This is a genomic window from Mucilaginibacter limnophilus (assembly GCF_004005815.1).
GTDB classification, from domain to species: Bacteria; Bacteroidota; Bacteroidia; order Sphingobacteriales; family Sphingobacteriaceae; genus Mucilaginibacter; species Mucilaginibacter limnophilus.
Genome location: NZ_SACK01000003.1, coordinates 173,015 through 230,685, shown reverse-complemented (window position 1 = coordinate 230,685; position 57,671 = coordinate 173,015). Strand labels below are relative to the sequence as shown.

At 42.4% G+C, this 57,671-nt stretch carries 51 protein-coding genes (2 of these 51 running past the window's edge); 31 read left to right on the top strand and 20 right to left on the bottom strand.

Annotation, left to right across the window (positions count from 1 at the left end; genetic code table 11):
- A protein-coding gene (locus EOD41_RS10125) for a sialate O-acetylesterase (RefSeq protein ID WP_164849914.1) crosses the window boundary here: on the top strand, nucleotides 1-1,331 show its 3' portion. 61 nt of this gene lie to the left of the window's left edge; 1,331 of the gene's 1,392 nt are visible here — the last part of the coding sequence; its start codon lies off the left edge, out of view; it ends in the stop codon at nucleotides 1,329-1,331.
- A 437-nt stretch (nucleotides 1,332-1,768) separates the two neighbouring features.
- Nucleotides 1,769-3,922, top strand: a complete 2,154-nt coding sequence (locus EOD41_RS10120) for a glycoside hydrolase family 3 N-terminal domain-containing protein (protein WP_127704692.1) — start codon at nucleotides 1,769-1,771, stop codon at nucleotides 3,920-3,922.
- A gap of 315 nt (nucleotides 3,923-4,237) precedes the next feature.
- On the opposite strand, the gene EOD41_RS10115 is transcribed toward EOD41_RS10120, so the two are convergent.
- Both EOD41_RS10115 and EOD41_RS10110 read right to left on the bottom strand, forming a co-directional pair.
- Complete coding sequence (locus tag EOD41_RS10115; protein WP_127704691.1) at nucleotides 4,238-5,014, bottom strand: SDR family oxidoreductase; 777 nt, start codon at nucleotides 5,012-5,014, stop codon at nucleotides 4,238-4,240.
- Nucleotides 5,015-5,067: 53 nt separating this feature from the next.
- The gene (locus EOD41_RS10110; RefSeq protein ID WP_127704690.1) at nucleotides 5,068-5,646 is read right to left on the bottom strand and encodes a TetR/AcrR family transcriptional regulator; all 579 of its coding nucleotides are present in this window, start codon (nucleotides 5,644-5,646) and stop codon (nucleotides 5,068-5,070) included.
- Nucleotides 5,647-5,781: 135 nt separating this feature from the next.
- Between EOD41_RS10110 and EOD41_RS20905 the strand changes: the two genes are divergently transcribed.
- The 10 genes from EOD41_RS20905 (at nucleotide 5,782) to EOD41_RS10075 (ending at nucleotide 11,968) form a co-directional block, all read left to right on the top strand.
- Complete coding sequence (locus tag EOD41_RS20905; RefSeq protein ID WP_205780526.1) at nucleotides 5,782-6,288, top strand: SDR family oxidoreductase; 507 nt, start codon at nucleotides 5,782-5,784, stop codon at nucleotides 6,286-6,288.
- A gap of 64 nt (nucleotides 6,289-6,352) precedes the next feature.
- The gene (locus EOD41_RS20900; RefSeq protein ID WP_205780525.1) at nucleotides 6,353-6,691 is read left to right on the top strand and encodes a Rossmann-fold NAD(P)-binding domain-containing protein; all 339 of its coding nucleotides are present in this window, start codon (nucleotides 6,353-6,355) and stop codon (nucleotides 6,689-6,691) included.
- Nucleotides 6,688-7,602 carry a helix-turn-helix domain-containing protein gene (locus tag EOD41_RS10100; protein WP_127704689.1) on the top strand — a complete coding sequence of 305 codons (915 nt, stop codon included), beginning with the start codon at nucleotides 6,688-6,690 and terminating at the stop codon, nucleotides 7,600-7,602. The genes EOD41_RS20900 and EOD41_RS10100 overlap by 4 nt, the downstream gene beginning before the upstream one ends.
- A gap of 4 nt (nucleotides 7,603-7,606) precedes the next feature.
- Nucleotides 7,607-8,461, top strand: a complete 855-nt coding sequence (locus EOD41_RS10095; protein WP_127704688.1) for a helix-turn-helix domain-containing protein — start codon at nucleotides 7,607-7,609, stop codon at nucleotides 8,459-8,461.
- A 60-nt stretch (nucleotides 8,462-8,521) separates the two neighbouring features.
- A complete protein-coding gene (locus EOD41_RS10090) occupies nucleotides 8,522-9,211 on the top strand; it encodes a ferredoxin reductase domain-containing protein (RefSeq protein WP_127704687.1) in 690 nt (229 codons plus the stop codon).
- A 9-nt stretch (nucleotides 9,212-9,220) separates the two neighbouring features.
- Nucleotides 9,221-9,955: an SDR family oxidoreductase gene (locus EOD41_RS10085; protein WP_205780524.1), complete on the top strand. Its 735-nt coding sequence runs from the start codon at nucleotides 9,221-9,223 to the stop codon at nucleotides 9,953-9,955.
- A gap of 123 nt (nucleotides 9,956-10,078) precedes the next feature.
- A complete protein-coding gene (locus tag EOD41_RS10080) occupies nucleotides 10,079-10,792 on the top strand; it encodes an alpha/beta hydrolase family protein (RefSeq protein WP_205780523.1) in 714 nt (237 codons plus the stop codon).
- A gap of 2 nt (nucleotides 10,793-10,794) precedes the next feature.
- On the top strand, nucleotides 10,795-11,004 hold the full coding sequence (locus EOD41_RS20895; protein WP_205780522.1) for a hypothetical protein: 210 nt from the start codon (nucleotides 10,795-10,797) through the stop codon (nucleotides 11,002-11,004).
- 227 nt (nucleotides 11,005-11,231) lie between these two features.
- Entirely contained in the window at nucleotides 11,232-11,369 is a 138-nt protein-coding gene (locus EOD41_RS20720) for an SGNH/GDSL hydrolase family protein (RefSeq protein ID WP_164849913.1), read from the top strand.
- Nucleotides 11,370-11,389: 20 nt separating this feature from the next.
- Nucleotides 11,390-11,968: a hypothetical protein gene (locus tag EOD41_RS10075; RefSeq protein ID WP_127704686.1), complete on the top strand. Its 579-nt coding sequence runs from the start codon at nucleotides 11,390-11,392 to the stop codon at nucleotides 11,966-11,968.
- Nucleotides 11,969-11,993: 25 nt separating this feature from the next.
- On the opposite strand, the gene arr is transcribed toward EOD41_RS10075, so the two are convergent.
- The gene (arr, locus tag EOD41_RS21240; protein WP_394342466.1) at nucleotides 11,994-12,434 is read right to left on the bottom strand and encodes an NAD(+)--rifampin ADP-ribosyltransferase; all 441 of its coding nucleotides are present in this window, start codon (nucleotides 12,432-12,434) and stop codon (nucleotides 11,994-11,996) included.
- A gap of 614 nt (nucleotides 12,435-13,048) precedes the next feature.
- Nucleotides 13,049-14,686, bottom strand: coding sequence for an ABC-F family ATP-binding cassette domain-containing protein (locus EOD41_RS10065; protein WP_127704685.1), 1,638 nt, complete (start codon nucleotides 14,684-14,686; stop codon nucleotides 13,049-13,051).
- Between the two features lie 264 nt (nucleotides 14,687-14,950).
- Between EOD41_RS10065 and EOD41_RS10060 the strand changes: the two genes are divergently transcribed.
- Nucleotides 14,951-15,151, top strand: coding sequence for a hypothetical protein (locus EOD41_RS10060; RefSeq protein ID WP_127704684.1), 201 nt, complete (start codon nucleotides 14,951-14,953; stop codon nucleotides 15,149-15,151).
- 196 nt (nucleotides 15,152-15,347) lie between these two features.
- On the opposite strand, the gene EOD41_RS10055 is transcribed toward EOD41_RS10060, so the two are convergent.
- Nucleotides 15,348-16,238 (bottom strand): EamA family transporter, encoded by an 891-nt coding sequence (locus tag EOD41_RS10055; protein ID WP_262707665.1) that lies wholly within the window; start codon nucleotides 16,236-16,238, stop codon nucleotides 15,348-15,350.
- Nucleotides 16,239-16,349: 111 nt separating this feature from the next.
- On the opposite strand from EOD41_RS10055, the gene EOD41_RS10050 reads away from it, so the two are divergent.
- Nucleotides 16,350-16,847, top strand: a complete 498-nt coding sequence (locus EOD41_RS10050; protein WP_127704683.1) for a DUF6265 family protein — start codon at nucleotides 16,350-16,352, stop codon at nucleotides 16,845-16,847.
- A 73-nt stretch (nucleotides 16,848-16,920) separates the two neighbouring features.
- Here EOD41_RS10050 and EOD41_RS10045 read toward each other — a convergent pair whose 3' ends face one another.
- Nucleotides 16,921-18,486: a SusD/RagB family nutrient-binding outer membrane lipoprotein gene (locus EOD41_RS10045; RefSeq protein WP_127704682.1), complete on the bottom strand. Its 1,566-nt coding sequence runs from the start codon at nucleotides 18,484-18,486 to the stop codon at nucleotides 16,921-16,923.
- 30 nt (nucleotides 18,487-18,516) lie between these two features.
- Complete coding sequence (locus tag EOD41_RS10040) at nucleotides 18,517-21,651, bottom strand: SusC/RagA family TonB-linked outer membrane protein (RefSeq protein ID WP_127704681.1); 3,135 nt, start codon at nucleotides 21,649-21,651, stop codon at nucleotides 18,517-18,519.
- 541 nt (nucleotides 21,652-22,192) lie between these two features.
- On the opposite strand from EOD41_RS10040, the gene EOD41_RS10035 reads away from it, so the two are divergent.
- From EOD41_RS10035 to EOD41_RS10015, 5 genes are all read left to right on the top strand, one after another.
- A complete protein-coding gene (locus EOD41_RS10035) occupies nucleotides 22,193-24,424 on the top strand; it encodes a GH92 family glycosyl hydrolase (protein WP_127704680.1) in 2,232 nt (743 codons plus the stop codon).
- Between the two features lie 104 nt (nucleotides 24,425-24,528).
- Complete coding sequence (locus EOD41_RS10030; RefSeq protein ID WP_127704679.1) at nucleotides 24,529-27,003, top strand: glycoside hydrolase family 95 protein; 2,475 nt, start codon at nucleotides 24,529-24,531, stop codon at nucleotides 27,001-27,003.
- Nucleotides 27,004-27,185: 182 nt separating this feature from the next.
- Nucleotides 27,186-29,786, top strand: coding sequence for a Kelch repeat-containing protein (locus EOD41_RS10025; RefSeq protein WP_127704678.1), 2,601 nt, complete (start codon nucleotides 27,186-27,188; stop codon nucleotides 29,784-29,786).
- Nucleotides 29,787-29,927: 141 nt separating this feature from the next.
- Nucleotides 29,928-31,193, top strand: a complete 1,266-nt coding sequence (locus EOD41_RS10020) for a glycoside hydrolase family 71/99-like protein (protein ID WP_127704677.1) — start codon at nucleotides 29,928-29,930, stop codon at nucleotides 31,191-31,193.
- Between the two features lie 262 nt (nucleotides 31,194-31,455).
- A complete protein-coding gene (locus tag EOD41_RS10015) occupies nucleotides 31,456-33,747 on the top strand; it encodes a GH92 family glycosyl hydrolase (RefSeq protein WP_127704676.1) in 2,292 nt (763 codons plus the stop codon).
- 145 nt (nucleotides 33,748-33,892) lie between these two features.
- Here the strand turns inward: EOD41_RS10015 and htpG are convergent, their stop codons facing one another.
- Entirely contained in the window at nucleotides 33,893-35,776 is a 1,884-nt protein-coding gene (gene htpG, locus EOD41_RS10010; protein WP_127704675.1) for a molecular chaperone HtpG, read from the bottom strand.
- Nucleotides 35,777-36,496: 720 nt separating this feature from the next.
- Between htpG and EOD41_RS10000 the strand changes: the two genes are divergently transcribed.
- A complete protein-coding gene (locus EOD41_RS10000; protein ID WP_127704673.1) occupies nucleotides 36,497-37,111 on the top strand; it encodes a porin family protein in 615 nt (204 codons plus the stop codon).
- A 52-nt stretch (nucleotides 37,112-37,163) separates the two neighbouring features.
- On the opposite strand, the gene EOD41_RS09995 is transcribed toward EOD41_RS10000, so the two are convergent.
- From EOD41_RS09995 to EOD41_RS09980, 4 genes are all read right to left on the bottom strand, one after another.
- Complete coding sequence (locus tag EOD41_RS09995; protein ID WP_127704672.1) at nucleotides 37,164-38,282, bottom strand: DUF3667 domain-containing protein; 1,119 nt, start codon at nucleotides 38,280-38,282, stop codon at nucleotides 37,164-37,166.
- A gap of 35 nt (nucleotides 38,283-38,317) precedes the next feature.
- Nucleotides 38,318-39,577, bottom strand: a complete 1,260-nt coding sequence (locus tag EOD41_RS09990) for a nucleoside permease (protein WP_127704671.1) — start codon at nucleotides 39,575-39,577, stop codon at nucleotides 38,318-38,320.
- Between the two features lie 213 nt (nucleotides 39,578-39,790).
- Nucleotides 39,791-40,039, bottom strand: a complete 249-nt coding sequence (locus EOD41_RS09985) for a hypothetical protein (protein ID WP_127704670.1) — start codon at nucleotides 40,037-40,039, stop codon at nucleotides 39,791-39,793.
- The gene (locus EOD41_RS09980; protein WP_127704669.1) at nucleotides 40,036-40,734 is read right to left on the bottom strand and encodes a DUF3291 domain-containing protein; all 699 of its coding nucleotides are present in this window, start codon (nucleotides 40,732-40,734) and stop codon (nucleotides 40,036-40,038) included. Before EOD41_RS09980 ends, EOD41_RS09985 begins: the two co-directional genes overlap by 4 nt.
- A 72-nt stretch (nucleotides 40,735-40,806) precedes the next feature.
- Between EOD41_RS09980 and EOD41_RS09975 the strand changes: the two genes are divergently transcribed.
- Genes EOD41_RS09975 through EOD41_RS09950 form a run of 6 tightly spaced genes read left to right on the top strand, consistent with a single transcriptional unit; the run spans nucleotide 40,807 to nucleotide 45,612 of the window.
- Nucleotides 40,807-41,283, top strand: coding sequence for a GAF domain-containing protein (locus tag EOD41_RS09975; RefSeq protein ID WP_127704668.1), 477 nt, complete (start codon nucleotides 40,807-40,809; stop codon nucleotides 41,281-41,283).
- Entirely contained in the window at nucleotides 41,283-41,930 is a 648-nt protein-coding gene (locus EOD41_RS09970) for an alpha/beta fold hydrolase (protein ID WP_127704667.1), read from the top strand. The genes EOD41_RS09975 and EOD41_RS09970 overlap by 1 nt, the downstream gene beginning before the upstream one ends.
- A complete protein-coding gene (locus EOD41_RS09965; RefSeq protein ID WP_127704666.1) occupies nucleotides 41,927-42,529 on the top strand; it encodes a DNA-3-methyladenine glycosylase in 603 nt (200 codons plus the stop codon). Before EOD41_RS09970 ends, EOD41_RS09965 begins: the two co-directional genes overlap by 4 nt.
- Nucleotides 42,530-42,552: 23 nt before the next feature.
- A complete protein-coding gene (gene kynU / locus EOD41_RS09960) occupies nucleotides 42,553-43,851 on the top strand; it encodes a kynureninase (RefSeq protein ID WP_127704665.1) in 1,299 nt (432 codons plus the stop codon).
- A complete protein-coding gene (locus EOD41_RS09955; RefSeq protein WP_127704664.1) occupies nucleotides 43,848-44,717 on the top strand; it encodes a bestrophin family protein in 870 nt (289 codons plus the stop codon). The genes kynU and EOD41_RS09955 overlap by 4 nt, the downstream gene beginning before the upstream one ends.
- Nucleotides 44,710-45,612: a histone deacetylase family protein gene (locus EOD41_RS09950; protein WP_127704663.1), complete on the top strand. Its 903-nt coding sequence runs from the start codon at nucleotides 44,710-44,712 to the stop codon at nucleotides 45,610-45,612. Before EOD41_RS09955 ends, EOD41_RS09950 begins: the two co-directional genes overlap by 8 nt.
- Before the next feature lie 3 nt (nucleotides 45,613-45,615).
- On the opposite strand, the gene EOD41_RS09945 is transcribed toward EOD41_RS09950, so the two are convergent.
- The 4 genes from EOD41_RS09945 to EOD41_RS09930 all read right to left on the bottom strand — a co-directional run bounded on the left by EOD41_RS09945 (nucleotide 45,616) and on the right by EOD41_RS09930 (nucleotide 49,342).
- The gene (locus EOD41_RS09945) at nucleotides 45,616-46,974 is read right to left on the bottom strand and encodes an MATE family efflux transporter (RefSeq protein WP_127704662.1); all 1,359 of its coding nucleotides are present in this window, start codon (nucleotides 46,972-46,974) and stop codon (nucleotides 45,616-45,618) included.
- Nucleotides 46,975-47,060: 86 nt separating this feature from the next.
- Nucleotides 47,061-47,483 carry a DUF1801 domain-containing protein gene (locus EOD41_RS09940; protein WP_127704661.1) on the bottom strand — a complete coding sequence of 141 codons (423 nt, stop codon included), beginning with the start codon at nucleotides 47,481-47,483 and terminating at the stop codon, nucleotides 47,061-47,063.
- A 48-nt stretch (nucleotides 47,484-47,531) separates the two neighbouring features.
- A complete protein-coding gene (gene purE / locus EOD41_RS09935; protein ID WP_127704660.1) occupies nucleotides 47,532-48,023 on the bottom strand; it encodes a 5-(carboxyamino)imidazole ribonucleotide mutase in 492 nt (163 codons plus the stop codon).
- A gap of 179 nt (nucleotides 48,024-48,202) precedes the next feature.
- Nucleotides 48,203-49,342 (bottom strand): 5-(carboxyamino)imidazole ribonucleotide synthase, encoded by a 1,140-nt coding sequence (locus EOD41_RS09930; RefSeq protein WP_127704659.1) that lies wholly within the window; start codon nucleotides 49,340-49,342, stop codon nucleotides 48,203-48,205.
- 128 nt (nucleotides 49,343-49,470) lie between these two features.
- On the opposite strand from EOD41_RS09930, the gene EOD41_RS09925 reads away from it, so the two are divergent.
- Nucleotides 49,471-50,931 (top strand): NADP-dependent isocitrate dehydrogenase, encoded by a 1,461-nt coding sequence (locus EOD41_RS09925; RefSeq protein ID WP_127704658.1) that lies wholly within the window; start codon nucleotides 49,471-49,473, stop codon nucleotides 50,929-50,931.
- 54 nt (nucleotides 50,932-50,985) lie between these two features.
- Here EOD41_RS09925 and EOD41_RS09920 read toward each other — a convergent pair whose 3' ends face one another.
- The 4 genes from EOD41_RS09920 to EOD41_RS09905 all read right to left on the bottom strand — a co-directional run bounded on the left by EOD41_RS09920 (nucleotide 50,986) and on the right by EOD41_RS09905 (nucleotide 53,781).
- Nucleotides 50,986-51,426 (bottom strand): hypothetical protein, encoded by a 441-nt coding sequence (locus EOD41_RS09920; protein WP_127704657.1) that lies wholly within the window; start codon nucleotides 51,424-51,426, stop codon nucleotides 50,986-50,988.
- A gap of 167 nt (nucleotides 51,427-51,593) precedes the next feature.
- Nucleotides 51,594-52,652: an endonuclease/exonuclease/phosphatase family protein gene (locus EOD41_RS09915; protein ID WP_127704656.1), complete on the bottom strand. Its 1,059-nt coding sequence runs from the start codon at nucleotides 52,650-52,652 to the stop codon at nucleotides 51,594-51,596.
- A gap of 42 nt (nucleotides 52,653-52,694) precedes the next feature.
- Nucleotides 52,695-53,177 (bottom strand): NADH-quinone oxidoreductase subunit B, encoded by a 483-nt coding sequence (locus tag EOD41_RS09910; RefSeq protein ID WP_127704655.1) that lies wholly within the window; start codon nucleotides 53,175-53,177, stop codon nucleotides 52,695-52,697.
- On the bottom strand, nucleotides 53,167-53,781 hold the full coding sequence (locus EOD41_RS09905) for an NADH-quinone oxidoreductase subunit A (protein ID WP_127704654.1): 615 nt from the start codon (nucleotides 53,779-53,781) through the stop codon (nucleotides 53,167-53,169). The genes EOD41_RS09910 and EOD41_RS09905 overlap by 11 nt, the downstream gene beginning before the upstream one ends.
- Here EOD41_RS09905 and EOD41_RS09900 point away from each other — a divergent pair.
- The 4 genes from EOD41_RS09900 to EOD41_RS09885 all read left to right on the top strand — a co-directional run.
- Nucleotides 53,780-54,994, top strand: a complete 1,215-nt coding sequence (locus EOD41_RS09900; protein WP_127704653.1) for a BaiN/RdsA family NAD(P)/FAD-dependent oxidoreductase — start codon at nucleotides 53,780-53,782, stop codon at nucleotides 54,992-54,994. The genes EOD41_RS09905 and EOD41_RS09900 overlap by 2 nt on opposite strands.
- Before the next feature lie 103 nt (nucleotides 54,995-55,097).
- On the top strand, nucleotides 55,098-55,874 hold the full coding sequence (gene kdsA, locus EOD41_RS09895) for a 3-deoxy-8-phosphooctulonate synthase (RefSeq protein WP_205780521.1): 777 nt from the start codon (nucleotides 55,098-55,100) through the stop codon (nucleotides 55,872-55,874).
- A gap of 76 nt (nucleotides 55,875-55,950) precedes the next feature.
- Nucleotides 55,951-56,886: a KpsF/GutQ family sugar-phosphate isomerase gene (locus EOD41_RS09890; RefSeq protein ID WP_127704652.1), complete on the top strand. Its 936-nt coding sequence runs from the start codon at nucleotides 55,951-55,953 to the stop codon at nucleotides 56,884-56,886.
- Nucleotides 56,887-56,959: 73 nt separating this feature from the next.
- Nucleotides 56,960-57,671 carry the 5' portion of a nucleotide sugar dehydrogenase gene (locus tag EOD41_RS09885; protein ID WP_127704651.1) on the top strand. Its footprint extends 623 nt past the window's final position, so 712 of the gene's 1,335 nt are visible here — the first part of the coding sequence; it begins with the start codon at nucleotides 56,960-56,962; its stop codon lies off the right edge, out of view.

Genomic DNA, 57,671 nt, shown 5'->3' with positions numbered 1-57,671 from the left:
TTATTATAAAAGCTGATTGGCAGGAAAATGGTGTTACCGTTAAAAGCGATGCTTCAAACAAATTTTTAGCATTAATAAACGTACCGGCAATAAAGAGGGGCGACTATACCAAACACAACATTAAAATAACGGCCGGTAAAGAGGAGATAGTGTTAGCAAACTTGCTTATAGGTGACGTATGGTTTTGCAGCGGGCAGTCTAACATGCAATTTGCTATGCGCGAGGTAGAGGGTGCTCAGACGGCGATGAAGGCAGCCGATAAACCTAACATACGCGTATTGGGTGTTAAATTCAGCTGGCACGACAAGCCTTCTGAAACTTTTGAAGGTAAATGGCAGGAATGCTCTCCTGAATCAGTACGTGAGTTTAGTGCGATAGGATACTTTTATGCAGCAGAGTTGCAAAATAAACTTGATATACCGATAGGCGTTATTTATTCGGGTGTTGGCGGATCAGTAGCCCAGGCGTATGTAGCGGAAGACGTATTAGCAGCAGATTCGTTATTGAAAGAAACCTACCTCACCCCGTTTCACAAAGGCGATGCATATACCAAAAGTGATCTTAACAAGTTCACCTTCGGAACCACTTCATACCCTTACCTCATCTATAATGGTATGATCTATCCATTCCAAAATCTTTCTATTAAGGGGTTTTTATGGTATCAAGGGGAGTCAAATCGTTCAGAAAGAGAAAGTTATGTGCGTTTAACAAGCACTTTAATAACAAGTTGGAGGGAAAGGTTTGCGCAGGGCGATCTGCCATTTTATTACGTGCAGGTAGCGCCGTACGCTTATCAAAAAATGGACTCGACATTGAATGACTACGCTTTTTTCAGGGAGAAACAAGAGCAATTGTCGCGAGTGAGCAATACCGCTATGGTGGTAACTATGGATGTAGGCGACCCGAACGATATTCACCCCAAGAATAAGCAACCGATTGCGTTACGTCTTGCGAGGGTAGCCCTTAACCTAACTTATAACCAGCTTAATGTAATCTATAAGGGTCCCCATTTTAACTATGCTGTATACAACAAAAATAAAGTAGTGATACATTTTGAACCAGGAACAGTAACAGGTGGTTTAAAAACCAATGATGGTTTAGCTCCCAAATATTTCTTTGTAGCGGCTGACGATCAAAAGTTTCACGAGGCTAATGCACAGATTGTAGGAAATACTATAGTATTAACCTGTAAAAATGTAAAACGTCCGGTAGCAATACGCTACGCCTTTACTAATTATCCGGTAACGAACTTGGAAAATGCAGAATGCTTACCGGCCGTTCCATTTCGAACAGACAGTTGGCAGGAGCCTGATAATAGAGCAACACAGTGATTTAAACAATTATTTGGCTGCTAGGCTTATTTGGACCAGGCTTATACGTTATGACAGCAATAATAACTAGTAATTAAACTTGAAGATAACTATGTACAGGACTTACAATATCATTGTTAACTAATAGCATGTTTGTGCAGGATAAAAACTTGTAAAAGTATAAATACTTTGCTTGGCACAGATTCAACCACGCCTGGTGCATTGGTAAAACAATGGACAGCCAGTGGTAGTACACATCAGTAACGGAGTAACGGCTATTTCAAGTGCCATGATAAATTAATCCGGGTATTTTTTTAACATTTTAAATAAAGTCACAACAATTATTAATGTGGCAAAGCGAACTAAAAAGACTCTTTTAGAACGCTAATTGTGTCACCGTTGGACGCTTTTAATATTATTTTAAGAAGAAACTAATAAAGCGGCATTTCTTTGAGAATATGAAATTTAAAAAAATACTATTATGTATCTCCTTGTTGACTGTTACATTAGTTGCAAAAAGCCAGCAACAACCTCTTTACAAAGATGGAGGCAAAAATATAGACGAGCGTATTAACGACCTTGTGCATCGTTTAACACTTGAAGAAAAGATTGGCCTTTTAGGTTATCAAAGTAAAGCAGTGCCACGTTTGGGTATACCTGCATATAACTGGTGGAATGAAGCTTTGCATGGTGTGGCACGCGCAGGAGAAGCAACCGTGTTTCCGCAGGCTATTGGTATGGCGGCCAGTTTTGATGACGATTTGTTATACCAGGTGGCTGCCACCATTTCTACGGAGGCAAGGGCAAAATTTAATATCGCCGTTGCTAAAGGCGACCATTTGCAGTATATGGGCCTTACATTCTGGTCACCTAACATTAATATTTTTCGTGACCCGCGTTGGGGAAGGGGACAGGAAACATATGGGGAAGATCCTTATTTAACAGGACGTATGGGCTCTGCATTTGTAAAAGGGATGCAGGGCGATGATCCTTTGCATCTCAAAACATCGGCCTGCGCCAAACATTTTGCCGTGCATAGCGGGCCGGAAGCCGGTCGTGGGGCATTTAACTCAGTGATTGATGAGAAAGACTTGCGTGAAACATACCTGCCTGCATTTCATCAACTGGTAAATTCAGGTGTCGAATCGGTAATGGGCGCCTACAACCGTGTAAACGGCGAACCAAGCAATATCAGCAATACACTTTTGGGAATACTTAGAAATGAGTGGGGTTTTAAAGGTCACTTAGTTACTGACTGCGGCGCGCTTGATGATATATGGCAAAATCATAAAGTACTAAAAAGTCGTGTTGAAGTAGCGGCCGCTGCAATAAAGGCAGGGGTGAATTTAGATTGCTCAACCCTTTTGCAAAGTGAGGTAATAGAAGCAGTGAAACAAAATCTGCTAACTGAAAAAGAGATTGACAACTCGTTGAAGAAATTACTGGCCACCCAGTTCAAGCTTGGTTTTTATGATGACAACTTAAATTCGGCATATGCATCATATAACGCTGATAGTGTGAGGTCGGCATACCATATAGAACTAGCACGTAAAATGGCTGCCGAGAGTATGGTGCTGCTTAAGAATGATAATAACGTATTGCCGATTAATAAAGATAAGGTAAAAAATATTTTTGTTACCGGCCCGAATGCTTTTAATGCTGATGTGCTATTAGGAAACTACAGGGGAATATCGCCAGAGATGGTCACATTTACCGAAGGTATAACCAAAGCCGCCGGACCTGGCATTAGCGTAATTTACGAAATAGGAAGCGATCTTATTGATTCAACCCGATTTGGTGGTATAGCCAATGCTAACGCCAGTGACGTTACTTTCGTCTTTATAGGATTATCGCCCATGATGGAAGGAGAAGATGGTGACGCCTTTTTATCAAATAACGGTGCTGATAGGGCAAATTTGGGTTTTCCGGCTGTAAACATAGCCTTATTAAAAAAGATTCGTGCATCTACAAAAAAGCCAATTGTAGCTGTTGTTACCGCAGGCAGTGATATTGATATTGCGCAAATCAATCAGTATGCCGACGCAATCTTGCTCGCATGGTACCCGGGTGAACAGGGTGGTAATGCTTTGGCAGATATAGCCTTTGGCAGGATATCACCATCAGGACATTTACCGGTTACATTTTACAACAAACTACAGGATCTGCCCAAATACAGCGATTACAATATGAAAGGACGCACGTATAGATACTTTACTGGACCTGTTCAATACCCCTTTGGTTATGGTTTAAGCTATACCACATTTAACTACAAATGGGCGAGTAAGCCTCAAAAAAGTTATAAGAAAGGACAGCATCTATCTTTCAACGTTGATGTAGAGAACACCGGTACTATGGATGCCGACGAGGTTTTGCAAACCTATATTTCATTTCCTGACAAAACCCGTATGCCAATTAAGGAGTTGAAGCAATTTAAGCGTGTAAAGGTGGAAAAAGGTGCGTCGCACCAAGTAGCAATAGACATCTCTGTTGACGATCTGGCTAAATGGGATTTGGCAACGCAAAAGTGGATACTATATAAAGGAGACTATAAGGTGTATGTAGGTAGTAGTTCTGCTGACGTAAAGTTATCGTCAATCTTCAAGGTACTGTAGTTTACAATGAAATCCACCCATTCATTGTATTTTCTTAATTTATTTATACTTCGAAGTCTTTCAAATACATAGGAAGATAAAATTTAAAACTTCCTGATAGCTCAGTGTTTGTTTTTTTGTTAATTATTTGTAACCGAGAGTTCGCAACAATTGATTTTTAGCACTCCGGCACGTTACAAATTAGCTTTTTAATGCATCTTCTGAAATAATAAAATAATCTAAGCGTTCCCGTTTGGGAGCACCTTGACGATGTCCGGTCTTGATGACCGGACATCGTTTGTTACGCAGACATTGAAAATTACGGACAATGAGTGATTATCCCACCACAGGTAAAGAACCACCATCGATAGCATAAATGGTGCCCGTCAGGTAAGCAGCAGACGGTGACACCAGGAAGTGGACAAGCTGTGCAACTTCTTCTGGTTCAGCCATACGCCCCATAGGGATACCACCGGTTTGTGCCATTAGCTGTTTTATTCCTTCCTCTGGAGTAATGCCGGCAGATATTGCATAGCCATTTAAAAATTTGACCATAGTTTCTGTTCTGGTAGCGCCAGGTGCAACCGTGAGCACGCGTACACCTTTGTCGGCCAGCTCGGTAGCCAGCGCTTTGCTATAACTGTTCAATGCTGCTTTAGATACAGCGTAGGCCATGTTGAGGTTCCATAACGCCTGTTTCCCCGCTATTGAAGAAATATGGATGATCACGCCGCTTTTTTGTTTAATCATTTGTGGTAGTACTATTCTGTCGAGCCTTATGGCAGAGATTAGGTTCAAATCAAGTTCCTGGTTCCAGTGCACATCGGTAAGCGTGCTGTGGCCGCCGCCTGGAGTGGTTAGTCCGCCGACATTGTTAATCAGGATGTCGATCCCGCCAAAAGTATTTGCTATCTCTTTAGCAAGTGCAGCTACCTCGTTTGCATTGGTCAGATCTGCCGCAATAAAATGATGAGCCGTTTGTTCTGGTTTTGTCCTCGCGGTTACAATTACTGTTGCACCTGCTTCAGCCAGCTCGTCCGCAATTGCTTTTCCTATACCTTTGGTGCCACCGGTAACCAGTGCCCTTTTTTCTTTAAGATCCTTTAATTCCATGTACTTGTAATTCGATATTCTGAAACAACTGTTTCAGAATAGATTAAAAAAATTTATTTAGTTAATTGTTTAATAAAATACTGTGCCATCCGCTTAATCTTTACAGGGTCTTTGTGCAGGATATAAGATTCATACCATCCCGTCCAGGTGCTGTTGAAGTAATCAGCCAGCAGAGCGGGGTCTTCATCATCGCGAATTTCACCTTTATCCATCGCGTTTTTTATGAGGTCGTATAAGAACTGGTAAGAACGCTGGTCATCGGCTACTAATATTTGCTTTACGCGTTCGTCATTCGTGGCTACTTCAAATGCGCTTTTAACAGCCATACAGCTATCTTCGCCATTGATAATGATCTTCACTGCTTCATGAATATAGTCTACTAATACGGCTAAAGGTGACCTTTTACTCGCCAAGCGCTTATCCCAATCCTGTTTCCGGATATCGGTGTAGTGCTGCACACAACGCACAAACAGTTCCTGTTTGTCGCCAATAGTGTTGTACAGGCTGCTGCTGTTGATCTGCATGGCATCGGTCAGGTCACGAAGCGAAGTAGCGTTATAGCCCTTTTTCCAAAAGACTTCCATTGCTTTCTGGATCGCAAGCGTTTCGTTAAATTCTACATTTCTGGCCATGACAATTCAAAGGTAGGAAAATCTGAAACGCTTGTTTCAGATTTAAGTCATAATCCATTGGGCTAAGTTTTCCTGTCATTCGGCTAATTTTAAAAAGGCCATTCTGTTGATTTTTACATCAACAATCAAAGAGACATGAAAATCATATTGACAGGCTCATTAGGAAACATCGGTAAATTACTGGCACCCCAGCTTATTGCCCGTGGACATAAGCTTACCATCAGCAGTAATCCTGAACGCCGTTCTGAAATAGAGGACTTAGGCGCCAAAGCAGCGATCGGTCAAATGCAGGACTTAAATCTTTTGACTGAAACTTTTATCGGCGCCGACCTGGTATATCTAATGGAAACCATGGAATCAGTGGGTGATATGTTTGACCCGGATGTGGATTTTATTTCGGGGATCACAGCCATAGGCCAAAACTATAAAGCGGCGGTGCAGCTCAGCGGGGTTAAAAAGGCTATCCATTTAAGCAGCCTCGGCGCACACACCAACGAAGGTAATGGCATCTTGCTGTTTCACCACCGGGTCGAGCAGCTGCTGCAACAACTCCCTGTGGATATCGCTATCAAGTTTATTCGTCCGGCCGGCTTTTACCTCAATCTCTTTTCGTTCATACCCCTCGATCAAGAAGCACGGTAAGATCGTTTCCAATTATGGCGGTGACCAAAAAGAACCCTGGGTATCGCCGGCTGACATCGCTAATGTGATCGCTGAGGAAGTGGACCTGCCTTTTGCCGGACGCACCGTACGTTATGTGGCCAGCGATGAGGTGTCGCCAAATGAAGTGGCTGCCGCGCTGGGTGCGGCGATCGGCCAGCCTAACCTGCAATGGACCGTGATCTCCGGCGGAGAACTACTGAACAACTGGCTGAAGATCGGGTTCAATCCCCAGGTCGATCATGGTTTTGTGGAACTGCAGGCCAGCCAGGGCAGCGGCAAGCTGTACAAGGACTATGCATTGCACCGCCCTGTACTCGGAAAAGTTAAATTAGCGGGTTTTGCAAAAGAATTTGCCGAAGTTTACTTTTCAGAACAAGCATGAACAGGATCGGGCACATCAGGACACTTAGCGAATTTCACCGCACACGTGGGCTGGAACCACCTGCCCATCCCTTGATCAGCGTGATCGACTATGCTAAAGTGGACATCCTTCCGGAACTGCGGGACCGGAGCTGGCGATTCGACTTTTATTTCATTTCCCTTAAAAGAAATTTGTGCGGTAAGATCAAGTACGGGCAGCAGACGTATGACTTTGATGAAGGCGTTATGTTCTTTATCGGGCCCGGCCAGGTCTTTCGTATTGATCGTAAACCTGATCCGCTTTTGGAAAGGTCTGGCTGGATGTTGCTTATCCATCCTGACTTTTTCTGGAATACTGCTTTGGCAAGCGGAATAAAACGTTACGCTTATTTCGACTATGCTATTAATGAGGCCTTATTCGTTTCACAAAAAGAGGAACAAATACTGGAGGCTATCCTGGAACATATCTCCTTAGAATATCATGGCAACTTGGACACTTACAGCCAGCAGATTATCATCTCACAGATTGAGACCCTGCTGAATTACTGCGAGCGCTTTTATAACCGGCAGTTCCTGATCCGGAAGAAAACCAGTCACCATGTACTGGAAAAACTGGAGATATTACTTACTAAATATTTTGCGCAGGACGACCTCATTCATAAAGGCCTGCCAACGGTTGCGTACCTGGGTGAGCAACTGCATTTATCGCCCAAATACCTAAGCAGCCTGTTGCGAAGTGTAACAGGATTAAGCGCGCAGCAACATATTCACCAACAGGTGATTGAAAGAGCTAAATTGCAATTGAGCAAACCGGAATTGTCCATCGCCGAGATTGCCTATAGGCTGGGGTTCGGACATCCGCAGTCTTTCAGCAAGTTCTTCAAACGTGAAACCAAGTCGTCACCTGTGGCGTTCCGGCAGTCTTTTAACTGATATTATGATGAACGATATCCCATGGCACCAACTTTACGAACGCGCCGATTCCGGCGTCGAGATTGACCATTTCAAACCCGGAGACAGTTACAAAGAAGATGAACCCTTGGGTGCACACCGCGATGACCATTACATCTTTTTTCTGGTCGAATCAGGTAACGCGGAGCTAATGATCGACTTTCACGCGGTACCCTTAACGCCCGGGGAGATCTACTTTATCCTGCCTGGACAAGTGCATCACCGTATTAACGCCGAAATGGCTTATGGCTGGTACCTTGCCTTGGATACCAGCCTGCTGAACGCCGCGCAGCGGCAGGTCTTTGAGGAGCGGATGGTGCTGCAGCAGCCCATCGGCCTCAACACGGAAGAACAGCAACGCTTCCTGCAAATCCTCGGACCGCTTTACCGTCATTATCAGGAACAATCCGAACAACCTTTCTATCGCCCGATCTTATATAGCTTTATACAGGTATTTACCGGTATGGTGGCTGCCCTGTACCAAAGTGCCGAAACTACCGGCACTGCGTCAAACCGGAAGACACTACTGACCCAAGCGTTCAAGGCGCTGCTAACCGAAAAGCACAAAATACTGAAAAGTCCATCGGCCTATGCCGGATTGCTGAACGTCTCCACTGCTTACCTGAACGAGGCGCTTAAACAAACGACAGGTCTGCCTGTCAGCCACTGGATCATTCAAGAGTTAATGCTGGAAGCCAAACGTCTGTTATACTATACCAACAGCACGGTTAAGGAGATTGCTTTTCAGTTGGGCTACGCGGACCATACACATTTTTCGCGTTTGTTCAAAGAACAGGTTGGGCAGACGCCGCTGGCGTTCCGGGCCGCTTACCGCGAATAGTCCAATCAATGCCCCGATGACTGTCTTGATGAATAGCCGGCGCGGCCGTTCCTTTGTGTTATGGAAACAATGACATTCAACCCTTTCAAAAAGGCCGCCCGGTTGCTGAGCGACCGGCTTCTGCACAGTGGCAGCGTGCTGGATGTGCGTCACTGGGCCGGAGCAGAAATGACCGAGATCGACCTGCATCTTCCTGAGGCCGATATGCTCCAATGGCAGGATGTACCCTATATAAAATTCCGGGTCGGGCCATTTGCCTACAGGGATTATACCCCTTTCGGGTGGGATGCTGATACGTCGACCTGTTCATTACTGGTGGACACCGGGCACAAGGGGGCAGGCAGCGACTGGGCCAAACAGTTGAAGGTGCAAGATAGGGTGCAATACGTGAAGGTAGATTTTACACGTCAAAGTCCGCACCCGACCGATCTCGTGGTAGGACTGGGCGACAGCAGCAGTTTGGCACACTTGCTTGCGTTACGGCAATTGACCCTGCCGCAGAGCCGGTTTGATGCTGCTGTCATATTCAATAATCCGGCACAGGCGGAATTGCTGCAGGATTATTTTGGTGTAAAGTTCGCCAACTTTAATAATTTGCAGCAGTTTGCCATATGGTTGGCGGAACAGCCCTACTGCCAACAGCATTCGAGATTCTATATTACCGGCGGCAACAGCCTGGTGACCGGCTTGCGGCAGGAACTGCGCGGCAGAGGTTTTGGACAGATCAGGGTAAAAGGATTTTGGAATTAAGTAATAACAATGTACAACGACACTATGAAAAATATATTGATTACGGGTGCCAATAAAGGCATCGGTTTTGAAACCGCCAAACAACTGGCCGAACAAGGACACCGCGTTTTTATTGGCAGCCGGGACGCCGAAAAGGGTGAACAAGCCGTTGCCAAATTAGCCCAACAAGGGTTGGCTGTGGAATTGCTGACGATCGATATTGGCGACAGCTATTCAGTAATACAGGCTCTGGAACAATTGGAGCGGCGCATCGAGGCTTTGGATGTGCTCATCAATAACGCCGGTATCGCAGGCAATATGCCGCAAGACTTTGTAAATGGCTCCATTGAAAACCTTCGCCTAATCTTTGAAACCAACTTTTTTGGAACCGTACAGACTACCCGCGCGTTCCTGCCGCTTCTTAAAAAATCGACGGCGGCGCATATCATCAACGTTACGAGTGAAGTCGCTTCAATCACACTGCGGACTGCAACTGGCAGGAACCTCAACCGCGATAAGTACAATGCCTACGGCGCTTCCAAGACCGCGCTCAATGCCTTTACCGTGATGCTGGCCAACGAGCTGCAGCCTTACGGCATCCGCGTCAATAGTGTCACGCCAGGCTATACGGCAACTGATCTGAACCAATTCCAGGGTGCGAAAACACCTGAACAAGGTGCCTGGCCCATTGTTAAGCTAGCCAATGAAACGGACGAGCGCGTAACCGCTAAGTTCTTTAATGATGGTGGTGAAGTGCCCTGGTAACTCTCTTTATCTGGCGATCGCTATCTTTTTCCGCAGTTTGGCTAAGTAATGCCCCGATTTCACTACGCCGTAGAGTCAGAGACTGATGAACTTTGCTTAAATCAAAATTTAATCAATAGTAAAATGAAACAGTCACAAACTCCCATTATTAGCTTTAGTCCGGTTGTATTACCCGTTCACGGCCGTCACGTAGACCTTGAAATAAAAGTATCTGCTCCTGCAAGCGGAAATAACCTGCCGGTCATTCTCCTTTCACACGGGCATGGCGCCTCAAACTTTCTCTCTTCATATAGGGGTTATGGCCCCATTGTCGATTTTTTTGCCACAGAAGGATTTGTTGTCATTCAGCCTACTCATCAAAATTCTAAAGCACTTGGGCTTTCTTCATCCCTTCCTGAAGCACCGCTGTTTTGGAGTTCGCGGCCAGCAGACATGAAATTTATCCTGGATCATTTGGACGAAATTATTTCCGCTGTACCAGGATTAGCAGGAAGAGTTGAGAAAGCAAAAATTGCTGCTATCGGCCATTCTTTAGGCGGCCATACCGTTGCCATGCTGGCTGGCATGGAAGTGACAGATCCCTCAACAGGTAAAATAGTGAATTTAACAGAACCACGGATAAAAGCACCTGTAATGATTGGCTTGCCTGGCGGTCCTGAGGGATTGAATGGAGCAGCAAGGCATCATTACCCTGTAATGGCAGCTTCCAATTTTGCCTCTATGGCTTTACCAGCGCTCATTGTCAATGGAGACAAAGACAAAACCTCATGTTCTCAGACTTGGACAACTGGCGTGCGAACGCTTATTATCAAAGTCCCGGCCCTAAAGACCTGCTGACCGTGTTTGGCGCAGAGCACATCTTTGGCGGCATATCAGGTTATGATGCCCTCGAGACAAGTGATGAGGATCCGGAGCGTGTTGCCTTTGTATGTAAAAGCATTCTTGCATATATTCGGAGTACATTCGACCCGAATGATCCAAGTTGGGAACAAGCAAAGAAAAGCCTAAACGGCGTACAGGGTGCATTAGGCAGTATAGAAAGTAAATGATAAACAGACAATATGAAGAATGAGATGTCTAACCATAGATTCGATTCTTTATCGAGGTTGCATAAGGCGCTGGGTATGCCGGCGCCAATGCACCCCTTGACAAGGTGAAAACAAAATACCCGCAAGTTCGGCTGGTATTAATGGGTATGGAACTGCCCTCGTTTATTCCAGGTGCCCATGCAGCAGAGTTCCGTGTCATTTTTAAAACGCTGTCTTTGCGAAACAACATGGCCTACGTCCCTTTTTTCCTGGAAGGAGTTGCAGGTCAGGTGCACCTCAACCTTCGTGACGGCTTGCATCCTTCTGCCGCTGGTTATAAAGTTATTGCCGGAAAGGTATGGCCTGTTATTAAGTCGGTATTGTAGATGATATAAGAAAACGCAAAATGTCTATACTACTCATACGCATCCTGTTATTCTGCTGCATACCTGTTGGTATATTCATATTAGTAAAAGGGATTAAACTGATCAGGCGGTCGTTTTATGGGACGGTATTTTTGGAAATAGCTTATTCAGAAGGAGGCGGGCGTTTTACATTAATTGAGGCCGGCAGTTTTTCGATTTGGCTTAAAGCGCCTTTATTGAAAAGAGTAGCCCTCGATAAGTATAAGCCCCAGATTTATAATGTTGCAACAGGTGAGGAACTGCACCTGTCTTATTCCATTACCGGGATGCATGCCAATGGCTTTTACGAAGGGAGACAGGAAATTTTTACCTTCTCAGCCGAACCCGGTGAATACCAGTTACAACTGATTAAAGGCAGCAGCCTGTCCGGCTTACAAAGTATTATAACCAGGCTGATGCCGTCGGGCGACAATATTGACCTGTCTAAACATTTTTTGCAGGTACGAGAAACCCAGCCCGCTATCCTTGCTTTTCTGGCCATTCCAATAATCATATTAGGCGTTGGCGGTATCATCGGCGGCTTTGTATTGGGCTTGTTGGCCGACCAGGTATTCAAATAATATGATGTCAGAAGATTGTATTACATTAATTGATGATCTCTCCTTTATTATTGGCCAGCCTTTCGCGCCATTGCTGTAACTGTTCCGGTGTTTGCCGCTGCCAATTGGTTACCTCGCCAATGATCTTCAAAGGATACTGAGTGCGATAGGAACGGGTGGGATTGCCTGGGAACTTTTTGTTAGTCACATTAGGATCATCCTCAAATTTGCCGGAAGGCTCAACGATATAAACACGTTCCCGGCCGTTGCCCCTGGCCAGGGCTGCAGCAAGACCCGCCCCGTTGATGAGGGCAGTGAAGTAGATGTGGTTCATTACCAGTTCCGGCTGATAGTTGGACCTCCAACCGGCTGTCAACACATCACCTATCTTAAGGTCTGCTCTGGTGCCATGATAAAAAGGCCCTTTATCCGAGGGGACGCTTACAGATGCTAACGATAAATCTTGCTGCTTATTTGCTTGCTCAATGTCGCCCAGTTGTTTATAGCATTCCGCTATTCTCGCGTAAAGTTGAGGTAATGTGCCTTTCACAGCATCGTCATTTAACTTTAAAGCCAATCGCAAGGCAGTACTATACCAATTTAATTTCCCCGTTTCATCTGTCTGTCGACGGGTTACGTACCAGGCGGCCATAAACTTTTCAAAGTCATTGGTCGCTTCTATCCAGGCCTGCAGAAAAATTTTACCGGCCTCTTCATATTTACCAGCTTCTTCCAGATGCATACCCTGCATACAAAGCTGTACGATGCGATTATCGGGGCTAAATTCCATATCTGTTTCTCGGAAAATTGTAGTTTCTTTTCTAAAATAGTTCACATAAACGTTAAAAAACAAGGGTTTGAAATATATTTTTCCAAGTGCACTACAATACTGTTTTGAACGTTATCTTCACAAATACCTTCACCGGCAATGCCGGTAGCGGCCCCACTGGTATTTTAAAATTAGCTTAAAAAAGGCAAGGACATTTTATAAAGCTATTGAAAAAGGGGGGGGTAGGTGTGGCCTCAATACTTAAACATATGGCAAAGCTAATCACTGCTGTTTTATTGGGATCATTATCTGAAGTTATTCCAATCAAAAGCTTATTTAGTTTGCTCAATTTGCTTTAAGCTATCCATCTTTTTGTAGGCCAGAAATCCCTTTATATCCTCAAAGTGTTCACGCACGCGTTTATTACCAAACTCAAACACTTTTTTAACTAATCCGTCAAGGAAGTCACGATCGTGAGACACAAGGATCAGTGTGCCGTCAAAATCCTTCAAAGCGTCTTTAATGATGTCCTTTGTTTTCATGTCCAAATGGTTAGTCGGCTCATCCAGTATTAATACGTTCACAGGCTCCAGGAGTAATTTAATCATGGCCAAACGTGTTTTCTCGCCGCCGGAAAGCACTTTAACCTTTTTGGTGGTATCATCGCCGCTAAACATGAAAGCGCCAAGCAAATCCTTGATTTTAATAGTATTGTCGCTTAAAGGAATCTGATCGATGGTTTCAAATACTGTTAAATTCTCATCCAATAAAGCCGCCTGATTTTGAGCAAAGTAGCCAATTTTCGCATTATGGCCGACCTTTAATGTTCCTTCAAAATCGGTCTCACCCATAATGGCTTTGATCATTGTTGATTTACCTTCGCCATTTTTACCGACAAAGGCCACTTTTTCACCCCGCTCTATCACCATAGACGCTTTTTCAAATACCACATAATCGCCATATTTCTTTGTCAAGTCTTCAACGACAACCGGATATTGGCCGGAACGCGGCGAGGGGGGAAACTTTAAGCGCAGGGCCGAAGTATCCACTTCATCCACCTCAATAATCTCGAGCTTTTCAAGCATCTTAACGCGCGACTGCACTTGCAGGGTTTTGGAGTAAGTACCTTTGAAACGCTCTATAAATTCCTGATTATCGGCAATAAAGCGCTGTTGCTCTTCATAGGCTTTTAACTGGTGAACCCTGCGCTCGGCACGCAATTGCAGATAGTGGCTGTATTTGGCTTTATAATCATATATTCTGCCCATGGTGACCTCAATAGTACGGTTGGTTATGTTGTCAACAAAGGTTCTGTCGTGTGAGATGACCATAACAGCCTTCGCTGAATTGATAAGGAAATCTTCCAGCCATTGAATACTTTCAATATCCATGTGATTGGTGGGTTCATCCAGTAATATCAGGTCGGGTTTTTTTAACAGAATTTTTGCGAGTTCGATACGCATGCGCCAGCCGCCCGAAAACTCAGAAGTATGGCGGGTAAAATCCTCACGTTCAAAACCTAAGCCTTTCAACACTTTTTCCACTTCCGCATCATAATTGACTTCTTCCTGAGAATAGAATTTCTCGCTGAGTTCCGATACGCGCTCTATAAGCTTCATGTATTCATCGCTATCATAATCGGTGCGGGTATTTAATTGTTCATTTACTTCATCCAATTCTTTTTGCATTTGAGCAGCCTCGTCAAACGCTTTCATCGTTTCTTCAAATACCGTAACATGATCATGCGTGAGCAAATGCTGCGGTAAGTAAGCAATAACCACATCCTTAGGCCCGGTTACGTTGCCCGAAGTAGGTTTGGCCGCACCAGAAATTATCTTGAGTATCGTTGACTTTCCTGCACCGTTCTTGCCCATCAGGGCTATTTTATCATTCTCGTTGATAGAAAAGGTAACATCACTAAATAGTGTGGTTCCGCCAAATGAAACGGAAATATTGTTGACATTGATCACAGTATCGAATATTAAATCGGGCGCAAAGATAAAGGAAAAGACCTATGACACGTTTACAATTTTCCAGAATGAAACCTTGCGTACTGTAACAGTAAGCATTCGGCGAGCAGTTTTAGCCAGTTTCCTAATGTGTGAAAATGAAGTGTCCTGGCCTAACGTCAAACAGTTGTCCGAGCTAAATGGCCACTATCTGATATTCTAAAACAACTTTTGCATGTTTTGTTAAAACGGAATCTTGCTTTACCTGTTATAAAAAAACAGACTATGAACGAAAATCAAAAAATCAATTCAGAACATAACGACGAACTTAGTGGTAAACTGGAAACCGGAAATGATGTAAACACAGTAATTAAGCAACAAGGTGAAGATGCTGCTGCCGGTATTACCCTGGGCGCCGATGCTGCCAGATATGTGCAGGATCACCAAGAACAAGCAGGCAACGAAGCGGACGAAAACAAGGATTGATCAAGGGTTTTCTATCAGTCATTAATCCCAATTTCTGCTAAGGTTAGGCCATTACTGTTTATAACACGGGTAGCAATGAACTTACATAACGGACTGTATATATTTTACTGCATGCTATCAGAGGCGCATTAAGCAGGTAAACATTATCACAACAAGATGCATCATCACGATGGCACATAGCAAGCCATAATGCGGATTATAAATTGTTGTTTCTAATACGCGTATTGAATATGATAACTGAAATAAAAATTATACCATAAGCGGCCCATTGTAATGTATCAATAGGTTCGCTATATACTGTTACGGCAATGATGAAACCAATGATAGGGTTTATGTTAAGCAACATACCCACAGTGGATGAAGTCAGCCTTTTTAAGGCGTAAAGATTTAGAAACAAAGGTATAATTGTAAAACCCACTGCTATAATTGCAATATATCCATAAAAAACAGGGCTTACAGGCAGTGCGTTACTATATAACGGATAAAGCGGCAGTAAAAGCAGCGTTGAGACAACAAAGTGAAAGGTTAAAATTAATAATTTGTCAAATCCAACATTCCGGCGCTGACTAACCAGATAAAGCGCGTAAGAGATAGCCACTACAAGGCTATAAACCATATCCATTAAATGACCTATGCCAAGCAGCAAACATCCTGCTGCACTGAGGCCGATTGCTACCCACTGCAGCCTGTTAAGTTTTTCTTTAAGTATATAAAACGCAAGTGATGTCGTCAGGATAGGGCAGACCAGATAAGCAAGAGAGGTTGCTTTAATACTGATGTGGTTCATTACATAAATAAAGAAAAACCAATTTCCGGTCAGAAAAATACCACCGCCGACATTTAGCAGTACAGTACGTCTTCTTTCTTTTAAAGGCTGGCGTTTAAATAACCGGATATTTTCTGCTAACAAATGCCTGCGGGTTGTAATAATGAGGATTAGCATTATTCCAGTACATAAAAAAACCCGGTAAAATAAAATATCCAGCGATGGATATGTATGAAGCGGCTTTAGCACAAAGCTAAAAAAACCCCATATTGCAAAAGCGATAATACCTGCCGCATAATATCTGATATTGCTTTCTTGCACGTACTTTGTATTTTCCACTGCCGGCAAAGCTGTAAAAAAAATTTTACTACCTTATCATCATTGCGTAAAAGGAGACTTTTGAATGTCTATCTTTAAAAACTTATAACTACTATGAAATACATTTGGATAATTTTTATATTAATTGCAGGCAATTCTGTAAGCACTTATGCTCAGGATACTGTAAAAAAAGGTTCTTTTAAGGATATCAGTTTTATTGAAGGAAATTGGAAAGCTAGTATGCCCGAAGGCCGTATTATTGAAGCAGTTTGGCTTGCACCTGCAGAAGATAGTATGCTAGGCATGATGCGTATGATGAATGGTAAAAAAACAGATTTATATGAAATATTAGCTTATGAGTTAACAGAAAAAGGTTTAGTATCTCTTGTTAAGCATTTTAAGCCCGGGTTATTGGGACAAGAGGAAATAAATAATCCTAATCAATACTTGTTTGTGGAGGCTGGAAAAAACTACGCAATTTTTCAAAATATAAGTGGTGATTTGCGCATACTTTATGAAAAGCGTTCAATGGGCAAGTTTGCCATAGCCCGTGGTAATCAGGAAAACGGTAAATGGATTTTTAAAGATCTGTTTGTTTTTAATAAAGAATAGACAAGTTACAAATTAACATTGCTAATAACTAAAAAAGAACCTCGCGTTTATAACGCGAGGTTCTTTTTTTAAGTTATTGTTTGTCCCACCAAACTCGGCCTGTTAGCAGGTCGCCGCCTGGTACCGAACCATGTGCAGGACCATAGTTGTCAGGATTGTTCACCGCCTCGGCTGATGGATAAGGGAAGCGGCGTGGTATAGTGCCAGATGTGGCATTGTTAGGAAAATTTACAGGATCCAGATCAGGATAACCGGTACGCCTGTAGTTAGCCCAAGCTTCATAAAAATCAAGCATGCTGCAGGTAAGTATCCAGTATTGAACGTTGGTTTGTTCAAGTCCTGCATAAGGATGTGCATTAACATATGCCTGTGCAGCATTATCACTGATGGTTGCACCGGCATCATATTGCTTTAAATAAGTGATGGCCGCTTTAACACCATTGTTATAATGTGTAGCTGCATCACCAAGGCCAAATCTTTCAGCGGCATCAGCCAGCAACAGTTCAGATTCGGCGTAAGTAAGGATAAATGTAGGGCCATCACGCTTAGTTAAGTAAGGGCTTGGCGACGAATAATCAGGAAAACTGGTAAAGCTTGGATCAGCAGTCACAATGTGTCCTGGTGTACTGAAATCAAGGCCATTTGGCATGCCTTTTTGTGCTGCTGCTGAAAAATTCGGATTTGCATTTTGCGTTTTATCATTTTCGTCATCATACAATTTAGTGCAAGCTAACACCGAAAGGCGAGGGTCATTATTTGATTTCAGGTTATTAATAAAGGTATTTGACCATTTAACATAAAAGTTTTCCTGACCACCATCACCTAAAAGTACCTGGCTGTTGCGGTTATTTGTCGTACGGCCACCTGAGCCATCGTGCTTTAAGAACGCATCATCCTCAATAGTAAGCGTTTTGCCGGCAACCTTTGTTGCATAGCTTTTTGCTGTTTCAGGGTCAACTTTGGTTAAACGCATAGCTATGCGCAATTGCAACGTGTAACCAAATCTTTTCCATTTGTCAATATTACCCTGGTAAATCGCATCACCGGCCGGCCTGTCACCACCGGCGTCAAGCGCGTCTGTAGCTTCACTTACCTCTTTCAACAGGTCAGCATAAATAGCTTCCTGTTTATCGTATTTCGGATAAAATACTTTTTCATAGTAACCCAAACCGGCTTCAGAGTAAGGCACATCTCCGTATAAATCAGTTAGCCGCTGAAATATTAAGGCACGTACAATCCTGGCTATTTGAGTAAGGTTTTTATATTGAGGCTTGTCTTTTGTCCATTCAATAATATCAACAATAGGTTTTACCTGTTCTGAGTACGATTTTTCCCAGTAAGCTGCTGTATAACCCTCATTAAGTAAATATTTGTCACCGGCCCAATAACTTACTACTGATGAAAAGCCCTGCATAAAGGTTGAGCAATAAATAAGGTTTCCACGCCAGGTTTCGTATGCAAAGTCGGTACTGCCGGTATAAGCCAGTTCAGCCGAGGTAAGCATATAATTAGGGTCAAAATTAGTTTGGTTATATGAGTTAGGATTGGTGTTTCTCTCCACAAAATCCTTGGTACATCCGGCACCAAGAAGTAATGTCGCCGAAAGTAATGTAATATGCTTTATGAATTTCGTTTTCATTTTTTTGCTGATTGTAAATTAATCCCTCAATTAAAATTTAACACTTAAATTAAGGCCATAGGTACGTGTAGTTGGCAAACCGCCCGATTCAATGCCTTGTGCATATGCAGAGTAGCTTGATTCAGGATCAATATTATCTGTTTTTTTCATGATGTAGAACAGATTACGGCCAACCAAACTAATAGTAGCTGTTTTAACAGCGCCATTGAACAAGTTATCAGGCAAGTTATAACTAAAGTTTATAGAACGGAACTTAATAAAGCTTGCATCCTGTACAAATAATTTTGATACATTGTTTGCAAGTGTACTGTAATATGTAGCAGCGTTTATAGGTTTTGCATCAGTGCCAAAGTTGCCAGTACGGTTTTCTAAAGTCGCCTTATGTAAACCAAATATGTAGCCGTAATAGTTTGATGTTGAATATATTTTACCACCAAATTTGCCATCAATTAAAAATGAAAGGCTAAACTGTTTATAATTGAAGGTGTTAGTTATGCCTCCGATCCATTTTGCATAAGCCGAACCATAAGGCGTTAATTTACCTCTTAAAGGAAGGCCGGTGTTTGGATCTAACGAAATATTTCCATTTGCATCGTATGCATAGTCATATGCCATAACTTGTGCTATCGGCAACCCAACAACGTCTTGCGTGAAACCTACACCACTGCGTGATGTTGCCAATAAGTAGTTGTCGGTGCCGTTCGCTAATGCAAGTACTTTACTGTTGTTTATCGATCCGTTTAAACTGACATTCCAGTTAAAGTCATTTCCTTTTATTGGGCTGCCATTAATTAATGCTTCAAAACCTTTATTTTGAAGCTTGCCAATGTTTAAAACAGCGCCGGTATAACCCGATGTGCCGGATGCCTGAGCTGGTAAAATTTCATCGTATGATTTTTTATTATACCATGCTAAATCAAAAGAAAGTCGGTTATTGAAGAAACTTAACTCAGCGCCAATCTCAATTTCGGTAGCATATGAGGGCTTTAACTCATCATTAGGAATATTTGAGTTCAATATGCTACCTAATGGTAATCCATTGAGGTATGCACTATTTAGGCCATAGCTAAGCGCTGTTTGATATGGTGTTGTTGCGCTACCCACTTTTGCATAACCGGCTCGTAATTTACCATTATATAACCAAGTTGGTTTCCAAAGCTCTGAGAATACAAATGAACCGCTTAAAGAAGGATAAAAAATGCTTAACCTATTATCTTTGCCAGGTGTAGCAAGTGTTGAAAACCAGTCGGAGCGGCCGGTACCGTTTAGATACAGGTAGCTTTTATAATTTATCTCTAACGCTCCATAAACAGAGTGAATTTCCATATCCCCGGGATATACAGTAACCGCTTTATTTTTGGTAGCATTACCCAGATTGTAAATAAATGGAACCGCAAAGGTGTCGCCACTGTTAACAATGCTTTCTACTTTTTGACGCCGATAGCTGGCACCTGCAGTGGGTGTAATGGTAAGATCATCATTTATTTTAACTGGCCTGCCGGCTAATACATCTGATTCAATGTCTGAATAAGTGACAGACTCTTCTGAGATTGAGCCCAGCGGGCGGTAAGCTGTTCCGCTTGGTACAACATTAGTATTACGGTCATTATATGCATCGCGGCCAATGCGACCTTGTAAAAAGGTTCCATCATCAAAATTATATCTCAAGGTTGCGTTTGTTAGTAGCCTTGTTCTACGGGTATTATTGATGTAATTTTCAGTAGCAAACCATGGGTTTGTCGCAAACGTGTTTGAACTATAGCCAAGTTCACTGCCATCGGCTTTACTTCCGGGCTTTAAAGTGTTAATGTCGACACTTGAGGGCAAAAACCAGGCATTAAAGTTAGGGTTGCCTGCGCCATCCCCCACAAAAGGCCGGTTATTGCCTTGTTCAAGAATGTAATTAGCACGCGCTGTTACCACAAAATGCTTACTGATATTGTAATTGGTGTTAAGGTCAAATGTTTGCCTGTTTAACCCAGAATTTGGGACTACTGCATTGTAATGTAAGTCGCTGGCAGAAAAACGTACTGAACCACCATCAAATAGTTTGTTAAAAGCTATTGTGTTGGTTAATCCACCACCGGTACGATAAAATTTGCTCAGATTGCTACGTTGCGCAACATAAGGACGTGAAACGCCATCAAATTGCACTACCTGCGAGCCATCGAGTAACCCACCATAGCTCGATTGGCCTGCTTGAAAAGCTGAGGCTTGATCTGCTGGTTTAACGTTATTTGCGCCCTGGCCATATTGATACTGCCAATCGGTGGGATCGATTATTGTTTCTGCAACATAATTTGAATTAAACTCTACGCTATTATTTTTTGCACTTTTTGTTGTAATAAGTATAACGCCCGCCTTAGCTCGATAACCATAAAGTGCAGATGCAGCAGCGCCTTTAAGTACTGTAATAGTTTCAATATCATCCGGGTTGAGGTTGCTTATCGCGTCACCGTTATCGGCTGAGTTATCCCACTGACTACCACTATTATTTGAGGTTTGTCCTGCGCCTCCTGTCAGTGTACCGCCATGCCCACCCGGGTTACTCTCTACTGGGATACCGTTAATTACATACAAGGGTTGTGAGTACCCTGATAAATTAGCAACACCACGTATTTGCACGTTTGTTGAAGCGCCCGGGCCACCTGATAGTGAGTTTATGTTTACCCCCGCAACTTTACCAACCAAGGCGTTCATAAAGCTTACTTCGCGGGTTTTTGTTAGGTCTTCACCTTTAACTTCAGTTACAGAATAGCCAATTGCACGGCGTTCTTTTTTAATACCCAAGGCGGTAACCACTACTTCGCTAAGCTGCTTCGAGTCTTCACTTATATTAATGGTTATTTGTGCAGTTGAAGAAACTTTTATTTCCTGTGTAACATAACCCACATAACTAATAATCAGTATATCACCAATTTCTGCATCTACAGTAAATTGGCCGTTGATATCTGATTGTGCACCTTTTGTAGTACCCTTAACTGTTATACTTACACCAGGTAAAGGCTGGCCGGCATTATCGCGCACAACACCTTTTATTGGTGCCTGCATGTTGCTGGTTATTGATACAATACTTTTTCGGGGAATATTTAATGTGCGGCTACCGGCATAAGCCCCACAAGTAATCCCCGGAAGGAATAAGATAAGTAATAGTTTTTTTTTCATTTTGCTGTAATTAAGTTGTTGTATTGAAGGTGGTTAATTGTTATTGAGTATAGTTTATTGTTTATGTATAATGTTTGAACCAATCCCGATCACATTACCAATACCGCTGCACCAATCAGTCTTTACCCAAACCCATCCAGATATCAGCAATCCTGCATGCCGCCTATGCGACTTAAATAATTATTATCAATATGAAAAAGACGACAAGTGAGTTTCGCTTACGCCTTATCTTGGTTTAAAATTCTTAAATTGAAATGCGTCTTACTTTCCAATTTAATTCTGTCCTAAAACAAACTTAACAAATAAAATTTTAATATTGCCAAAAGTTTTTTAAAAATTTAAAAAGTTTAAAGCAAAATTTCTTTGCCCTTAATTGGGATGTTAAAAGTGTATTCTGTGGTTCAATAGATATCTTATAACTCCAATGGATTCAAATTTAAAATATAAGTATTGTTCGCAGATTAATTAATGATATCAACTAATCTCCGGCTAATTATTTTTTAATCTGTATTTTCTTATTTGTATAGTCAATGTAATCCATATGAAGAAGAATTTACTTTGTGTACTCTTGCTACTTATAACATATTTTTCATACGCCCAGAAAAAGGTAAAGTATGTAGACCCAATGATTGGCGCAGGTGGGCACGGTCACGTATTTGTTGGAGCAAGCGTGCCTTTTGGCGCCGTACAGCTTGGTCCGAGTAACATCCATAAAGGATGGGACTGGTGTTCGGGCTATCATTATTCAGACAGCGTTATCATCGGCTTCGCACATACTCATTTAAGCGGCACAGGCGGCAGCGACCTGGGTGATATACTGATTATGCCATACACGGGCCCAGTGAAAGTAAAAGTTGGCACGCAGCAAAGTCCGCTTTCAGGCTTTGCATCTTATTATTCGCATGCTGATGAAGTGGTAAAGCCCGGATATTATTCACTAAAACTAAAAAGCTACAATATAAAGGCCGAACTGACGGCTACCGAAAGAGTCGGGTTTCATCAATATACCTTTACTGCCGGGAAGGAAGCACACGTAATGGTCGACTTGAAGGACGGTAATGCCGACCGTGCAACGGATACTTATATCAAGCAGGTGGATAAATACACATTGGTGGGATACAGGTTCTCGCAAGGGTGGGCTAATGACCAGCGGCTTTATTTCGCCATAAAGTCTTCTGTACCGTTTGGCAGGTTTGAAGTATCTAACGATACCATTCCGTTGAATACCAGCTCAGGTAAAGGCAATGGTATCAAAGGCGTTATAAGTTTTAATACACCTCCATCAATAGTAAAATTTAAAGTAGGTATATCGCCTGTAAGTTATGAAAACGCCATAGCCAACATAAATAGTGAAATACCCGGTTGGGATTTAAAAAAAGTTGCAAAACAGGCAGAATATAAATGGGAGAAAGAGTTATCTAAAATCGACATACAAACAAAGAATGAGGATGACAAAAAAATATTTTACACCTCGTTGTATCACACAATGATCGATCCTTCAATTTTTAACGACCATAATGGCGATTACAGAGGTACCGATAAAAAGGTTTATAAAAAAGCCGGCTTTACCAATTATACTGTTTTTAGTTTGTGGGATACCTATCGTGCCCTGCAACCACTGTTTACCATCTTTCAACCGGAACGTGAGAATGATATTATCAACTCCATGCTGGCCATTTATCAGCAGCAAAAACGGTTGCCTATATGGCATTTGCAGGGCTGTGAAACCGAACTGATGCCCGGCATAAGCGGCGTGCAGGTAGTTGCTGAAGCGTACTTGAAAGGTTTTAGAGGTTTTGACACCCAACTTGCTTATGAAGCAGTAAAAACATCAGCAAACAGAGACGAACTCGGGCTTACTTATCAAAAAAAACTGCAGTATATCCCGTCTGATAAGGTTCAGGAGGCTGTAGCTAAAGCTATGGAGTACTCCATAAGTGATGGCAGTATTGCGTTAATGGCAAAACGTACAGGAAACACTACTGATGCTGAATATTTTACCAAAAGATCGAGGAACTATAAGTATTACTTTGATGCATCGTCGGGCTTTTTCAGAGGCAAACGCGCTGATGGTACATGGAATCCGGTGTTTAAGCCCGAAAAATTTTCGCATCCTTACATAAATGATTACACTGAAGGGAATGCCTGGCAGTACTTGTGGCTTGTACCACAGGATGTGGAAGGTTTGATTGACATAATTGGCGGAGAAAAAGCGTTTAATAGCAGGCTCGACAGTTTATTCGCGCTCGAAGTAGAACCCGACCCTAACATGCCGCTTGATATAACAGGGCTGATAGGGCAATATGTACATGGCGACGAACCAAGCCACCATATAGCATATTTATATGCTTATACCGGACAACAGTATAAAACCGCCGAAAAGGTAAGATATATTATGAAAAACATGTATCAAAGTACGGTTGACGGCATCAGCGGCAATGAAGATTGCGGACAGATGTCAGCATGGTATATATTCTCGTCGTTAGGTTTTTATCCTGTATTCCCGGCAAACGGCGCTTATGTGTTAGGAAGTCCGCTTTTTGATAAAGCAACCCTAATGCTGCCTGAAGGAAAAAAGTTTGTTGTTACTGCTGTTAACAACAGTCCCGAAAATATCTACATACAAAATATTGAATTAAACGGTAAAAGCTACAATAAAAGCTACCTGATGCATAAGGATATCATGAACGGCGGAGCATTGAAAATTACGATGGGTAATAAACCCTCAGCGTTTGGCGCTTCAGTTGATGCACGGCCTAAATCAAGTTATTAATTTACCCGACAGATCATTCATTTAAGCAGCCCTGACAAAACCGGGTCGGTTGCTTATATATTATATGGCCATAGCGGTATAGCTGCCGTAATAAACCTTATATTATGTTAAGATTAATACAATTATCTTTTAAAATATTGCTGTTCCTTTTAGTTTCAACAGCAGTATTTGCTCAAAGCAATCACCTTAAATTATGGTATGATAAACCCGCCGGTAAAGTTTGGGAGGCTGCGTTACCTATAGGCAATGGGCGCATTGCTGCAATGGTGTATGGCAATCCTGAAAATGAACTGATCAGGCTGAACGAATCAACTGTTTGGAGCGGCGGTCCTAACCGTAACGATAATCCTGACGCGCTGCAGGCTTTACCCGAAATACGCAAATTAATATTTGAAGGCAGGTACTCAGAAGCCAGTAAACTGGCCGAAAAAACCATACAATCAAAACGAAACAACGGAATGAACTATCAGCCCGTTGGTGATCTGAAACTCACCTTTCCGGGACATGATAGTTGCTTAAACTATTATCGTGAACTGGATATAGCCAATGCTGTTACCAAAACAACTTATACATTAAACGGCGTAAAGTACACAAGGGTGGCCTATGCATCATTTCCCGATCAGGTAATCGTTATACGGTTAACGGCAAGCAAGCAGGGTAGTATCACCTTTAATGCCGGTATGTCAAGTCCGCAAAAGTCTGTTATAAATGCACAGGAGAATAATCAGTTGACATTGGCAGGCATCAGTGGAAATAAAGAGGGCGAAACGGGCAAGGTGAAGTTTAAAGCGATTGTAAAGATAAATGCAGAAGGAGGCACTATTTTGTCAACCAACGAGCAAATCAGCGTTCGCAATGCCAATACGGTAACCTTATATATTTCACTTGCTACAAATTTTGTCAGCTATAATAACTTAAGCGCCGACGAAAGTGAACGTGCTGAAAGTTATCTGTATAAAGCTTTAAAAAAGCCTTATGGCCAGCTTACAACTGATCATATAAAAGCTTATCAAAAGTTTTTTAACCGCGTAAAGATCAACCTTGGCAAAACAGATTCGATAAAAAATCCTACAGACATCCGTATACGCGACTTTGCTAAAGGTAATGATCCGCAATTAGCGGCTTTATACTTCCAGTTTGGCCGTTACCTGTTAATATCATCTTCGCAACCCGGTGGGCAGCCTGCAAACCTGCAGGGAATATGGAACCCGCTTATGAACCCACCATGGGGCAGTAAGTATACCATTAACATAAATACCGAGATGAATTACTGGCCTGCCGAGGTAACCAACCTGCCTGAAATGCACCGGCCGCTTATACAAATGGTAAAAGAGTTATCTGAAACGGGGAAAGAAACAGCGCGCGTAATGTATGGCGCCGATGGTTGGGTAGCCCATCATAATACCGATTTGTGGCGGATAACCGGTCCGGTTGATGGTATTTATTCGGCAATGTGGCCAATGGGTGGTGCTTGGTTAAGCCGCCATCTTTGGGATAAATACGAGTATAACGGCGATAAAAAATACCTGCAGGATATTTATCCGGCACTAAGAGGCGCTGCAAAATTTTACCTTGATTTTTTGGTTGAAGAGCCGGCACATAAATGGATGGTAGTATCGCCATCAATGTCGCCTGAAAATGCGCCGCAATCTCATCACGGAGTATCCATTACAGCCGGAGCCACAATGGATAACCAGATACTGTTCGATTTATTTACAAACACCATAAAAACCGCCGGGATATTAAATGCCGATCAGGATTTGGTTAAACAACTTGTTGCCATGCGCAAAAGGCTGGCTCCAATGCAAATAGGTCAGTACGGACAATTGCAGGAATGGCTGGAAGATATTGATAATCCAAACGATAAACACCGCCATGTGTCACATTTGTACGGATTATACCCTTCAGCGCAAATATCGCCTTACCGCACGCCGGAATTATTTGCGGCGGCACGTACCTCACTTATTCAGCGTGGCGACGTATCAACAGGCTGGTCGATGGGGTGGAAGGTGAACTTATGGGCGAGGTTGCTTGATGGTAACCATGCCTATAAATTAATAAAGAACCAACTTACCCCGGCCGGTCAAAATATAGGCGAAAACAGCGGCGGGGGTACGTATCCCAATTTGTTTGACGCGCATCCGCCTTTCCAGATAGACGGGAATTTTGGGTGTACTGCAGGTATAGCGGAGATGCTTCTGCAAAGTCACGATGGCGCTATATACTTATTGCCTGCCTTGCCCGATGAGTGGAAAGAAGGTAGTATCAGCGGTTTAATGGCACGTGGTGGGTTTGAAATTAAGAACATGACATGGGCCAATCATAAACTTATTAGTGTAACTATCCTGTCTAAACTTGGTGGCAATTGCCGTATCAGGGTTCCCAACAAGCTTAAAAACGCCGCCGGTTTGAAAGAAGCTACCGGTAATAACCCGAATAGGTTTTATATAACTGAAGAAGCTGAAAAACCGCTTACATCGTCAAAGGCAAATTTGCCGGAAATACAACTTCCTGAAACCCGGGTATATGATGTTAAAACCCTGCCCGGAAAAGTTTACACATTTACAGGTAGTAAATAATCTCGAATTGTATTCCGCAAATGGTATTGTTAATAAGCTGGTGGTAACGCTAATTTTAATTAAAGAGATAGTATGGATTTGTAAAATAACAGTTAAATTTGATAGAGATTATAACCTAAAGCCAGTATTGGCGCCAATTAATCCTGATCAATTTATTGATAACCTGCTAACAAGGCGTTTTTATGATGAGATTTTACTTTACATTAAATAGTATTGTTATTTGCTTACTTACTGTATTTTGTAATTTAAACAGTTATGCCCAAAACTATGGTTTAGGTTTTGCAAGCCATGAGGCGCATCAGGATAAACGTACCACACTCGATCTGACATCTGAAAAAGATCTGTGCTTTTCAGGAAACTTTGATATTTCTTTTGAGCTTTCTTTTGTACCGCACCGTAATGTCTATTTCGGCTACATACTGCGCATTATTGAAAACGATAAAAATAATTACGACCTGGTTTATAACACAGCTAAAGACCACTTCAATGTTATTGTCGGCGACTCGCTTTCAGGTGTTAACTATAACATACCACGCACAAATCTGTATAACAAATGGAATAAAATTCGTGTAAGGTTTGATGTTGAGAAACAATCGCTTAGCGTTATCAGCAATAATAAAACCTACACGCAAAAAAATATAGCAATCAAGAAAAACGGATGTTATAAAATTGTTTTTGGCGCTAATAAATGCGAGCGTTTTGAAACCACTGATATCCCTCCGATGAAGATCAGGAATGTGGTTGTTTATGACAAAGGAAGCATCGAATATAACTGGCCTTTGAACGAAGTAAGCGGCAACTATGCGTTTGATATTATTAAAAATAAAAAGTCGGCGGTTAGTAATCCTCAATGGCAAACGGCCCTTCATTCAAACTGGAACAGTACAGCCCCGCTTACAGTTAATGGCATAGCCAGCGTAGCGTTTAACAATAAAAAAGAGCAAATATACATAGTAGCCGCCGATACGGTTTACACCTATTCGGTAGGAAAATCCTCCTGGTCAAAAAATCAAACCAGGGTGGCAATGAACCTTAATCAGGGTAACCGCTCATTTTACAACGAGCTTGATAATAGCCTGTACAACTATTTTATGGGTCGTGAAGCTGTTGCTAAATATAATTTTGATAACGGTAGCTGGAGCAAAAATTTCCCGACAGGGGATGTTACCGGTTACTGGCACTCAAACAAGATGTTTTGTAAAAATGATTCATCGTTATACATTTTTGGCGGGTATGGCTATCTTTTATATAAAAACGAGGTAAAGAAATATACCTTCAATACAAATACATGGGATAGCATAAAATACAAAGGCGACTTTTTTACGCCACGCTACCTTGCAGGATTAGGAGCCACGGCAAACGGTGATACGGCTTATATATTGGGTGGATATGGCAGTACCAGCGGTGAGCAAATACTTAATCCGAGGAATTTGTATGACATGATGCGGTTTACTGTGAAGGATCAAACCTTTAGGAAACTGTTTGAGCTCAAGATTAAAAGTGAGGATTTCGCGCTTGCCAATTCTTTGGTAATTGATGGTAAGCACAATGTTTACTATGGGCTAATATTTCCGCGGAACAAGTACAACTCAACATTACAATTAATACGGGGTTCGTTAAAAGATCCATCATACCAGGTGCTGGGCAGCGCTATACCATATGCGTTTCATGACGTGCACTCATTTGCCGACTTGTACTACTGTAAAAAGAGTAACAAATTTATCGCAGTTACCTTATTAAGAGGTGACGACAATAAAACTGTGGTTCGCATGTTTACGTTGCTTGGCCCGCCTTACTTCGGGTCTGATAAGCTATTGGCCAATTCCAATAAAAATACCTGGTACATTGCACTTGCCGCGCTTTGTTTACTTGCGGGTGTGGCAGTATTGGTGTATCATCAGCGTAAGAAAGCGAAACAAAAAGCTTTACTTACTCCATCAGCTTACAATTCAGGCGAATCTGTTTCTGTTGATAGTGATCTGCAGTTGAACGAGATGGAACTGGCGGAACACAGTGAAACCAAGTCGGCAGCAACTCCGCAGTTTAAAAATGCTATATTGTTGTTTGGTGATCTGCAGGTGTTTGATTCTGAAGGCAACAGCATTACAAAGCTTTTTACACCGCTTATAAAAGAGTTGTTCCTGTTGTTGTTATTACATTCAGTTAAGTTGGGTAGGGGGGTAAGTTCTGATAAGTTGAACGAAATGTTTTGGTTCGATAAATCTGAAAAAAGCGCCCGTAACAACCGGTCGGTAGCTATAGTGAAATTGAAATCGCTATTAGAGAAACTTGAACACTGCAAACTTTCAAAAGATTCGGGATACTGGATGATCGAGATAGACTACCATCATTTCTATGTGGATTATCATAGCTATCTGAACATAATAAATAACCGTAAACGCATTGATGATAATCAGATACAGCACCTGTCGAGTATTGTACAACGGGGCAGTTTCTTATCAACCAGCGAGTATGAGTGGCTGGATATCTTCAAGTCTGAAATATCAAATGATATCATTAATACTTATCTGCATTTCCTGCAAATGCCTGAACATCATAACGATCCGGAGTTCTTGATTAAAATAGCAAGCTATATATTAAATATCGACCCGGTTAACGAAGAGGCCATGATATTAAAATGCCGCTCGTTTGTTACGCTGGGCAAACATTCGCTTGCTAAAAGCACATTTGAAGTGTTTACCAAGGCGTACAAAAACATGTATGGAAACAGCTTCGATAAAGATTTCCATTCGGTACTGGAAAAAGGTAACGTCGTTATCTAAAAAGCCTTGCTACCTGCAATTTCTTTATTAATTGATACGGCGCTTAAACTTTGAGCGCCGTATTAATTAGTAACTAATGCATAGCTAATGCCATGCTTGTTATTTGCTGCTCAATCAATTTATAAATCAAAGCATCAGCAAATGAGAAGACTAAGTATTTTGTATGGCATTTTGTTGCTAATTGTTTTTACAGCTTGTTCAAAAAAGAGCAATCCTAAACCTCCGAAAGATGATGATGACCCGGTAGTTGTCGTTCCCGAAACTCCGGAAGAATCACCGGTAGGCGATGTTGTGGGGAAAATAACAGTGGGCTATCAGGGGTGGTTCACCGCAGCGGGCGATGGTTCGCCGCAAAACAACTGGGGGCACCAAAATATTGAAAGTTGGCCCGATGTAAGTGAATATGCCACCACCTACCAAACCACATTGCCCGACTTAGAGAATGGCCAGCCGGCAAAGATGTTTTCCTCATGGGACGCATCAACCGTCAATAAGCACTTTGAATGGATGAAACAGTACAATATTGACTGTGCCGCATTGCAAAGGTTTTGTAACGAAATAACGCCCGGCAGCGATATAAAAGCTTTCAGAGACGGCATGGCTACCAAGGTGAAAAACGCGGCCGAAGCCAATGGGGTTAAGTTTTATATAATGTATGATGCATCAGGCTGGAAAAATCTTGAAGTCATGAAAGCCGACTGGGAAAACACTATTACCGGCAGTCTGGATTTGCTATCATCGCCGCAATATGCCAAGCAAAATGGTAAGCCTGTCGTGTCAATTTATGGCCTGGGTTATGCACATCACCCGGGCAATGCTGCCGAAGCTTTGGATCTGATTAACTGGTTCAAGGCTAAAGGCTGTTATGTAATAGGTTCGGTAGCCGGCCAATGGCGCACCGGCACCGGCGACTCTCAACCAAATTTTATTAATACTTACAAAGCTTTTAATATGATATCAGGCTGGGCAGTGGGCCGTGTGGTTGATGGCAACTATGGCTCGTGGGTAAATGGCGACCGAGATTTTTGTAAGGCCAATGGTATCGACTATCAACCCTGCGCGTATCCCGGCACCTCGTTTCATAATACAAATGGAGATGCCTCACCTAAAAATCAGTTTCCCCGCCGGCATGGTGATTTTTTATGGTCGCAATTCGCAGTATTTAAAAACTCAGGTGTGCGCAGTGTATATGTAGCCATGTTTGATGAGGTAAACGAGGCGACCCAAATATTCAAAACTGCCGAGAATACATCACAAATACCTGCTGGTAAATGGTTTTTAACACTGGATGCCGATGGCGTGGCCGTATCGTCAGACTTTTACCTGCGCCTGGTTAGCGATGGGGGTAAAATGATAAAAGGACAATTACCTTATTCGGCAAGCCACCCTACACCGCACATCGAATAGCTAATGTCACTGCATTCAAAAGGGACCGCTTAACGGCCCCTTTTGAATGTTACTATCCGTTATTTGTAACAAACCTATAGCACATTATCAAGCCAATAAATATTGTGTAGATTAAATATCAGCAGGCTGCTTTTCTAATATAAATTTAAGTTTTTTTTAATGCTTAAGATGTACTTAGGCACAGGTTTATTGCTAAAATCTGTGCCTGAAATGCGGTTGATGTAGCGGTACACCCTCAAAAAAAGTATCTAATATATCAAACATGTACACCATTACATTCCTAAAAAAAAGAGTAAAAAACTATTGTTTGAGCAGCTTGCTGTTTACTGCACTAAGTGTGCCTGCTATGGCGCAAAACAATTCCGGTACCGGTAACTTAAAGTATGTTGATCCGTCGATAGGTAACGTTGGCCATCTGCTGGAACCAACGCGGCCGACAGTGCAGCTTCCCAACCAAATAATGCGGATGTTTCCTATCCGTAAAGATTACATTGACGATCAGATATCCAGTTTTCCGCTATTGATAGTCTCTCACAGGCTTGGGCAGGTTTTCTCTATAAAACCATCTGTTAAAAGTATAACTGAAAGCGGATTTAATTCACGTATGACCTATGATCACGATCTGGAAGTATTACGACCATGGTATTATTCAACGTATCTTATTGATGATGACGTAACGGTTGAATACGTGCCCGGCAAGAGGGTTGGGATATACCAGTTCAGGTTTCCGGCTAATAGTGAAAAGAGCATTTTGTTAAGCGGATATAACGACGGCGCGGCACAATGGAAACTAACATCAGGTACCGAACTTACAGGCATGGAAACGTACCACGACGATATAAAAGTGTACGTGTATGCTGTGTTAAGCGAGAAAGCAAAGTTTGGTAGTGTCACTAATAATAAAATATCTACTACAACTGAAGTAACAGGAAATCCGGCGAAGGCATGGTTGAATTTTGCCGGTAATGAAGAAAAGACAATCAGCTTACGCTATGCTGTATCATTTATAAGCGCCGAACAAGCTAAAAAGAATTATGCCGAAGAGTTGGCCGGTACCACTTTCGCTGCCTTAAAAGCATCGGGTGAAGAAGCCTGGGCCAAAGTAATGGGGCAAATAAATGTAACCGGTGGTACCGAAGCTCAAAAACGAAGTTTTTATTCAGCCTTATATCGCTGTTACGAACGTCCTGTTAACATCAACGAAGGTGGTAAATATTATAGCGGTTATGATAAAAAGATCCATCAAAGCAACCGCCCTTTTTATGTTGACGATTGGATGTGGGACACCTATCTGGCGCACCATCCGTTGCGCACGATTTTGAGCCCTGAGCAGGAAGGCGATATTTTGAACTCTTTTGTTGATATGTACCAGCAGAGCGGCTGGATGCCGACGTTTCCTGTTTTGTTTGGCGACCATGCCTGTATGAATGGGTTTCACTCGACAGTTGTATTTGCTGATGCGTTAAGCAAAGGTTTAAAGGGCTTTGATATTAACAAAGCGTATGAGGGCATGCGTAAAAATGCAACACAGGCTACAATGCTGCCGTGGCGTAACGGCCCAAAAGGCCCTCTGGAAGATTTTTATTATAAAAATGGATATTACCCGGCATTGCATCCCGATGAGCAAGAGACCGATACCAATGTACAAAGCTTTGAAAAAAGACAGGCCGTAGCGGTTACCCTGGGCACAAGTTATGATGACTGGGCGCTTGCACAAATAGCAAAAAAGTTAGGTAAGACGACCGATTATGAACATTTTCTGAAACGCTCATTCAACTATAAAAATCTTTGGAGCGACAAGGAGATGCTGTTTATGCCGAAGGACGCCAAAGGTAATTGGATAGATATTGACCCTAAGTTTGACGGCGGTATGGGTGGCCGTGATTACTATGACGAAAACAACGGCTGGACATACATGTGGCAGGTGCAGCAAAACATACCCGGTTTGATAGATTTGATGGGTGGCGCTGATAAGTTTCAAGCGCGTTTAGACCAGCTTTTTCGCGAAAGCCTTGAGCGCAGTAAGCATGAAACCTGGGCGAAGTTTCCGGATTTTACGGGTATAGTAGGGCAGTATTCAATGGGTAACGAACCAAGTTTTCATATTCCCTATCTATACAATTATGTAGGCGCGCCGTGGAAAACGCAGAAACGTATCCGCTTTTTACTGGACACCTGGTACAAGGACAATGTATTTGGTATTCCGGGCGATGAGGACGGCGGGGGCATGACAGCCTTTGTAGTATTTTCATCAATGGGTTTCTACCCGGTTACACCCGGTGTACCTGTTTATAATATAGGCAGCCCTGTGTTTGAGAATATTTTGATCAATTTACCTAACGGCAAGCAGTTTAAGCTGATCGCCAAAAATTGCTCGGTTATAAACAAATACATTCAAAGCGCTACCATAAACGGACAACAGTTAAACAGCCCCTGGTTTACGCATGAACAGTTAGTAGCAGGAGGAGAGTTAGTATTGGTAATGGGTCCGAAACCTAATAAACAGTGGGGTCTAACACAAGCCGGAAATACGTTAGTGGTTGATAGCAAGTAGAAAATAATTACTGACTCTAAGCCTCCAATTTAATAAGATGCTTATAAAGTAAATATCCCACACTAAAGGTGTGGGATACTTACTTTCTTCGTCATTCTAAGTGTAGTGAAGTATCTATCAATAAATACTTCACTACACTTACTGGTTATATTAAACTTACGCTTCTCTTAACAAATTCAGTCAAGTCGGCGCCGGTTAATAAGCCTTGTGAAAGCAGCGCCAGGTCAAAAGCCTGTTTGGCCAGTTGTGCCTGCGCTTCCTCAGTATCAGCTTCAAGTATGCGGCTTACCAGTTTGTGGTTGCCGTTTACTATCACCTTGTAGTTGTCAGGCATGTTGCCATAAAAGCCCATGCCACCACCCATGGCTGCCATGTCTTTCATACGACGCATAAACTCGTCCTGCGTAACAGTTACAGGCAGTTCTTCCGGGCTTAAACTTTCCAGCTCAACGCGGTAAGCCGGTTTACTTATTGCTTTATTAAAGATCTCCTTCACTTTTGTCGACTGTTCTTCAGTCAACACATGCTCAGGGGCGTCATCTTTCTTAATCAGTTTGTCAGCTACATCAGCATCCACGCGTTTAAGCGAAGTTTTTTCAAGCTTTTGCTCCAGATGACCGATAAAGTGATTATCGATTGGCGAATTCATCAACAATACATCGTAACCCTTGTTATTAGCCGATTCAATAAACGAGTGTTGTTTGGTAGCATCGTTGGTGTACAGGTAAATCAGCTGGCCGTCTTTATCTGTTTGAAGAGGCTCAACTTTCTCTTTATACTCATTCAGCGTAAAGTTTTCGTTGTTGGTGTTTGTCAGCAATACAAAATCTTTAGCTTTATCATAAAATTTCTCTTCGCTCACAAAGCCGTATTTTACAAATAAACCAATGTCGGCCCATTTCTCTTCATAGCCTTTGCGGTCGGCTTTGAATATTTCCGCAAGTTTGTCGGCTACTTTTTTGGTGATGTAGCTGTTTATCTTTTTAACGTTGCTGTCGGCCTGTAAAAAGCTACGTGATACGTTCAACGGAATATCCGGCGAATCGATAACGCCGTGCAGCAGCATCAAAAATTCAGGTACAATGTCCTTCACCTCGTCGGTAATAAATACCTGGCGCGAGAATAGCTTTATCTTGTTCCGCTGAAAATCGAAGTCATTCTTCACTTTAGGGAAGTACAATACACCTGTCAGGTTAAATGGATAATCAACATTCAGGTGTATCCAGAAAAGCGGGTCTTCACTATATGGATAAAGCTCTTTGTAAAAGCTCAGGTAATCCTCATCCTTCAGCTCGTTAGGCTGTTTTGTCCAGATAGGGTTAGTTTCGTTGATGATATTGTCAACCTCAACGGTTTTATATTTTGGCTTGCCTTCCTCGTCAACACCGTCTTCTTCTTCCTGCTCGTTAGTACCGAATTTAATAGGCACCGGTAAAAATTTACAGTATTTATCAAGTATGCTTTGTAGTTTGTACTTATCTAAAAACTCTTCCGATTCGCTGTTAATGTGCAGGGTGATCTCAGTTCCGCGCTCTTCCAGTTCGCCTTCGCCAATCTCAAATTCGGTGCTACCGTCGCAAACCCAGTAAGCAGGCTCGGCGCCTTCCTGGTACGACAGGGTTTGTATCTCCACCTTATCCGCCACCATAAACGCCGAGTAGAAGCCCAAGCCAAAACGACCGATGATCTCGTTGGCATCTTTAGCTTCCTTAAATTTTTCCATAAACTCAGTAGCGCCCGAGAAAGCTATCTGGTTAATGTATTTTTTAATCTCATCGGCAGTCATACCAATACCGTTATCGCTGATGGTAATGGTTTTCTTTTCCTTGTCAAAAGCCACTTCAACGCGCAAATCGCCAAGTTCGCCTTTGTATTGTCCAAGCGATGCCAGGCGTTTAATTTTCTGCGTAGCATCAACCGCGTTTGAAACCAGCTCGCGTAAAAATATCTCGTTATCAGAGTAAAGGAACTTTTTGATTATTGGAAAAATGTTTTCGGTGTGTATCGAAATCGTGCCTTTTTCTTGCATATGTATTATAGTTTTAGTTTTTAGTACATCACGCAATTAACAAGGCGTGTTCCAAAAGGGGTGAGGTTGTCAAATTGGCAGGAAGCGATATCTCGAACTTGTCATTCTAAGCGTAGTGGAGTATCGTCGATAGATGCTTCGTTTCTCAGCATGACAAGAAATAAATAAGAACTATGGGTTTTTAAAATCAATGTCACTGCATTATCGATTATTGCAGTCCCGTTTTTCGCTCATACGGCTGCGGGCCTTAGTCACACTCCCGGTTTCCGCTGCAACCGGGTTTATTAATTGTCGGCTTTAAAGTAAATGAAATACGATATCCTTTGTAAATGCGTACACAATCAGCATAAAGAACACATAGCCAAACGCATACAACATTCTTGCTTTACGAAACGTCTCTCTGCGGACAAAGCTCATAACTAAATAGTAAAAGCCGGTTATTGTACCAATGACAACTACAAAAAAAGGAATTACTATGAATAGAGAGTTAACTATAGGATGAATATTTATCTGTGCAACCAATTGTGTGACCAGCAATATACCAACGGTTGCAATCAGGATATATCTGAAATATTTTTGTGATTTATGGTAATTATACAGATCAGGAGGAGATTGAGACATACTTATCTATTGAATAAATATCATAATTATTTCATTCATTTGCACATATCTTAGCACAATATTTCAACCTGATTGTATTACAATAAATTTATAACCTTTATGAAAAAGTTACTATTACTTTTTGTGGTGGTGGCAGGAGCCACTCAATTTGCTTCAGCACAGCTTATTCCAAGTTTTTCGTTTGGTGTTAAAGGCGGTGTTAACCTGTCAAGCCTGTCATTCTCCGATCCTGATTTCAGCAGCGGCAACCGTGCCGGTTATCTTGGCGGTATTTACGCGAGGGTGGGTGGTTTAGGATTCAACTTCCAGCCTGAACTTTATATAACCGGTAAAAATGTGAATATAGAAACTGAAGTAGAAGGCGTAACTGCAGTTAACAAAGTTAAATTTACCAGCATTGATGTTCCGTTGTTATTAGGCGGAAAAATTGGCGCTTTCGGACTTGGCGGCCGTTTCTTAACCGGCCCTTTAGTTTCATTTAAAATTAATGATGATCAAAGCACTGGTCAGGCATTAGGTAGAGCCGTAACTTTAAGTGACGTTAAAAATCAGAATTTTGCGTGGCAGTTTGGTGCAGGGCTTGATATTAAAAAAGTATCACTTGATGTACGTTACGAACTTGGCTTAACTAAGCAAGGTTATTCTTTCGAAGGAGGTGAGGGCAAAACCCGTATTAATCTGTTCAATGTTAGCTTAAGCTACCAGATATATTAACCTTAATAGATGTTATAAAAACAAAAGGCCGCTAATCAGCGGCCTTTTATTTTTATACAGCAGTAAGCGCCGTTATAATTACCATAAGGATAAAAATCACACCGAAAGAAAACCAGTATGAGAACGTCATGCCTACCATCTTACTTATAGTTCTCCAGCGGCTGCGGTGGTAAACTGTGCGTAGTGAGCGATATATATACCACACGATAGTACAAAATGCTAAAAATGACATCCAGCCATCAAGATGCCAGGCGTCCGGAAGCCCCATTTGGGCAAGCATAATAATTGTACAGAAAAGAAATAAGAAACTATGCAAATGGATAGAATGTATCAGATGTTCCACATAAAATTTCCTGTTTTTGTAAAATGATATTTTCAAAATCAGCGCGAATACAGGCAATAACACAAACATCATTTTAGGAGCATTGTGCTTAATGCCTTCAATTATTACTTCTTTCCCGTTTTTGCCGCTTTGTTTCCAGGCAATTTTTTTCTGTTCCAGGTACCGTGTTAAAAAGCCGTCTCGTTTGCCATCGGGTAATTTTCTTTGTGCCGCTTCATATTCCTCAACTGATTTATACGATTTATCACTTGCTCCCATACCCTCGGCTAAACCCGACATGAATTCGCCGGTGTCGTCGGTGTCCTCTTCCTCATCATCAAGAGCAACAGAAGAGCTCTTTTTATGACTTGAAGTATCGGTTGATGCCGTGTCCACATTTGAATCAATCTCAGCATACGCCCTCTTTTTTGCTGCCGCAGGCATAAAAGGTACATCCTCAAGCGATTTTTTTGCCTCTGCCGCCTGCTCTTTGGTCAGCTTATCTTTCTTATGTACAACTTCCTTCTTTTCTTCGTGTCCGCTACCTTCAAACAGTAACAAAAAGTAAACAATACTTACAAAAATGTACATTTTAACAGGATGCAGGTATTGCGCCCGCCGGCCGGCCATATACTCGTTTGTTAGCTTTCCCGGCGTTAAAAACAGCGGACGAAGCGTATGGAAAAACTGATGGTCGAAGTGAAAGTAATCGGATATGGCGTGGGTCATCATATGGCCGAAACTCTCTTTCAATTGCAGGTTTTCCTGCCCGCAGTTATGGCAAAACTTACCTTCCAGTTCGGTGCCGCAGTTCAAACAATCATTTTCATGACGATAATGCTTCTTCATATAAAGGGTAATAGTTTAAATCAATATAGGGTAGTTTAAATATGCTCAATAGCTTCTTTAAGTGCAGCGTTATGCTTGTACCTGAACACAAAAGGAAATATAACCGATATCACCAGGGCATATCCGGCAAAGGTAAGCCATATGCCCTGCCAGTCTTTAGTTTGATTGGCATGAGTGAAATAGTTATCGATAAGCCAGCCGCTGGCAAAACTGCCGAACAACGCGCCAAATCCATTAACCATCATCATGAACAAACCCTGTGCACTGGCGCGGATGTTAGGAGTTGTTTGCGTTTCAACAAACAATGACCCCGAGATGTTGAAGAAATCGAAAGCCATGCCGTACACGATGCACGAGAGGATAATCATCCACAAACCATCGGCCGGGTTACCAAAGGCAAAAAGACCGAAGCGCAGCACCCAAGCCAGCATACTGAACAGCATAACATATTTAATACCGAACTTCCGCAGGAAGAACGGTATAGCCAGAATAAACAACGTCTCCGATATCTGCGATATCGACATGATGATAGCCGGGTATTTCACAGCTATAGTATCCTGATAAGTTGCAATGTTTTTAAAATCATGCAGGTAGGTATCGCCATAAGCGTTTGTTAATTGCAGTGCCGCACCAAGAAGTAACGAGAAGGCAAAAAATATAGCGAACCGCGGGGTTTTAAATAGAGCGAAGGCGTTCAAACCAAGTATGTCAACGATAGTTCTCTTATCAGTTGTTTTTAGTAGAGGCGGACATTTAGGTAACGTAAACGAATAAACACCTAATGCCATAGCGACAGTTCCGGAAATATAAAACTGGTTGGCTGATGTTTCATTATGGGTAAGGCTCACCACCCATAGGGCCACAATAAAGCCTACAGTTCCCCATATGCGTATAGGAGGGTAATCTTTAACCACATCCTTATTGCTGCCCTTTAGTGCTGAATACGCTACTGTGATTGATAAGGAAAGCGTTGGCATATAGAAGAACATGGTTAACAGCATCACCCAAAAAAATGTGAATGGGTCTTGCGCAAGCGGCAGGCAAAACAGCGATAGCGCGCCAAGGATATGCATAATGCCATATAGCTTTTCGGCATTTACAAACCTGTCGGCAATAATACCGGTGATAGCAGGCATAAAGATGGCCGAAATGCCCATGGTAGAAAAGATGGCTCCAAACTGTGCACCCGACCATTGCTTATTCTGAAACCAGTATGCGCCTATGGTAAGCAGCCACGCCCCCCAGATAAAAAATTGCATAAAGTTCATCAGTATTAAGCGGAACTTAATAGTCATAGGGCGCCGGGTTTAATTAATTTTCAGTCAGTTAAAATTCGGCATTAAATTAGGAAAATGTCTGCAACTACAGAAGTATGAAAGCGAGTTAAGAGCGGATAAACAAGTATAATCGTCAAGATTATGGCAATTGATGATGCCAAATAAAATTTGGTTACTCTATTTATAAAAATATAAATTTTTATAAATCAAAGTTATACAAAGATTAATTAATTAAAAATTGTATCTAAAAAAAGCGTCTTTATAATCCTTTCTCATATCGGTAAATCTTGCAGCAACCCGCTTTAAAAACTCTTCATCAAGCAGTTCAAACACGCTGTTTACCCCATCGATAAGGTCCATTTCAGGTATTTTGTAGCTTTGTTCAAGCGCGCCCTGTTCAATTTTTACAATGTACTTTTGGTTCATGTAAAGTATGGATATTTTAAAATCAGGGTGCGGAAGTTCTGCGATTATTCTCATAAAATATTTTCTAAAGGGTCTTTTCCATTGATAGTGCCAAAGGAAGCTATTGGCTCGAAGCGGGCAAACAGTGCTTCACTGTACCAATCTTCCTGATGCGTTTTTCTGATCACGTTTTTATGCTCATCGCTTTTATAAGCAAAGGCTTTCATGGCGTCGCCGCTTGTCCAAACCGAGAAAGTGGCCTGCTTATACACTGGCGCTTCGCCAATACCTACAGACATAATGTATCCCGGCGCTTTAGCCATCAGTTCGGCAACCTCGTCAACATGGCTCCAAAAGTTTTTTAATTTATTGAACCTGATGGTAGCGCGGGTGAGCACAGCTATGGGGCCTGCATAAGTAAGATCAAGTGCAGGCGTTTTAAACGGATCCTTGCCATCCCAAAGCCCATGGCTTTGCAGGGGAATGCATAATACGGTCCATGTCTCCATGCAAAACTGTTTCCACCAGCGTGTAACAAATGAATTCTCTTCAAAACGCTCGTAGTCGTCACGGCTTTCCCATACGGCCAGAAGTCCCCATTGCTGCCAGTCGGGCGAAAGGTCGAAAGTGCCATTTTTACCGCTGCCTAATAGTTTCCAAAAGCTGCAGCCCTTTTGCATTGCCATAGGCAAACGATGTAGCGCCATGGCCATCAGCGCAAAAAAAGTATATGCCTTTTTATACCGAACTACGGTGAAACTCACAATCATCAATGCGAAATAAGAGATTAAATATGAGATTTGCCTTATTTTGTTTCAAACCTACTTTTTTACATTTGTCATATGGCAGAAGATCTAAACATAAGCACCTCGGTAAATAAAGCCGATCAATATACTTCACTGATACCGCAAATAGCCGCGCTGATAGAAGGCGAAACCGACCTGGTGGCTAATCTAGCAAATGTTGCTGCAGCACTTAAAGAGCAGTTTAACTGGTTTTGGGTAGGTTTTTACCTGGTGAAGAATGGTGAGTTGGTACTTGGTCCGTTTCAGGGACCGGTTGCCTGTACCCGTATAGCTAAAGGACGTGGCGTATGCGGCGCGGCATGGCAGCAGGAACAAACTTTGCTTGTACCTGATGTGGAAGCCTTTCCCGGGCATATCGCGTGCAGTTCATTATCACAGTCGGAAGTAGTTGTGCCATTATTTAATAACGGCGAGGTGGTTGGTGTGCTTGATGTGGATAGCGAACATTTAGCACACTTTGATGCGGTTGATGTAGAATATCTTGAAGAAATTGTAAAACTGATAAAGTTTTAATGAGCCGTATTTTCCTCATCCCCGGTTTAGGCGCCGATTGCCGGATTTATAAAAACATCAATCTTGACGGACATGAAGTGATAATGGTTAACTGGATAAATCCCGAGCCTGAAGATACTTTAAATACTTACTCACAAAGTATTATAAATCAGTTTAATATCGCTGAAAGAGATGTGGTGATAGGCAACTCAATGGGTGGGATTGTTGCAGTTGAGATCGCTAAACAAATCGACCTTAAAAAAGCCATAATTATCTCAAGCATTAAAACAGATAGCGAAGCGCCGCGTTACTTTTACTTTTTCAGGAAGTATCCGTTATACCGTTACATACCCGATAATATGCTGGTTAATCTCAAGTTTTTGCTTAAGCCTTTGTTCGGTAAAATATCAAAAAAGAACGCTGAACTGTTTGTTGATATGCTGGAAAATACGCCCCCTGAATTTATAAAGTGGGCAATGAAGGCTATCCTTGATTGGAGAAATAGCGAGATACCTGCCAGCGTATATCATATAACCGGAAACAAGGATGCCATATTTCCTGACAAATACATCAAAAACGCGCAAATTATTAATAACGGTTCGCATCTCATGATATTTACCAAAGCAAAAGAGATAAACCAAATGTTAAAGCAGTTATTAGCTGAATGATTCTACCTCTTTCATACTATCTCTCCAATGATGTCGTCGCTATAAGCCGAGACCTCATTGGCAAATATCTTTTTACAAATATTGATGGCGCTGTTACCGGGGGAATGATCGTCGAAACGGAGGCGTATAACGGCATTATTGATAAAGCTTCGCATGCCTTTGGAAACCGCCGTACACCGCGTACGCAAACCATGTTTGAAGAAGGCGGCCGTGCTTATGTATATCTTTGCTATGGCATACATGAGATGTTCAACATTGTTACCGCTGCTGAGGGCACTCCGCATGCGGTGCTGATAAGGGCTGTGCAGCCTGAGGTTGGCGTTGATATTATGCAGTTCAGGCGTAATATGACAATTGTAAAACCCACCATAACAGCCGGGCCAGGAAGTGTAGCAAAAGCTTTAGGTATATCACGTAAAGTAAATAATTACAGCTTATTAAGTAATGCAATATGGGTTGAAGACAGAGGAGTGCGCTTTAATGATGATGACGTGAAAACAGGGCCACGTATTGGTGTTGCTTATGCAGGCGAAGATGCGTTGCTGCCATACCGTTTTTTTGTTAAGGGAAATCCTTACGTAAGTAAGCCAAATAAATAACCGCCGTTTACTATTATTAATTGATGAATTACGAGTTTAACGCTGAATTTGCACGCCGCCTCGACGAGCAGGATGAATTGAAGTATCTCAGAAAAGAGTTTTTGATACCGCAGCATAACGGACAAGACGCGATATACCTGTGCGGAAATTCACTGGGATTGCAGCCTCGTGCTGCGGCTGATTATTTGGCCGAGCAACTAAAGGTGTGGGAAAGCAAAGCGGTTGAGGGCTGGTTTGAGGGGGATGCTCCGTGGCTAAGCTATCATAAACAAGTAGCCACTCTTACTGCACCAATTGTTGGCGCCTTAAACAGTGAGGTAGCAATCATGAATTCACTTACAGTAAATTTGCATCTGCTTCTCGTAAGCTTCTATAAGCCAAATAAAAAGAGATATAAAATACTAATGGAAGCCGGAGCTTTCCCGTCTGACCAGTATGCCGTGGAAAGCCAGGTAAAGTTTCATGGTTTTGATCCGGCTGATGCAATTATCGAAGTTTCACCGCGTGAAGGTGAATACACCCTGCGTACCGAAGACATCATATTAGCCATAGAGGAACATAAGGATGAACTGGCACTTGTGCTTTTCGGCGGAATAAATTATTACACCGGTCAGTTTTTTGATCTGCAGGCTATCACAAAAGCCGCGCATCAGGCAGGGGCTATTGCCGGCTTCGACCTGGCGCATGCCGCAGGTAATGTACCATTACAACTGCACAATTGGGATGTCGATTTCGCGTGCTGGTGCTCCTATAAATATATGAACTCAGGTCCGGGTGGCATAAGCGGCATTTTTGTCCACGAAAAACATCATGGTAATGATAAACTGCCACGTTTTGCCGGATGGTGGGGCTATGCCGAAGAGAAACGTTTTTTAATGGCGCCGGGCTTTCACGCGGCTAATGGCGCACAGGGCTGGCAGGTGAGCACAAGCCCGATAATGCTTTTGGCGCTAAATAAAGCCTCTCTTGGCATTTTTACCCGCGCAGGCGGTATAGAACCCGTGAGAAAGAAAAGCATTGCTCTAACGGCTTATTTTGAGTGGCTGATAAAGAATATAAATCTTAAGCATGGCGAAGATGTCTTCAACATCATTACGCCGGTTGATCCGGATGCACGGGGATGCCAGCTATCGTTGATTTGCCGGCACAAAGCCCGTGAGGTTTTTAATTACCTGACACAGCATGGCGTTATCGGCGACTGGCGTGAACCTGATGTTATTCGGTTAAGCGCCGTACCTTTATACAATACCTTTACCGATGTATATAACGCTGCTGTATGTTTATATGAAGCATTAAACAAACTTAAAATGAATAATTTATGATAAGTTACAACCCTAAAGATTGGTTTAAATTCATTTTTACTTTTCATCGCGCGGATACCCTGCGCGAACTGTTTCCGCTGATTGTTGCCGTAGGTGTTTACGCCGCCGTAATTGATTATGTGCTGCTTGTTATAGTGGGCATTGAAAAAACACATGTGCTTACTAAAATAACTTACGTACATCAAACCATCGGCTTCTTATTTTCTTTACTGCTTGCTTTCCGTATCAATTCGGCTTACGACAGGTGGTGGGAAGGCCGCAAACTATGGGGAAGCCTTGTAAACAACAGTCGTAACCTTGCCATCAAATTGAAATATCTGCTTCATAGCGAAGATGATATTGCCTTCTTCAACTTCGCTATTCCATTTTATGCAAGGGTTTTAAAGCGTCACTTACGCGATATCCATACCAATGAAGATCAAAGTTTTATAACCCTTGATACGAGCAAACATGCGCCTAATCAAGTAGCAACCGCTATAATTTCACGCATTTACAGACTGAATAAAGCAGGCGTTATCAATCCGGAGCAACTGTTAAGTGTAAATGCCGAAATGGCTTCTTTTACAGATATTTGCGGCGCCTGCGAGCGTATTAAAAAAACACCGATACCTTTCTCATATAGCGTATTCATAAAGAAGTTTATCTTCACTTACATTATGACGCTGCCTTTTGCCTGGGTTGTAGATCTGCGCTATTATGTAATACCTTTTGTCTGCTTTATCTTATTTGTTTTCGCCAGTGTTGAACTGATAGCTGAAGAAATTGAAGATCCGTTCGGTCTTGATGCTAATGATCTTCCGCTGGTTTCAATAGCCGAGGGAATTGAAAAACATGTGGGCGAAATATTCGAGGCGAAAAATGCTTAAAATAGCCTTCGACCCTATATACGCTCATCCTTTGCCTGAAGGCCACCGTTTCCCAATGCTTAAATATGAACTGATACCCGAGCAGTTGCTTCATGAAGGAACCATTACACAAGAGAACCTGTTTTCACCCGCGACCTGTAGTGAGGAAGTAATAACAGCTACGCACGATGTTTACTATTGGCATCAATTGAGAGATCTGACGCTTCCGGCAAAGGAGATACGGCGGATTGGTTTTCCATTGTCGGCACAGTTGATTGAGCGTGAGATACGGATAGCGCAGGGCACTATCGACGGATGCCATTACGCCATTGGGAATGGTATAGCGTTCAATATTGCCGGCGGAACGCACCATGCGGGCAGCAACTGGGGCGAAGGTTTTTGCTTATTGAACGATCAGGCTATAGCGGCTAATTATTTGTTTAATAATAATATAGCTCAATCTGTTTTAATAGTTGATTTAGATGTGCACCAGGGTAATGGCACCGCACAGATATTTGAAAATGAGCCAAGGGTGTTTACCTTTTCCATGCATGGCGCTAACAATTTTCCATACCGTAAGGAACGTTCAAGCCTTGATATTGATTTGCCCGATAGTACCGGAGATGAGGAATACCTTAATATCTTGAGACAAACTCTGCCAACTTTATTTGAAAAGCAAAAGCCTGATTTCGTATTCTATCTTTCTGGTGTAGATATATTGGCCACTGATAAGCTGGGTAAGTTATCATTAACCAAGGAAGGATGCAAGCAGCGTGACCGGATGGTGTTGGAACTGTGTGCTTCTAAAGGTATCCCGTTACAGGTTAGTATGGGCGGCGGCTATTCGAAAGACATTAAAGATATTGTAGAAGCTCATTGCAATACATACAGAATTGCTAACGATATATACTTCTGATAGTTAATACGTTACAAGTAATTTCCTGCTAATTTTATTGAACCGGAAATAAAGCATAATTGCCGCCGCGGCAAGTCCGCAAACCAAGCCAACCCATATGCCGTTTGCGCCGTATCCTAAATAAATCCCTGCAAAATATCCTATGGGTAAACCTATTATCCAATAAGCTATTAATGTAATCACTGTTGGGATATTTACATCACCCATGCCACGTAAAATGCCTAAGCCAACAACCTGAGCACCGTCAAATACCTGGAAAACCGCAGCAAACAAAAGCAGTTGCGAAGCTACAGCAATCACATTAGTATCATTTGTTACTATCCATGGCAACCATTTGTTTGCAATTACAAAAACTATTGCAGTAAAGGTCATAAATGCAAGCACAATGTGGTAACTTGACAGTGCCGACATACGCAATAGTTGATGGTTTTTAGCGCCAAAATTATTGCCCGACCGTATTGCCGCCGCAGATGAAATACCAGTAGCAACCATAAAAGTAACGGCCGCCATATTGATAGCTACCTGGTGCGCAGCCTGTTGAGTTGCTCCAATTGTGCCGATAAGAATGTTTGCTCCACCAAAAGCTCCAACCTCAAAAGTGCCCTGTAATGCAACAGGTATTCCTATCTTTAAAATATTGATACAGCGGATTTTATCTATCTTACCAAAAACAAACCCTTTAAGATACTCTTTAAATCTTTTTGATCTGAACACGTAAAACGACATGGCGATAGCCATCAGGCAACGATCAATAAGTGTACTGTAACCAACGCCTTTAATACCCATTGGCTCAATACCAAACATGCCCCTTACGAAAATTATCCCCAGGCAAATATTGATCACGTTTCCCCAAATGGATATCTGCATGGCTTGTTTGGTAAAGCCTAACCCTTCGGCAAACTGCTTAAAGGTGTTGAAAATTAACAGCGGTATAATTGAAAAGCCAAGCAACACTAAAAAAGGCTTTGCCTGCGCAACAACTTCCGGCGACTGCTTAAGATGGTCGAGTACATAAACCGAACCGAAGTACATGATCAGGAAAAGTATGGCGCCGGTAATCAAATTAATGATAAAACTGTTGCTAAGCAGCCTGCCGCATTCCGCATAATTACTGCGACCGTTTTCCTGGGAAATAAGAGGTGTAAGTCCGTAAGAGATCCCCATGCCTATCAGCATCGGAACAATAAAAATACTGCCAACCAAAGATACCGCTGCCAAAGCCACAGTACCTACAAAATGTCCCACTACAATGCTATCCGACAGGTGAACAGAGATATGCCCCACCTGTGAGATCACTACCGGGATAGCCAGTTTCAGGGTATCTTTATAATGCGGTTTATATTTAAAGTAAGCTGCTTTCATGTTTTTTGCCGGCCGGCAAAAATAGGAAATACAGCGGTGAGGTGCAGGTTAAATTTCGAACATATAAAAAAAATGGTCAGAAAAAATTATTGAGCCGAATAAAGCTCCTGCAATGTTTTTACTGACATACGAATCATTTCTCTGAGTACGCTTTCATAAATATCTTCTGTCTTTTTGATATATACGCAACCCTTAGCAGCTTTATGCTTGCCCAGCCTTTGCAGCATCTCTTCGCGATTATCAGCTGCCAGGTAAGTATATAAAGAAACAGCATCTTTTCGTGGCGAGAACCCGGCCAAAGGCATGTCGCCTTCATGTCCGCTGGCGTATTTATAATGGTAACTGCCGAAGCCAATAATACTCGGCCCCCACATTTTTGCCGGGTAACCGGTTTCTTCCTCAAAAATCTTCAGCAGCTTAAAAGCGTCGGCACGCTTCTTTTCGTCGGCGACTGTGTTAATAAAGTCGTTTACGCTTACTTCGGTTTCGGCAGTTTTATTTTTTGCCATGACTGATACAGGATTGGTTACGCTAATTTACAGATTATTCTCCTGTAATTAACCTTCCATTTCTTTTGCCGATTCTTCTACTTTACGGGCGAGCTCCTGTTTAAAAGCGATGAGGTTTTGAGTAACATTTGCATCAGTTGTCCCGATGATCTGTGCAGCCAATATACCTGCATTTTTAGCTGCATTAAGCGCCACAGTTGCAACCGGAATGCCATTAGGCATTTGCAGTATAGATAATATCGAGTCCCAGCCGTCTATCGAATTGCTCGACTTCACCGGAACACCAATAACAGGCAAGTGCGTTAAAGAAGCCACCATACCCGGCAAATGCGCCGCGCCACCTGCGCCCGCAATAATAACTTTAATACCGCGGCCATGCGCTTCCTTTGCGTAGGCAAACATGCGGTCGGGTGTACGATGTGCTGATACTACGGTTATTTCGTAAGGCACGCCAAGTTCTTTAAGCACGTCAGCGGCATCCTGCATTACTGGCAGGTCTGACTTGCTGCCCATTATTATTCCGATTTTTGGGGAGTTCATAGTTGATAGTTTATTTAAGCGTCATTGCGAGGAACGAAGCAATCTCTGAACTTTTCTTCTCCTAATTGTCATGCTGAGGAACGAAGCATCTATCGGCAAACAGATTCTTCACTACGTTCAGAATGACAAACTTAGCTAAAAGAGATTGCTTCGTTCCTCGCAATGACGTGGGTGTTAAATTACGATATTACTTTAAGCGTCTTCTGCACGTACCTTGCCCTTTCAATAGCTTGTTCCCTGTCCGCATCAACAATAGTAACATGCCCCATCTTGCGGAAAGGCTTAGTTAATGCTTTGCCATATAAATGCACATATACCCCTGGACATTTCAGCACTTTTTCAATACCCTGGTAAACAGCCGGACCTTCATAACCTTCTTCGCCTAAAACGTTTATCATAATGGCGTTGTTAAGGCAGGCGGTATCACCCAGCGGCTGGTTAAATATCGCGCGCAAGTGTTGCTCAAATTGTGACACTACGTTACCTTCAATACTTTGGTGACCGCTGTTATGCGGACGCGGCGCTAATTCATTAACCAATATTTTGCCGTGTTTATCTAAAAACATTTCTACCGCTAGCAAACCTACAATCTTCAGGTCATCAGCTATTTTGTGAGCTATTAGGGCGGCTTCCTGTTGTATTTCAAACGAAAGGGTAGATGGCGAGATCAGAAACTCCACAAGGTTAGCCTGCGGGTTGAATTCCATTTCAACCAAAGGGAATGTTTTTACTTCGCCGCTCTCGTTACGGGCAACAATAACCGCAATCTCTTTTTCAAAATCAACCCAGCGCTCAATAAGGCTTGGTGCGGTAAAAGCACCTTTTAGGTCTTCTTCGCTTATTACTTTATATACCCCTTTGCCGTCATAGCCATCTCTGCGTAGTTTCTGTATATAAGGAAAGGGAATAGCACTATTCAGCAGTTGCTCTTGTGATGATATGATCTGGAACTCAGCCGTCGGGATATCATTTTCCTTGAAAAATTGCTTTTGCAAGCCCTTATCCTGTATCAACCTTATCACACGCGATTGCGGATACACCAGCACACCCTCACGCTCGAGTTGTTCAAGCGCATCAACGTTAACTTTCTCAATTTCAATGGTAAGCAGGTCAACCTTTTTGCCAAAGTTGTAAACCGTAGCGTAGTCACTTAACGAGCCGACGGTAAACTCCTCACATAACTTACGGCATGGCGCCTCGCGGTCGGGGTCGAGTACCTTTACCGTTACATTATAATTTATGGCCTGCTGTATCAGCATGCGGCCTAATTGTCCGCCGCCCAGTATACCTAATTTTAGATCTCCGTAGAATGCTTTCATGTATAATTAGTGCAAGTTTACCGCAAATCTTTTAAAAACCATACACCAATTTGACTGTTCCACTTCAAACAGGGTAGCCAAATGCGTATATTTGCAACGTTTTTCAACCCCATAAACCAGTTTTTTCTATGAAGACCAAAATAGCAGTAGCCAACGGCGATGGTATAGGCCCCGAGATAATGGCGGCAGTCCTTAAAATTTTTGAAGCATGCGATGTACAGCTCGATTATGAGTTTGTTGAAATGGGTAAATCGTATTTTGATGCAGGCCACTCAACCGGCATGACCGAAAAAGCTAAGGAAACCATTGAAAACCTTGGTATATTGTTTAAAGGCCCAATGGAAACTCCTAAGGGTAAGGGTGTGAAAAGTATAAACGTTACAGCCCGCAAAGTATGGAACACTTATGCAAATCAGCGCGATTTCCGTTCGCTTAACGGCGTAAATACGGTGTTTTCAAACGCGGGGATGCAAATCAACCTGACTATCATTCGTGAAAATATAGAGGATACATATGGTGGTATTGAGCACATGCTTACCAATGACGTAGCTGTTGGCCGTCGTATTATCACACGTCCCGGCTCGGCGCAGGTTATTCGTTATGCATTCGAAATGGCACGTCGTAAAGGATTGAAAAAACTTGCATGCGGCCACAAAGCCAATATCATGAAGCTTACCGACGGTATCTTCCTTGAAACTTTTTACCAGATAGCGAAGGACTACCCTGAGATACAGGCAAGCGATATTATTGTTGACGACCTGTGTATGAAACTGGTTGCTCATCCTGAAATGTTCCAGGCTATAGTGCTCACAAACCTACAAGGCGATATTGTATCTGACCTTTGCGCCGGTTTAGTAGGTGGCTTAGGTTTTGCGCCATCAGCCAACATCGGCGATAATATTTCAATTTTTGAAGCAGTTCATGGTACCGCGCCCGATATTGCAGGCAAGGGCATAGCTAATCCAACAGCATTATTATTGTCGGGTATATCAATGCTGCGCTACATGGGTCTTACAAACAACGCCGCATCAATTGAGAACGCTTTACTTTACACGCTTGAGCAAGGCGTACACACAGGCGACTTCGGCAACCGCAATACACCTTCAGTAAACACAGAAGGTTTTGCTAACGCGATCATCGCCAATTTAGGCAAGCACCCGTCAAATGGTGGTGTTATTGCTCATCCTAATTTTGAGTGTAAAACCAATTTTGATTTCCATCCTGAAAAAAATAAAATAACGGTTACCAACCCTGATGTTAATGAAGAAATTCAGGGTGTCGACGTGTTTGTTGAATCAGCATTGCAGCCGGGCGAAATTGCCGGACTGGCAAAATCAAAGTTGAATGATAAATTCGAACTGATCATGATATCAAACCGTGGCACACAGGTATGGCCAACCGGTTCTGTTTATACCGAACTTGTTAACCAGTTCCGTATCCGTTTTGAACGTCCTGAAGGTGGTGAGCTAACCCAGCGTGATTGCTTTGAAATAGCGGCTGAACTGTCAGACGTTATAAAAGTGTGTTCTGTAGAAATGCTGATGCTGTTTGACGGCAAGATCGGCTATTCGCTGGCGCAGGGGCAATAAACTTTAGAAATTTATAAAAAGAGCCTGTAAATACCAGGCTCTTTTAGCATTTACTCAGTTACTACATATTGGCCCTGTCTGAGCAACAAAGGTATTAATATTACTACCTGGTGCTGCAGTTACCTTTGTCATATATCCGCAGTAAATGAGCCCAGCGGGGGCTCCCGTAGAATATACAGCATGATTAGTTCCTGCAAATACAGGTGCTGTCATTGTTCCGCCACCAGGAAGTGAAAAAGTAGCATATAGATCTACAGGCGCTGTTGCATTAACAGACGTTGTTGGAGCTGTATAGTAATAAACCCACAACTCTACTTGTGTTCCGTTATTTATAATTTTTGCACCAATACTCCAAGCCGGAAAGGGGCTTTGCTGATAGATAAGCGGAGAATACTTTACAGGTTTTGGTACTAAAGGTAAATCGAAAGCATTAGCTGCATTAACGGTTACCAGCAACGTAAATGCTGCTACAAAAAAACTGCGAATTGTTTTCATGAATTAAAAATTGGTTTAGTTTATAAATTGATTTTTTGTTGAGAACAAAAAGCTATGGATAAGCTTAGGTTAATTAGCTTATCAAAGCTATGTAATTAAAAACAAATTACAATATTACTAAACCGATTTTTTTAAACAATTATTAATAATTAAACATTAGTTAAGCTTTAGTCTTGTTCAACCTGTTTATCCAAAATCTCTTTCACATCTTTCATATCATCATGGTCCGCCTTTTCAGCTTCCTGAATGTTTTCGAGGCGTTTGTTGTAAATAAGATGCGTAAAGATAGGGAAGTGGTCTGACCCATTATGACCAAGGCGTTTCATCTGAATCAGACCAAATTCTGCAGAACAAAAAATATAGTCGAGCGGAAAACGCAAAAACCAATAGTTGGCCGAAAAGGTGCTGTAGAAACCACGGCCTTTACGTACATCAAGCAATTGGCTAACCTTTTCAAACAAAGTTGTAGTATAGCTCCAGGCTACATCGTTAAGGTCACCCATAACAATAACGGGGTATTTACTGTCTCGTGCCTTTAAGGCTACTTTCATCAATTCTTTGTCCTTGGCGGTAGAGTATAAACTTTCGTTGGGTACCGGCGGCTCAGGATGCAGGCCCCACAACTGTACCTTAATGCCGGACGGTAGTTGTACCAATGCTTCTATTGAAGGTACATCATGCTTAACTAAATAATTTACGCGTGCATTGCTAAGTTCAAAACGGCTGTAAAACAACAAACCGTAAGTATTGCTTAAGGGCGCTTTTAACGTGTATGGGTAATCGGCCTCAAGTTTCTTTACAGCTTTTTCCCATTTTGTGTCAGCTTCTAAAAGTAAAATTATATCCGGGTCGGTAGCATTTACCTGTGCCAAAAGTTTATTGTATTGAGTATTGTCCTGAAAAACATTAGCCGAAAGTACTTTTATTTCGTTATCAGGATAACGAGTTCTTATGTTCTGTACCTGTTTTTGAGCAAAAAAAGTATAACTATAAATTTTAGTTACAAGATATATTGCAGCAATTACAAGCGGTAAAAAAGCATATAAAAATACTTCGCCAGTTGTAACAAAAAGCACCGCCCAGCCTGTTAAAGCAAGCAGGCATAGTATGAACTTTTGGAAACGCGGGTATTCTAACGACCGGAAAATCCAGTAACTGTTTTTTACCACAGGTAAAAAAACAATAATCACAAGGAAGTAGCTAAAAATAGTAAGGGCGGTCAGCATTTATAAGTATAATACTGCAATATGCATTTTTTAAACCGAATGCTAAGCCTTTATCAAACTTTCCTTATCTATCTTTTTCTGCAATTCAAGTATAGCGCCTATAAGTGCTTCCGGGCGAGGAGGACAGCCCTGCACGTACACATCAACAGGAATTACCCTGTCAACACCTTTTACAACATGATAGCCATGCTGCCAGTAAGGCCCGCCGCAGTTTGAACAGTTACCCATTGATATTACATATTTCGGCTCGGGCATTTGCTCATATAATCGCTTAATGCGCTCTGCCATTTTAAAGGTGACTGTACCGGCAATTATAATAACGTCGGCCTGACGTGCAGAAGGGCGCGGGAAAACGCCAAAGCGGTCTAAATCATATGTTGATGCCATTGAGCCCATCATTTCTATGGCGCAGCAGGCTATGCCAAAGCTTAAAGGCCATAAAGATGATAAACGGGCCCAGTTAAGCAGGTCGTTCATTTTGGTGACCATAATGCCACCACTCTCATTTGTTAAATCAGGTGTCATTTCCGGGTTTTTTAAATGTAGGCTTAAACATCGGGCGTTTTACAGCCGCCGGCTCTGATGAGGGCTGGGCAGTGGTATTGCCCTGATTTTCGCTTGCTGTATCTAAATTAAAGGGTCTTGCCGAATAAACGCTTTGTTGCAGGTTTAATTGCTCATATAAAGCATTTGGAACAACAGTGTTTGTTGTTGGTATAACCTGCTTGGGTTTAATCCAGTCAAGATCCCCCTTTACCCACACATAAACCAGGCCAAGTATCAGTATGATCAAAAAAATAAACATTTCGGCAAGTGCAAACCATCCCCATTTAGGCGCTGCTGCCAATATTTCATGACTGCCGAACACTGTCGACCATGGGAAGATGAATACCATCTCTACATCAAACAGCAGAAATATCAGCGCGATAACATAAAAACGCGTGTTAAACGGTAGCCATGCGCTGCCTACAGGCTCTTCACCGCATTCATACGATGTGAGCTTTTCGGCTGTAGGATTACGGGGCGCAATTAAGCTGTTGAGCATAAAGGTTCCACCCACGGCAAAAAATCCCACAATTAAAAATATGAGTATCTTGCCAAATTCAGATATTTGCGAAACATCCTGCATGACGGCAAATTTAACAAAACAATCAAATTTTAATGCTATAATTATTGGTGGTGGGGCTTGCGGACTTATGTGTGCCGTACAGGCGGGCTTTTTAGGCAAACGTGTGCTTGTGCTGGAGAAAAACGACCGCGTTGGCGCCAAGATACTGATAAGCGGTGGCGGAAGGTGTAACTATACAAACCTGTACTCGTCGCCGCAGCAGTTTATCTCACAAAATCAGCATTTCTGCAAATCGGCAATGGCGCAATGGACCGTTGATGATACCATCAGTTTTTTTGAAACTTACGGCATTACCGGAAAAGAAAAAACTTTAGGTCAGCTATTTCCTGTAACCAACAAAGCTAAAGATATAGTTGAGGTGTTCACAGGGTTATGTAATGATCTGGAGCAGGAAATTTGGTGTGATACAACTGTAAAAGCGGTTGATAGAAATGAAGATGGCTTTGTGATAACCTATGAGCGTTATGGTAAAGAAGCACAATTACAAACTCAAAAAGTGGTTATTGCCTCCGGCGGATTGCCTATACAAAAACTTGGCGCAACAGATTTCGGCATGCGGGTAGCAAAAAAGTTCGGGCTTGAAGTTACTGAGACTGCGCCGGCGCTGGTGCCACTTACCATAACCGGTAAAGATCAGCCGTGGTTTGAAATGCTTTCAGGCAACAGTATTTTTTGCCGTGTATGGAACGATGGGGCAAGCTTTGAAGAAAACATTTTGTTTACACATTGGGGCTTAAGCGGACCTGCTATTTTGCAAATATCATCATACTGGAAACCCGGCGAGTTTATTAATATCGATCTTTTACCAAACCAAAACATTACCGAACTGATAATAAAAGAGCGTGATATTAACGGCAAACGCATGTTGATGAACCTGCTTGGGACCCTTTACACCCGCAAGTTTGCAGAAGCGTTAAGCAGCCAGTTACCTGTTGAGAAAAACCTTGCTTCATTATCAAAAAACGAGATTGAGCAGATAGACAAACTCATTCATCAGTTTAAGGTTAAACCGGCAGGAGATAAAGGGTACGACAAGGCTGAGGTAATGCGTGGTGGTGTAGCAACCGGCGAGCTGTCTTCAAAAACACTTGAGGCCAAAAAAGTACCCGGTTTGTATTTTGGCGGCGAATGTGTAGATGTCACCGGCTGGCTTGGCGGTTACAATTTTCAATGGGCATGGGCAAGCGGCTTTGTTGTAGCGCAAGATATTTGACTTTTTGTAATATTATAGTGATGGATTTGAAACCCTATTGAGACATATTGCAATAATTAATCTCTCTGACATTTTTAGCATCTTTGCACCACATATATTTACTATGACACTTTACGAACAGATGCGGCAAAAGCCGTTCTTTATAATTGGGCCTTGTGTAATGGAAAGCCAGGAGCTTTTATACCAGGTGGCTGAAAAGGTTGCTGAAGTAGGACAAAAATTCAATGTGCCGGTGATCTTTAAATCATCGTTTGATAAAGCTAACCGTACCTCAATACACTCGTACCGCGGTCCGGGCTTAGAAAAAGGATTGGAGATGCTGGCAAATGTGAAAGAGAGATTTGGTCTGCCATTAACTACTGATATACATGAAAGCTATCAAGCCTCAGTTGTAGGTGAAGTGGTGGATATATTGCAGATCCCGGCTTTCCTGTGTCGCCAAACCGACTTACTTGTAGCCGCCGCGCAAACCGGTAAAATTGTGAACGTTAAAAAAGCGCAATTTCTTTCGGGTGCTGATATGTTCTATCCGGCGCAAAAAGTTGTTGACGCAGGTAACAACCAGCTGATATTAACCGAGCGCGGAAACATGTACGGTTACAATAACCTTGCTGTTGATTTCAGGAATATTTATGATATGAAGGCCTTTGGCTATCCTGTTTGTATGGATTGTACACACTCGGTGCAACGTCCGGGCGGGGCAGGCGGCAAAACAGGAGGCGACCGTACGTTTGTGCCGATGATGGCCGTCGCGGCCAAAGCTTTCGGCGCCGACGGTTATTTTATGGAAGTACACCCTGACCCTGACAACGCCTTAAGCGATGGGCCAAACATGGTTAAGCTGCATGATCTGGACAAAGTAATAGCACCACTTGTCTGAACCGGAATTTGCTGAATTTTAAAATTAACAGAATGAATGTTCCCTCTCCTTTGAAGAGGGCTGGGATGAAACCATAATGAAAGATATTGCCAAAAGAGTATTTGATATCGAGATAGAATCACTGCAGCATGCGGCTGGTTTAATAGATGACAGCTTTACAGCCGCCGCCGAAACCATTTTGCAAAGCAGCGGGAAAACCATAGTTACAGGTATAGGCAAATCAGGCCTTATCGGAAAAAAAATTGCCGCTACGCTGGCCAGCACAGGCACTCCATCATTTTTTATGCATCCTACCGAAGCCTTTCATGGCGACCTGGGTATGGTTGGTTCTGAAGATGTGGTGATAATGATATCTTACTCGGGTGAGGTAGATGAAGTACTGAAGCTTATTCCTTTCCTGAAATGGAATAAAAATAAAACAATCGGCATTACAGGAAACCCTGCATCGACCATAGCAAAAAATTGCACACATCACTTAAATGTGAATATCAGTAAGGAGGCTTGCCCGCTTGAACTGGCGCCCACGTCATCAACCACGGCAACGCTGGTTATGGGTGATGCTTTGGCCGTGGCCTTGATGGAAGCACGCAATTTTCAGCAGGAAGACTTTGCCCGTTTCCATCCGGGCGGAAGCCTTGGTCGTAAGCTGTTAGTTAAGGTTAAAGACCTGATGCGTACCGATAATCTACCATTTATTAGTAAACAAGCTGAGTTTACCGAACTGCTGATGCAAATGTCGGAGGGCCGGCTGGGTATGGTTATAGTAGGTGATCCTGATCATGCCGAAGGTATTGTTACTGATGGCGACCTTCGCAGGGCATTACTTCGAAATTCTGATACTTCAAAGCTGAACATAGCCGACATGATGACTGCCACACCAATTATCATTAACGGCGATGAACTGATAAATGCTGCCGAGCAACTAATGATGGAGCGTAAAATAACCACTGTATTGGTGGGTGATGCAGCCAAACGTACAATTGACGGAGTGTATCAAATTTATAACCAATAAACATTATAGCGATTAACATTATCTTTATATTGGCACTCTTAAAAAACGTGTCGTTTACTTTTGCCAATCTATAATGTTGAATAAAATATCAACTTCTTCTCAGACCTTCTTTACTCCACCTATACAAATAAAAATTGCCATTATTGGTCTTGGCTATGTTGGCTTGCCATTGGCTGTAGAGTTTGGCCGCAAGTATCCTGTTATCGGTTTCGATATAAGTGAGCGGCGCGTTAATGAGCTGAAAAGCGGGCACGACCGCACCCTTGAAACCAATAATGCAGATTTGGCTACCGTAGCTGTTGATGCATCGGGTAAACAAGGCTTATTTTTTAGCTACGATGAAGCCGATCTGAAAGACTGCAACGTTTTTATTGTATCGGTTCCAACGCCAACAGACAGACATAACAGGCCCGATTTGAACCTTATTGAAAATGCAAGTCAAATTGTAGGCAAGGCGCTTAAGCATGGAGATGTGGTGATATATGAGTCAACGGTTTATCCCGGGGTAACCGAAGAAGTTTGTGTGCCAATACTTGAACAAGTTTCCGGCTTAAAATTCAATTCCGGTTTTTTTGCGGGATACTCGCCCGAGCGTATAAACCCCGGCGATAAGGTACATACTTTAACCAATATTCTGAAAGTAACCTCAGGGTCCACCCCGGAAGCTGCTGATTTTATTGATGAACTTTATAACAGCATCATTTCAGCCGGTACGCATAAAGCGCCGAGTATAAAGGTTGCCGAAGCCAGCAAGGTAATTGAGAATGCCCAGCGGGATATCAACA

Excerpts from the sequence above, each read along its gene's own strand:
- EOD41_RS10095 (WP_127704688.1), top strand. The coding sequence starts at position 7,607 with ATGATGAACGATATCCCATGGCACCAACTTTACGAACGCGCCGATTCC.
- EOD41_RS10075 (WP_127704686.1), top strand. The coding sequence starts at position 11,390 with ATGTCTATACTACTCATACGCATCCTGTTATTCTGCTGCATACCTGTT.
- EOD41_RS09990 (WP_127704671.1), bottom strand. The coding sequence starts at position 39,577 with ATGACTATTAAGTTCCGCTTAATACTGATGAACTTTATGCAATTTTTT.
- EOD41_RS09900 (WP_127704653.1), top strand. The coding sequence starts at position 53,780 with ATGACGGCAAATTTAACAAAACAATCAAATTTTAATGCTATAATTATT.
- EOD41_RS09950 (WP_127704663.1), top strand. The coding sequence starts at position 44,710 with ATGCTTAAAATAGCCTTCGACCCTATATACGCTCATCCTTTGCCTGAA.
- EOD41_RS10090 (WP_127704687.1), top strand. The coding sequence starts at position 8,522 with ATGGAAACAATGACATTCAACCCTTTCAAAAAGGCCGCCCGGTTGCTG.
- EOD41_RS10120 (WP_127704692.1), top strand. The coding sequence starts at position 1,769 with ATGAAATTTAAAAAAATACTATTATGTATCTCCTTGTTGACTGTTACA.
- EOD41_RS10085 (WP_205780524.1), top strand. The coding sequence starts at position 9,221 with ATGTACAACGACACTATGAAAAATATATTGATTACGGGTGCCAATAAA.
- EOD41_RS10015 (WP_127704676.1), top strand. The coding sequence starts at position 31,456 with ATGTACACCATTACATTCCTAAAAAAAAGAGTAAAAAACTATTGTTTG.
- kynU (WP_127704665.1), top strand. The coding sequence starts at position 42,553 with ATGAATTACGAGTTTAACGCTGAATTTGCACGCCGCCTCGACGAGCAG.
- EOD41_RS10060 (WP_127704684.1), top strand. The coding sequence starts at position 14,951 with ATGAACGAAAATCAAAAAATCAATTCAGAACATAACGACGAACTTAGT.
- EOD41_RS09930 (WP_127704659.1), bottom strand. The coding sequence starts at position 49,342 with ATGAAAGCATTCTACGGAGATCTAAAATTAGGTATACTGGGCGGCGGA.
- EOD41_RS20905 (WP_205780526.1), top strand. The coding sequence starts at position 5,782 with ATGAAAATCATATTGACAGGCTCATTAGGAAACATCGGTAAATTACTG.
- EOD41_RS10050 (WP_127704683.1), top strand. The coding sequence starts at position 16,350 with ATGAAATACATTTGGATAATTTTTATATTAATTGCAGGCAATTCTGTA.
- EOD41_RS09890 (WP_127704652.1), top strand. The coding sequence starts at position 55,951 with ATGAAAGATATTGCCAAAAGAGTATTTGATATCGAGATAGAATCACTG.
- EOD41_RS10020 (WP_127704677.1), top strand. The coding sequence starts at position 29,928 with ATGAGAAGACTAAGTATTTTGTATGGCATTTTGTTGCTAATTGTTTTT.
- EOD41_RS10040 (WP_127704681.1), bottom strand. The coding sequence starts at position 21,651 with ATGAAAAAAAAACTATTACTTATCTTATTCCTTCCGGGGATTACTTGT.
- EOD41_RS09925 (WP_127704658.1), top strand. The coding sequence starts at position 49,471 with ATGAAGACCAAAATAGCAGTAGCCAACGGCGATGGTATAGGCCCCGAG.
- EOD41_RS10035 (WP_127704680.1), top strand. The coding sequence starts at position 22,193 with ATGAAGAAGAATTTACTTTGTGTACTCTTGCTACTTATAACATATTTT.
- EOD41_RS09905 (WP_127704654.1), bottom strand. The coding sequence starts at position 53,781 with ATGCAGGATGTTTCGCAAATATCTGAATTTGGCAAGATACTCATATTT.
- EOD41_RS09945 (WP_127704662.1), bottom strand. The coding sequence starts at position 46,974 with ATGAAAGCAGCTTACTTTAAATATAAACCGCATTATAAAGATACCCTG.
- EOD41_RS20720 (WP_164849913.1), top strand. The coding sequence starts at position 11,232 with ATGGCCTACGTCCCTTTTTTCCTGGAAGGAGTTGCAGGTCAGGTGCAC.
- EOD41_RS09915 (WP_127704656.1), bottom strand. The coding sequence starts at position 52,652 with ATGCTGACCGCCCTTACTATTTTTAGCTACTTCCTTGTGATTATTGTT.
- EOD41_RS09910 (WP_127704655.1), bottom strand. The coding sequence starts at position 53,177 with ATGACACCTGATTTAACAAATGAGAGTGGTGGCATTATGGTCACCAAA.
- EOD41_RS10110 (WP_127704690.1), bottom strand. The coding sequence starts at position 5,646 with ATGGCCAGAAATGTAGAATTTAACGAAACGCTTGCGATCCAGAAAGCA.
- EOD41_RS10100 (WP_127704689.1), top strand. The coding sequence starts at position 6,688 with ATGAACAGGATCGGGCACATCAGGACACTTAGCGAATTTCACCGCACA.
- EOD41_RS09980 (WP_127704669.1), bottom strand. The coding sequence starts at position 40,734 with ATGATTGTGAGTTTCACCGTAGTTCGGTATAAAAAGGCATATACTTTT.
- EOD41_RS10045 (WP_127704682.1), bottom strand. The coding sequence starts at position 18,486 with ATGAAAACGAAATTCATAAAGCATATTACATTACTTTCGGCGACATTA.
- EOD41_RS09995 (WP_127704672.1), bottom strand. The coding sequence starts at position 38,282 with ATGAAGAAGCATTATCGTCATGAAAATGATTGTTTGAACTGCGGCACC.
- EOD41_RS10030 (WP_127704679.1), top strand. The coding sequence starts at position 24,529 with ATGTTAAGATTAATACAATTATCTTTTAAAATATTGCTGTTCCTTTTA.
- EOD41_RS10025 (WP_127704678.1), top strand. The coding sequence starts at position 27,186 with ATGATGAGATTTTACTTTACATTAAATAGTATTGTTATTTGCTTACTT.
- EOD41_RS09970 (WP_127704667.1), top strand. The coding sequence starts at position 41,283 with ATGAGCCGTATTTTCCTCATCCCCGGTTTAGGCGCCGATTGCCGGATT.
- EOD41_RS09975 (WP_127704668.1), top strand. The coding sequence starts at position 40,807 with ATGGCAGAAGATCTAAACATAAGCACCTCGGTAAATAAAGCCGATCAA.
- EOD41_RS10115 (WP_127704691.1), bottom strand. The coding sequence starts at position 5,014 with ATGGAATTAAAGGATCTTAAAGAAAAAAGGGCACTGGTTACCGGTGGC.
- EOD41_RS09985 (WP_127704670.1), bottom strand. The coding sequence starts at position 40,039 with ATGAGAATAATCGCAGAACTTCCGCACCCTGATTTTAAAATATCCATA.
- EOD41_RS09955 (WP_127704664.1), top strand. The coding sequence starts at position 43,848 with ATGATAAGTTACAACCCTAAAGATTGGTTTAAATTCATTTTTACTTTT.
- EOD41_RS10080 (WP_205780523.1), top strand. The coding sequence starts at position 10,079 with ATGAAACAGTCACAAACTCCCATTATTAGCTTTAGTCCGGTTGTATTA.
- EOD41_RS09965 (WP_127704666.1), top strand. The coding sequence starts at position 41,927 with ATGATTCTACCTCTTTCATACTATCTCTCCAATGATGTCGTCGCTATA.
- purE (WP_127704660.1), bottom strand. The coding sequence starts at position 48,023 with ATGAACTCCCCAAAAATCGGAATAATAATGGGCAGCAAGTCAGACCTG.
- EOD41_RS09920 (WP_127704657.1), bottom strand. The coding sequence starts at position 51,426 with ATGAAAACAATTCGCAGTTTTTTTGTAGCAGCATTTACGTTGCTGGTA.
- EOD41_RS09940 (WP_127704661.1), bottom strand. The coding sequence starts at position 47,483 with ATGGCAAAAAATAAAACTGCCGAAACCGAAGTAAGCGTAAACGACTTT.
- EOD41_RS10000 (WP_127704673.1), top strand. The coding sequence starts at position 36,497 with ATGAAAAAGTTACTATTACTTTTTGTGGTGGTGGCAGGAGCCACTCAA.
- htpG (WP_127704675.1), bottom strand. The coding sequence starts at position 35,776 with ATGCAAGAAAAAGGCACGATTTCGATACACACCGAAAACATTTTTCCA.
- kdsA (WP_205780521.1), top strand. The coding sequence starts at position 55,098 with ATGACACTTTACGAACAGATGCGGCAAAAGCCGTTCTTTATAATTGGG.